At 59.5% G+C, this 57,671-nt stretch carries 48 protein-coding genes (2 of these 48 cut by a window edge); 26 read left to right on the top strand and 22 right to left on the bottom strand.

Annotated elements, in window-relative coordinates; translation table 11 throughout:
- The 3 genes from AC1MDC_RS07370 to AC1MDC_RS07360 all read left to right on the top strand — a co-directional run.
- On the top strand, positions 1 to 1,216 hold the 3' portion of the coding sequence (locus AC1MDC_RS07370; protein WP_085700673.1) for a TolC family outer membrane protein. The gene continues 143 nt to the left of window position 1, outside the view; the window shows 1,216 of its 1,359 coding nt (coding positions 144-1,359); the start codon falls outside the window, past its left edge; its stop codon occupies positions 1,214 to 1,216.
- 224 nt (positions 1,217 to 1,440) lie between these two features.
- On the top strand, positions 1,441 to 3,600 hold the full coding sequence (locus tag AC1MDC_RS07365; RefSeq protein WP_227234787.1) for a type I secretion system permease/ATPase: 2,160 nt from the start codon (positions 1,441 to 1,443) through the stop codon (positions 3,598 to 3,600).
- A 10-nt stretch (positions 3,601 to 3,610) separates the two neighbouring features.
- Entirely contained in the window at positions 3,611 to 4,972 is a 1,362-nt protein-coding gene (locus tag AC1MDC_RS07360) for an HlyD family type I secretion periplasmic adaptor subunit (protein WP_480392764.1), read from the top strand.
- A 141-nt stretch (positions 4,973 to 5,113) separates the two neighbouring features.
- Here the strand turns inward: AC1MDC_RS07360 and AC1MDC_RS07355 are convergent, their stop codons facing one another.
- Positions 5,114 to 5,707: a tRNA-uridine aminocarboxypropyltransferase gene (locus AC1MDC_RS07355; protein WP_480392763.1), complete on the bottom strand. Its 594-nt coding sequence runs from the start codon at positions 5,705 to 5,707 to the stop codon at positions 5,114 to 5,116.
- 4 nt (positions 5,708 to 5,711) lie between these two features.
- Entirely contained in the window at positions 5,712 to 6,605 is an 894-nt protein-coding gene (locus tag AC1MDC_RS07350; RefSeq protein WP_007956593.1) for a LysR family transcriptional regulator, read from the bottom strand.
- Positions 6,606 to 6,917: 312 nt separating this feature from the next.
- Between AC1MDC_RS07350 and speB the strand changes: the two genes are divergently transcribed.
- The 6 genes from speB to AC1MDC_RS07320 all read left to right on the top strand — a co-directional run bounded on the left by speB (position 6,918) and on the right by AC1MDC_RS07320 (position 12,429).
- Complete coding sequence (speB, locus tag AC1MDC_RS07345; protein ID WP_007956591.1) at positions 6,918 to 7,868, top strand: agmatinase; 951 nt, start codon at positions 6,918 to 6,920, stop codon at positions 7,866 to 7,868.
- A 10-nt stretch (positions 7,869 to 7,878) separates the two neighbouring features.
- Complete coding sequence (locus tag AC1MDC_RS07340; protein ID WP_480392762.1) at positions 7,879 to 8,301, top strand: YybH family protein; 423 nt, start codon at positions 7,879 to 7,881, stop codon at positions 8,299 to 8,301.
- Positions 8,302 to 8,355: 54 nt separating this feature from the next.
- Positions 8,356 to 9,867, top strand: a complete 1,512-nt coding sequence (locus AC1MDC_RS07335) for a purine-cytosine permease family protein (RefSeq protein ID WP_011332981.1) — start codon at positions 8,356 to 8,358, stop codon at positions 9,865 to 9,867.
- Between the two features lie 79 nt (positions 9,868 to 9,946).
- A complete protein-coding gene (locus AC1MDC_RS07330; protein WP_227234780.1) occupies positions 9,947 to 11,326 on the top strand; it encodes a sodium:solute symporter family protein in 1,380 nt (459 codons plus the stop codon).
- A gap of 84 nt (positions 11,327 to 11,410) precedes the next feature.
- The gene (locus tag AC1MDC_RS07325; protein WP_085700668.1) at positions 11,411 to 12,136 is read left to right on the top strand and encodes an MBL fold metallo-hydrolase; all 726 of its coding nucleotides are present in this window, start codon (positions 11,411 to 11,413) and stop codon (positions 12,134 to 12,136) included.
- Positions 12,137 to 12,180: 44 nt separating this feature from the next.
- Entirely contained in the window at positions 12,181 to 12,429 is a 249-nt protein-coding gene (locus AC1MDC_RS07320) for a hypothetical protein (RefSeq protein ID WP_007956577.1), read from the top strand.
- Between the two features lie 95 nt (positions 12,430 to 12,524).
- Here the strand turns inward: AC1MDC_RS07320 and AC1MDC_RS07315 are convergent, their stop codons facing one another.
- Positions 12,525 to 12,653, bottom strand: a complete 129-nt coding sequence (locus tag AC1MDC_RS07315; protein ID WP_003184145.1) for a PA1414 family protein — start codon at positions 12,651 to 12,653, stop codon at positions 12,525 to 12,527.
- A 142-nt stretch (positions 12,654 to 12,795) separates the two neighbouring features.
- A complete protein-coding gene (ptrR, locus tag AC1MDC_RS07310) occupies positions 12,796 to 13,689 on the bottom strand; it encodes a putrescine utilization regulator PtrR (RefSeq protein ID WP_085703786.1) in 894 nt (297 codons plus the stop codon).
- A gap of 104 nt (positions 13,690 to 13,793) precedes the next feature.
- On the opposite strand from ptrR, the gene AC1MDC_RS07305 reads away from it, so the two are divergent.
- Complete coding sequence (locus tag AC1MDC_RS07305; protein WP_480392761.1) at positions 13,794 to 14,975, top strand: MFS transporter; 1,182 nt, start codon at positions 13,794 to 13,796, stop codon at positions 14,973 to 14,975.
- Here AC1MDC_RS07305 and AC1MDC_RS07300 read toward each other — a convergent pair.
- Positions 14,920 to 15,852 carry a DMT family transporter gene (locus AC1MDC_RS07300; RefSeq protein ID WP_085703788.1) on the bottom strand — a complete coding sequence of 311 codons (933 nt, stop codon included), beginning with the start codon at positions 15,850 to 15,852 and terminating at the stop codon, positions 14,920 to 14,922. The two genes, AC1MDC_RS07305 and AC1MDC_RS07300, sit on opposite strands and share 56 nt — an antisense overlap.
- A gap of 82 nt (positions 15,853 to 15,934) precedes the next feature.
- On the opposite strand from AC1MDC_RS07300, the gene AC1MDC_RS07295 reads away from it, so the two are divergent.
- On the top strand, positions 15,935 to 16,081 hold the full coding sequence (locus AC1MDC_RS07295) for a hypothetical protein (protein ID WP_480392760.1): 147 nt from the start codon (positions 15,935 to 15,937) through the stop codon (positions 16,079 to 16,081).
- Here the strand turns inward: AC1MDC_RS07295 and AC1MDC_RS07290 are convergent.
- Positions 16,070 to 16,474 carry a DUF2177 family protein gene (locus AC1MDC_RS07290; RefSeq protein WP_085700678.1) on the bottom strand — a complete coding sequence of 135 codons (405 nt, stop codon included), beginning with the start codon at positions 16,472 to 16,474 and terminating at the stop codon, positions 16,070 to 16,072. The two genes, AC1MDC_RS07295 and AC1MDC_RS07290, sit on opposite strands and share 12 nt — an antisense overlap.
- A gap of 45 nt (positions 16,475 to 16,519) precedes the next feature.
- On the bottom strand, positions 16,520 to 17,356 hold the full coding sequence (locus AC1MDC_RS07285) for a CvfB family protein (RefSeq protein WP_085700664.1): 837 nt from the start codon (positions 17,354 to 17,356) through the stop codon (positions 16,520 to 16,522).
- 351 nt (positions 17,357 to 17,707) lie between these two features.
- On the opposite strand from AC1MDC_RS07285, the gene AC1MDC_RS07280 reads away from it, so the two are divergent.
- From AC1MDC_RS07280 to AC1MDC_RS07270, 3 genes are all read left to right on the top strand, one after another.
- Entirely contained in the window at positions 17,708 to 17,896 is a 189-nt protein-coding gene (locus tag AC1MDC_RS07280; protein WP_016985943.1) for a hypothetical protein, read from the top strand.
- A gap of 216 nt (positions 17,897 to 18,112) precedes the next feature.
- Positions 18,113 to 18,829, top strand: coding sequence for a TorF family putative porin (locus tag AC1MDC_RS07275; protein WP_480392759.1), 717 nt, complete (start codon positions 18,113 to 18,115; stop codon positions 18,827 to 18,829).
- A gap of 71 nt (positions 18,830 to 18,900) precedes the next feature.
- On the top strand, positions 18,901 to 19,770 hold the full coding sequence (locus tag AC1MDC_RS07270; protein WP_480392758.1) for a DUF6279 family lipoprotein: 870 nt from the start codon (positions 18,901 to 18,903) through the stop codon (positions 19,768 to 19,770).
- A gap of 58 nt (positions 19,771 to 19,828) precedes the next feature.
- On the opposite strand, the gene AC1MDC_RS07265 is transcribed toward AC1MDC_RS07270, so the two are convergent.
- Positions 19,829 to 20,221 carry a transcriptional regulator gene (locus AC1MDC_RS07265; protein WP_085710345.1) on the bottom strand — a complete coding sequence of 131 codons (393 nt, stop codon included), beginning with the start codon at positions 20,219 to 20,221 and terminating at the stop codon, positions 19,829 to 19,831.
- Positions 20,222 to 20,397: 176 nt separating this feature from the next.
- Between AC1MDC_RS07265 and AC1MDC_RS07260 the strand changes: the two genes are divergently transcribed.
- Positions 20,398 to 21,132: a DUF899 domain-containing protein gene (locus tag AC1MDC_RS07260; RefSeq protein ID WP_480392757.1), complete on the top strand. Its 735-nt coding sequence runs from the start codon at positions 20,398 to 20,400 to the stop codon at positions 21,130 to 21,132.
- A gap of 83 nt (positions 21,133 to 21,215) precedes the next feature.
- On the opposite strand, the gene AC1MDC_RS07255 is transcribed toward AC1MDC_RS07260, so the two are convergent.
- Positions 21,216 to 21,566 (bottom strand): hypothetical protein, encoded by a 351-nt coding sequence (locus AC1MDC_RS07255; RefSeq protein WP_480392756.1) that lies wholly within the window; start codon positions 21,564 to 21,566, stop codon positions 21,216 to 21,218.
- The gene (locus AC1MDC_RS07250) at positions 21,563 to 34,585 is read right to left on the bottom strand and encodes a hemagglutinin repeat-containing protein (RefSeq protein WP_480392755.1); all 13,023 of its coding nucleotides are present in this window, start codon (positions 34,583 to 34,585) and stop codon (positions 21,563 to 21,565) included. Before AC1MDC_RS07250 ends, AC1MDC_RS07255 begins: the two co-directional genes overlap by 4 nt.
- A 439-nt stretch (positions 34,586 to 35,024) precedes the next feature.
- Between AC1MDC_RS07250 and AC1MDC_RS07245 the strand changes: the two genes are divergently transcribed.
- The 3 genes from AC1MDC_RS07245 to AC1MDC_RS07235 all read left to right on the top strand — a co-directional run bounded on the left by AC1MDC_RS07245 (position 35,025) and on the right by AC1MDC_RS07235 (position 36,716).
- Positions 35,025 to 35,300, top strand: a complete 276-nt coding sequence (locus AC1MDC_RS07245; RefSeq protein ID WP_480392754.1) for a hypothetical protein — start codon at positions 35,025 to 35,027, stop codon at positions 35,298 to 35,300.
- 219 nt (positions 35,301 to 35,519) lie between these two features.
- Complete coding sequence (locus AC1MDC_RS07240) at positions 35,520 to 36,104, top strand: papain-like cysteine protease family protein (protein WP_480392753.1); 585 nt, start codon at positions 35,520 to 35,522, stop codon at positions 36,102 to 36,104.
- 12 nt (positions 36,105 to 36,116) lie between these two features.
- Positions 36,117 to 36,716, top strand: coding sequence for a hypothetical protein (locus AC1MDC_RS07235; protein WP_480392752.1), 600 nt, complete (start codon positions 36,117 to 36,119; stop codon positions 36,714 to 36,716).
- A 61-nt stretch (positions 36,717 to 36,777) separates the two neighbouring features.
- Here the strand turns inward: AC1MDC_RS07235 and AC1MDC_RS07230 are convergent, their stop codons facing one another.
- A complete protein-coding gene (locus tag AC1MDC_RS07230) occupies positions 36,778 to 38,118 on the bottom strand; it encodes a DEAD/DEAH box helicase (RefSeq protein ID WP_085710336.1) in 1,341 nt (446 codons plus the stop codon).
- A 191-nt stretch (positions 38,119 to 38,309) separates the two neighbouring features.
- Here AC1MDC_RS07230 and AC1MDC_RS07225 point away from each other — a divergent pair, with 191 nt between their 5' ends.
- Positions 38,310 to 39,608 (top strand): mechanosensitive ion channel family protein, encoded by a 1,299-nt coding sequence (locus tag AC1MDC_RS07225; RefSeq protein WP_266200390.1) that lies wholly within the window; start codon positions 38,310 to 38,312, stop codon positions 39,606 to 39,608.
- A 150-nt stretch (positions 39,609 to 39,758) separates the two neighbouring features.
- Here the strand turns inward: AC1MDC_RS07225 and AC1MDC_RS07220 are convergent, their stop codons facing one another.
- Complete coding sequence (locus AC1MDC_RS07220; protein WP_007956548.1) at positions 39,759 to 40,400, bottom strand: hydrolase; 642 nt, start codon at positions 40,398 to 40,400, stop codon at positions 39,759 to 39,761.
- A gap of 170 nt (positions 40,401 to 40,570) precedes the next feature.
- On the opposite strand from AC1MDC_RS07220, the gene AC1MDC_RS07215 reads away from it, so the two are divergent.
- Positions 40,571 to 41,458, top strand: coding sequence for a LysR family transcriptional regulator (locus AC1MDC_RS07215; RefSeq protein WP_085703793.1), 888 nt, complete (start codon positions 40,571 to 40,573; stop codon positions 41,456 to 41,458).
- On the opposite strand, the gene AC1MDC_RS07210 is transcribed toward AC1MDC_RS07215, so the two are convergent.
- The 8 genes from AC1MDC_RS07210 to AC1MDC_RS07175 all read right to left on the bottom strand — a co-directional run bounded on the left by AC1MDC_RS07210 (position 41,421) and on the right by AC1MDC_RS07175 (position 49,372).
- Positions 41,421 to 43,019: a bacteriocin immunity protein gene (locus AC1MDC_RS07210; protein WP_227234766.1), complete on the bottom strand. Its 1,599-nt coding sequence runs from the start codon at positions 43,017 to 43,019 to the stop codon at positions 41,421 to 41,423. The genes AC1MDC_RS07215 and AC1MDC_RS07210 overlap by 38 nt on opposite strands.
- A gap of 21 nt (positions 43,020 to 43,040) precedes the next feature.
- The gene (locus AC1MDC_RS07205) at positions 43,041 to 43,316 is read right to left on the bottom strand and encodes a bacteriocin immunity protein (protein WP_085703794.1); all 276 of its coding nucleotides are present in this window, start codon (positions 43,314 to 43,316) and stop codon (positions 43,041 to 43,043) included.
- Complete coding sequence (locus tag AC1MDC_RS07200) at positions 43,306 to 43,752, bottom strand: hypothetical protein (protein WP_480392751.1); 447 nt, start codon at positions 43,750 to 43,752, stop codon at positions 43,306 to 43,308. The genes AC1MDC_RS07205 and AC1MDC_RS07200 overlap by 11 nt, the downstream gene beginning before the upstream one ends.
- 166 nt (positions 43,753 to 43,918) lie before the next feature.
- The gene (locus tag AC1MDC_RS07195; protein WP_480392750.1) at positions 43,919 to 44,398 is read right to left on the bottom strand and encodes a DUF6392 family protein; all 480 of its coding nucleotides are present in this window, start codon (positions 44,396 to 44,398) and stop codon (positions 43,919 to 43,921) included.
- On the bottom strand, positions 44,395 to 47,052 hold the full coding sequence (locus AC1MDC_RS07190) for an S-type pyocin domain-containing protein (RefSeq protein ID WP_480392749.1): 2,658 nt from the start codon (positions 47,050 to 47,052) through the stop codon (positions 44,395 to 44,397). Before AC1MDC_RS07190 ends, AC1MDC_RS07195 begins: the two co-directional genes overlap by 4 nt.
- Before the next feature lie 98 nt (positions 47,053 to 47,150).
- Entirely contained in the window at positions 47,151 to 48,017 is an 867-nt protein-coding gene (locus AC1MDC_RS07185; protein WP_085703796.1) for a carboxylate/amino acid/amine transporter, read from the bottom strand.
- Between the two features lie 280 nt (positions 48,018 to 48,297).
- Complete coding sequence (locus AC1MDC_RS07180) at positions 48,298 to 48,897, bottom strand: FMN-dependent NADH-azoreductase (RefSeq protein WP_007956545.1); 600 nt, start codon at positions 48,895 to 48,897, stop codon at positions 48,298 to 48,300.
- A gap of 160 nt (positions 48,898 to 49,057) precedes the next feature.
- Positions 49,058 to 49,372, bottom strand: coding sequence for a 3-phosphoglycerate kinase (locus AC1MDC_RS07175; RefSeq protein ID WP_085700650.1), 315 nt, complete (start codon positions 49,370 to 49,372; stop codon positions 49,058 to 49,060).
- A gap of 49 nt (positions 49,373 to 49,421) precedes the next feature.
- Between AC1MDC_RS07175 and AC1MDC_RS07170 the strand changes: the two genes are divergently transcribed.
- From AC1MDC_RS07170 to aqpZ, 5 genes are all read left to right on the top strand, one after another.
- On the top strand, positions 49,422 to 50,345 hold the full coding sequence (locus AC1MDC_RS07170) for a PA3225 family LysR-type transcriptional regulator (RefSeq protein WP_085700649.1): 924 nt from the start codon (positions 49,422 to 49,424) through the stop codon (positions 50,343 to 50,345).
- A 14-nt stretch (positions 50,346 to 50,359) separates the two neighbouring features.
- A complete protein-coding gene (locus AC1MDC_RS07165; protein WP_085700648.1) occupies positions 50,360 to 51,163 on the top strand; it encodes an alpha/beta fold hydrolase in 804 nt (267 codons plus the stop codon).
- 3 nt (positions 51,164 to 51,166) lie between these two features.
- Entirely contained in the window at positions 51,167 to 51,730 is a 564-nt protein-coding gene (locus tag AC1MDC_RS07160) for a peptidylprolyl isomerase (protein ID WP_085700647.1), read from the top strand.
- Positions 51,731 to 51,818: 88 nt separating this feature from the next.
- Positions 51,819 to 53,651: an ABC transporter ATP-binding protein gene (locus tag AC1MDC_RS07155; RefSeq protein WP_085703797.1), complete on the top strand. Its 1,833-nt coding sequence runs from the start codon at positions 51,819 to 51,821 to the stop codon at positions 53,649 to 53,651.
- Positions 53,652 to 53,889: 238 nt separating this feature from the next.
- Positions 53,890 to 54,585 carry an aquaporin Z gene (aqpZ, locus tag AC1MDC_RS07150; RefSeq protein ID WP_085700645.1) on the top strand — a complete coding sequence of 232 codons (696 nt, stop codon included), beginning with the start codon at positions 53,890 to 53,892 and terminating at the stop codon, positions 54,583 to 54,585.
- Positions 54,586 to 54,600: 15 nt separating this feature from the next.
- On the opposite strand, the gene AC1MDC_RS07145 is transcribed toward aqpZ, so the two are convergent.
- A complete protein-coding gene (locus AC1MDC_RS07145; protein WP_085700644.1) occupies positions 54,601 to 55,725 on the bottom strand; it encodes a GNAT family N-acetyltransferase in 1,125 nt (374 codons plus the stop codon).
- 281 nt (positions 55,726 to 56,006) lie between these two features.
- Between AC1MDC_RS07145 and AC1MDC_RS07140 the strand changes: the two genes are divergently transcribed.
- Complete coding sequence (locus AC1MDC_RS07140) at positions 56,007 to 57,329, top strand: putative porin (protein WP_011332954.1); 1,323 nt, start codon at positions 56,007 to 56,009, stop codon at positions 57,327 to 57,329.
- A 129-nt stretch (positions 57,330 to 57,458) separates the two neighbouring features.
- Here the strand turns inward: AC1MDC_RS07140 and AC1MDC_RS07135 are convergent, their stop codons facing one another.
- On the bottom strand, positions 57,459 to 57,671 hold the 3' portion of the coding sequence (locus tag AC1MDC_RS07135) for an anti-sigma factor family protein (protein WP_085700642.1). It continues 24 nt past the right edge of the window; only the last 213 of its 237 coding nucleotides appear in the window; its start codon lies off the right edge, out of view — the gene reads right to left on this strand; the stop codon is at positions 57,459 to 57,461.

The following is a 57,671-nucleotide window of genomic DNA, read 5'->3' as shown; positions in this document are numbered from 1 at the left end:
GTCGGCTGATGAACAAGTGAAGGTCGCCAAGGGCGGCTTCTATCCGTCGGTGGATCTGAACGCTGCTTACGGGCGTGGCTACAGCGACAACACCAACACCCGGGCCTTCGGTAACCACCACACCGAAATCCTCAATTACACCCAGTCCGAGCTGCGTCTGCGGCAGATGCTGTTCGACGGTTTCAACACTGCCAACGAAGTCGAACGCACCAAGGGCGTTTCCAACTCGCGCGCGTATTACGCGCAAGGCACCGCTCAGGACCTGGCCCTGCGCACCATCGAGGTCTACCTCGAAGTGCTCAAACGCCGTGAACTGGTGACCCTGGCCAAGAACAACCTGCAGGCGCACTTGCGCGTCAACGACCAGATCGGCCTGCGTACCGAGCGCGGCGTGGGCAGCACCGCCGACTCCGATCAATCGGTTGCCCGTAAGGCGCTGGCGCAGAACAACCTCGACACCGCCGAAGTCGACCTGGCGGACGCCGAATCGAACTTCTACAGCGTGGTCGGGCGCATGCCCGATGAGCTGGAAACGCCCGCCTCGACCCGTGGCGAGTTGCCCGCCACCCTGCCTGAAGCCCAGCAGAGCATGGTCGAGAACAACCCGTATCTGAAATCCGCCCAGGCCGACGTGCAATCGGCCGAGAGCCAGTACGAAGTCGCCAAGTCGCCGTTCTATCCACGCTTCGATGCCGAAGCCGCGGTTGGCGCCAACAACAACGTGCAGGGCGACGAGGGCCATGACAACGAATGGCGGGTCGGTGTGGTGATGAACTACAACCTGTTCCGTGGCGGCAGCGACAAGGCGCGGCTGGCCTCCGATGCGCATCAGATCAACCAGGCGATGGACATCCGCAACAACGCCCTGCGTCAGCTCAACGAGAACATTCACCTGGCCTGGAACGCCATGGTCAACGCCAAGAAACAGACCCCGACCGCCCGCGAATACGCCGAGACCACCAAGCGCGTGCGCGCCGCGTATCAGGATCAGTTCGGCCTCGGCCAGCGCACCCTGCTGGACGTGCTCGACAGTGAAAACGAGCTGTACAACGCCAACCGTCGCTACACCGAAATCCGCTACACCGAGGAATATTCGATGTACCGCGTGCTGGCGAACATGGGCCAGTTGCTGAACAAGCAGCGGATCGTGCTGCCGGCCGATGCGATAGCCGCGACCGAGGTGAAGAACGAAGCGCGCTTGCCTGAACTGAAGTAGTTCCGCGTGCGGGCGCTGCCGAAGGCCGCAACCTGATCGTTCCCACGTCGAGGCGTCGAACCGTCCGCGTGGGAATGCCTCTGGGGACGCTCCGCGTCCAGTGACGCGGAGCGTCACGGGCTGCATTCCCACGCAGAGCGTGGGAACGATCAGTACGGTTGAACGCCTCGCAGTAACACAGGGTTGATGTGGATAGCCGAGCCAGTTCAACGGGAGCGATCAATATGACCAGCATGCAACCCGGTAACACCGGGATCGATCCGCGGCTGAGCTTCGATGACCCGTTGCTCGACGGTCTGTTGATCCTCTGCAAACTCCATGGCGCGACGGTCAGTCGCGCCAGCCTGAGCGCCGGCCTGCCCCTGGACAAACAACGCCTGAGCCTGGACCTGCTGCCCCGCGCCGCAGCCCGGGCCGGGTTGCAGGCGCGCTTGCTGCGCCGGGAACTCAACGACATTTCAACGCTCAACCTGCCGGTGCTGTTGCTGCTGGGCAATGGGCGTACGGCAGTGCTGCGGCGGTTTGCCGAAGACGGCAAGGCGCTGATTCTGCCGAGTGAAGCCGACGGCGGCGAGCAATGGGTCAGTCGTGAAGAACTCACCGAACACTACAGCGGCCAGGCCCTGTTCGCCCGTCCCCGGCATGAACTGGAAGACCTGCGCTCGCCTTTGGTGCCACGAGTGCAGGCGTGGTTTCGCGACACCCTGAAGCTGTCGAAATGGCTGTACAGCGACGCGATCCTCGCCAGTTTCCTGATCAACCTGCTGGGCCTGATGGTGCCGCTGTTCGTCATGCAGACCTACGACCGCGTGGTGCCGAATCAGGCCACATCGACCCTGTGGGTGCTGGCGATCGGGTTGTTGATCGGCACCGGTTTCGAACTGGTGCTGCGGGTGGTGCGCGCGCACCTGCTGGACACCGCCGGCAAGAAGACCGACGTGATCCTTTCCGCGACTTTATTCGAGCGCATCACCGGCATGGCGATGAAGGCCCGGCCGGCGACCATCGGCGGATTCGCCCAGAGCATTCACGACTTTCAGGGCCTGCGGGAATTTCTCACCGCCGTGACCCTGACCAGCCTGATCGACCTGCCCTTCGTGGTGTTGATGCTGGTGGTGATCGGCCTGCTCGGTGGCTGGCTGGTGGTGATTCCGCTGCTGGCGTTTCCGATCACGATCGTGTTCGCGATGATCATTCAGGCCCGTCTGCGCGATACCGTACAGAAAAGCCTGAGCCTCGGTGCCGAGCGTCAGGCATTGCTGATCGAAACCCTCGGCGGCCTGGAAACCCTCAAGGCGTGCAGCGCCGAAAGCGAGCGCCAGCACAAATGGGAAAGCACCCACGGCGCCCTCACCCGTCTCGACAGCCATGCGCGCAATCTCTCGGCGCTGGCCACCAACGGCACGCTGTTCATCCAGCAGTTTTCGGGGATGGCGACGATTGTGGCCGGTGTCTACAGCATCATCGCCGGTAACCTCAGCGTCGGTGCGCTGGTGGCCAGTTACATGCTCGGCAGCCGCGTGCTCGCCCCGTTGGGCCAGATCGCCGGGCTGATTACCCGCTATCAGCAAGCGCAACTGACCATGAAAAGCACCGACGCGCTGATGTCCCTGCCCCAGGAGCGCGACGGCAAACAGCGGCCGCTGGAGCGCACGCAACTGCAAGGCGCGCTGGACGCCAACGCGGTTACCTTCCACTACAACGGCCAGAACGCCCCGGCCCTGAGCAACGTCAGCTTCAGCGTCAAACCCGGCGAACGGATCGGCATCATCGGTCGCAGCGGCTCGGGCAAAAGCACCCTGGCGCGGCTGGTGATGGGGTTCTACGAACCGGAAGAAGGCCAATTGCTGCTCGACAACCTCGACCTGCGGCAACTGGACGTCGCCGACCTGCGCCAGCAAATCGGTTATGTCGCCCACGACCTGCCGCTGCTGGCCGGCAGCCTGCGTGACAACCTGACCCTCGGCGCTCGCTACATCAGCGATTCGCGGATGCTCGAAGTCGCCGAACTGACCGGCGTCACCGAACTGGCCCGCCAGCATCCGCAAGGCTTCGATCGGCCGGTGGGTGAGCGCGGTCAACTGCTCTCCGGTGGCCAGCGCCAAGCGGTGCTGCTGGCCCGGGCGCTGTTGCTCGACCCGCCGATCATGCTGCTCGACGAACCCACCAGCGCCATGGACAACAGCAGTGAAGACGTCCTGCGCCAGAAGCTGCACGGCTGGGTGCAGGGCAAAACCTTGCTGCTGGTCACCCACCGCACCTCGATGCTGAGTCTGGTGGACCGGTTGCTGGTACTGGACAACGGCCGGATCGTCGCCGACGGTCCGAAAGAAGCGGTCATCGATGCACTGCGCAAGGGCCGGGTCGGCTCGGCAGCGGTCTAGGAGTTGCCCCATGTCTGCTTCGTCTTCTTCAAAACAGCGCGGTTACTTCGACAGCTTCGGCAAAAGCGCCGAAGCCGAATTCATGCCGGAAACCGCCGGCGCCTCGTTGCAGGACGCACCGCGCTGGTCGCGCATCACCGTGTGGCTGGCGGCAGCGCTGTTGATCAGTGCGCTGGTCTGGGCCAAGTTCGCGGTGCTCCAGGAAGTAACGATGGGCGAAGGCAAGGCGATTCCGTCGAGCAAGGTCCAGGTGATCCAGAACCTCGAAGGCGGGATCGTCACCGAGATCTTCGTGCGTGAAGGGCAAATGGTCAGCAAGGGCGACACCTTGCTGCGTCTGGATGACACGCGGTTTCTGTCGAACAAGGGTGAGAGCGAGGCCGATCGTTATGCCCTGACCGCGCAGGTCGAACGCTTGTCTGCCGAAGCCGAAGGCCGGCCGTTCAAGCTTTCGGACGAGGTGATCGCCAAGGCTCCGCAAGTGGCCGAGGACGAGCGCGCGCTGTATGAACAACGGCAACGGCGGCTGGCCAGCGAGCAGCGGACACTGTCGGAACAACTGAGGCAAAAAACCCAGGAACTGGCGGAGTTTCGCTCGAAAGCCAGCCAGTACAGTTCGAGCCTGGCGCTGGTCAATCAGGAAATGAACATGTCCGAACCGCTGGTCAAGACCGGTGCCGTGTCGCCGGTGGAGATTCTGCGGCTCAAGCGCAGCGCCGTGGAAATTCGCGGTTCGTTGAATGCCACGACCCTGGCGATTCCTCGCGCCGAATCGGCCATCGCCGAGATCCGCAGCAAGATCGACGAATCGGAACAGACCTTCCGTTCCGAAGCGGCCAAGGAGCTCAACGAGAAACGCACCGACCTGTCGAAAATCACTGCGTCGAGCATCGCCATCGACGACCGCGTCAGCCGCACCACCGTGACCTCGCCGGTGCGTGGCGTGATCAAGCAGATGAAGGTCAACACCATCGGCGGCGTGGTGCAGCCGGGCAGCGACATGGTGGAAATCGTGCCGCTGGAAGACAACCTGCTGATCGAAGCCAAGGTCCGGCCGCAGGACGTGGCGTTCCTGCATCCGGGCCAGAAAGCCATGGTCAAGTTCAGTGCCTATGACTACACGATCTACGGCGGGCTCAGCGCCAAGCTTGAGCTGATCGGCGCCGACACCATCACCGACGACAAGGGCAACAGCTTCTACCTGATCCAGGTGCGCACCGACAAAAACCATTTGGGCGGGGATGTGAAACCGCTGCTGATCATTCCGGGGATGGTGGCGACGGTGGACATCATTACCGGGGAGAAAAGCGTGCTGGATTACCTGCTCAAACCGGTGCTCAAGGCCCGGACCGAAGCGATGCGCGAGCGTTGATAATTAGCCGGATTTTTGATCGTTCCCACGCTCTGCGTGGGAATGCATCCAGTGACGCTCTGCGTCACCGTCGCGAAGGGACGCGGAGCGTCCCGGGCGGCATTCCCACGCGGAGCGTGGGAACGATCAGGGCGAGTGCGATCAGCCTCCGTGATTCTTTTGGAAAGTCTCCTCCCCCATCGCCGCAATCTGCCCCTCGATCAGCGCCTCGAACGGCTTGAGCATCGGCTCGAAAGAGGCTGGTGCTTCCAGCGTCTGCAACGCCTGCACTATCGCCTCAATCGTCGACAACGCCCCCGGCCCCGGTGCCTTGCGCAGCCGATACCGGGAAACCCCGCCCTCGGCCAGCGTCACCCGTGGCAACGCCGCCAGCAGCGGATTGAGGTGCAACATCTTGCGCGCCTTGCGCCACGTGCCGTCCGGCACCACCAGCAGCAGCGGTTCATCGGACGCGGTGTACGCCTGCATCGGCTGCGCATCATCCGCCGGGAACAGCAACCGCGCCTGATAGCCCGGCCGGTTCAGCAGCGCGGGCAGATCCTCGAACACCTCGCCGACAATCAGTTCGGCATTGTTCAAACCGAGCGCCGCCAGCCGTGCTGTGTTGAGCGCGTGGCTGACCTCGCTCGGGTGCTGCAACAGCAACACCCGGGTGCGGCTGTCGAGGCTGGGGATCAGCGGGCACAGGCAATGGGTTTGTGGGCGCAGGCAGCGCGGGCATTGGGGTCTGGACATGTGCTTATGCCTGATTGAGCTGTGCTTTGAGCAGATCGCGGAAAGTCTGGATCAGCGGCTCGCGGCTGCGGCCACGGCGCATGATCATGGAAAACGGCGCCTGATAACCGAAGGTCGCCGGCAGCAGCACCCGCAGGTCGCCCTTGTCGGCCCAGGCCTGGGCGTAGTGCTCCGGCAGGTAGCCGATGTAGGCTCCGGACAGCACCAGAATCAGCTGCGCTTCCATACTTTCTACCGTCGCAGCACTGTGTTTGAAACCGTGGCGCGCCAGTTCGGCCTGGCTCCAGTAGCCCCGACCGACCATGCGTTGCTGAGTGATGACCTGCTCGGGAATCCGCCGCTCGTTGAACAACGGGTGACGGCTGCTGCAATACAGCCAGTGCTGTTCGCGGTACAGCGGCATGTAGACCAGACCGCTCATGCGCGTGGAGAATGCACCAATGGCCAGATCGAGGCGGTTGTCCTGCACGCCGAGTTGCAGTTCGTAGGGACTCATCACCGACAGATGCAAATGCACCGCCGGGTGTTCCTGGCTGTAGGCGCCGATGGCTTCGGCAAACGGCAGGGCTTTGTCGCTGACCGTGGAATCGATCACCCCGAGGTTGAGCGTGCCGCGCAATTCGCCCTTGAGCGCGGCGGCGTATTGCTCGAAACCTTCGAGTTCGGCCAGCAGGCGCAGGGTTTCCTGATGGAACAGTTCGCCCTTGCTGGTCAGGCTGAAACCGCCACGCCCGCGGTGGCACAGCACCAGACCCAGCGCGGCTTCGAGCTGGCTCATGTAGGTGCTGATCGCCGACGTCGACAGGTTGAGTTCCTGCTGCGCGTTGGCAAACCCCTGATGACGCACGACGCTGACGAAGATGCGCAAAAGTTTCAGGTCGGGTAAAGCGTTGGCCATGTTTACTCCAAGGATCGTTCTGCGTAGATCGTTCCCGTGCTGCGCGTGGGAATGCCGCCTTGGACGCTCTGCGTCCGCTTCACGGCTGTGACGCGGAGCGTCACCGGATGCATTCCCACGAGAGCGTGGGAACGATCAGCGAGAAGTCTATCCACCTCCCTGGCATTAGTTTAGAAAATTCTGAACTAAGTATTTGCCCGTAGCGATTCTTCCGCCGCACTACATTTCGCAGAATCGGCCCACAGCGGTGCCCGTGACCTTGCGAATGCGGCGCGCCGACATAAATAAAACAAAGACGATGAGGCCCTACCCGTGGACAAGATTCTTCACCAACCACTGGGCGGCAACGAAATGCCGCGCTTCGGCGGCATCGCCACCATGCTCCGACTCCCCCATGTACCGACCGCTGCCGGCCTGGACGCTGCCTTCGTTGGCGTGCCACTGGACATCGGTACTTCGCTGCGCCCCGGCACCCGCTTCGGGCCGCGCGACATCCGCACCGAATCGGTGATGATCCGCCCGTACAACATGGCCACCGGCGCTGCGCCGTTCGACTCGCTGTCGGTTGCCGACATCGGTGACGTGGCGATCAACACCTTCAACCTGCTCGACGCCGTGCGCATCATCGAAGAAGCCTACGACAACATCCTCGAGCACAACGTGATCCCGATGACCCTGGGTGGCGACCACACCATCACCCTGCCGATCCTGCGTGCCATCCACAAAAAGCACGGCAAGGTCGGACTGGTGCACATCGATGCTCACGCTGACGTCAACGATCACATGTTCGGCGAGAAGATCGCCCACGGCACGACCTTCCGTCGCGCCGTCGAGGAAGGTCTTCTGGACTGCGACCGTGTGGTGCAGATTGGTCTGCGTGCGCAGGGCTATACCGCTGACGACTTCAACTGGAGCCGCGATCAGGGCTTCCGCGTCGTTCAGGCCGAAGAGTGCTGGCACAAGTCGCTGGAACCGCTGATGGCCGAAGTGCGCGAGAAAGTCGGTGGCGGCCCGGTGTACCTGAGCTTCGACATCGACGGCATCGACCCGGCCTGGGCGCCTGGCACCGGCACCCCGGAAATCGGTGGTCTGACGACCATTCAGGCGATTGAAATCGTTCGCGGCTGTCAGGGCCTCGACCTGATCGGCTGCGATCTGGTAGAAGTCTCGCCCGCTTATGACACCACCGGCAACACCTCGCTGCTGGCCGCCAACCTGCTGTACGAAATGCTCTGCGTACTGCCGGGTGTGGTCCACCGCTGAGGGTCGGGTCATGAACGAACGTGATCAGGTTCTGAAAGCGGCCGCCGATCTGGTGTCCGCCTTCGCCCGCAACGATCGCGAAGCCTACTTCGGCGCGTTCAGCGCCGATGCGAGCTTCGTGTTCTACACCCTCGAACAGCCCCTGCTGTCGCGCGATGCCTATCAGGCGTTGTGGGACAGCTGGCGCGCCGAGGATGGCTTCGAGGTGCTGTCGTGCACCTCGAGCAACGCCTTCGTCAGCCTGCAAGGTGATGTGGCGATTTTCATCCATGACGTGGCCACCGAGCTGCGCATGCAAGGGGAGCAACACTTCAGCCAGGAGCGCGAGACGATTGTTTTCAGAAAACACGCGTCGAGCCTAGAACAACAAGGCCATTGGCTGGCCTGCCACGAACATTTGTCCGCAATGCCGGAAGGGCTGCCACCCCCTTAGCCAAACAGGTGACGCTCACGCACGATGAGCGCGCCTTTGTGATCGGAGCAGATCATGAATAACAACAACAAAGACCAAAGCCTTACGCAGATTGAAACCCACGGGGTCGAACAGATCCCGGACAACGAACGCACCGCCGGTCCCGTGGACTTGTTCCGCATGATCTTTGGCGGCGCGAATACCTTTGCCACCGCCGTGCTCGGCAGTTTCCCGGTGCTGTTCGGCCTGTCCTTTCAGGCGGGCGTCTGGGCGATTGTTTCGGGCGTGCTGCTCGGCTCGCTGATCCTCGCACCGATGGGCCTGTTCGGTCCGCTCAACGGCACCAACAATGCCGTGTCGTCCGGTGCGCACTTCGGCGTGCACGGGCGGATCGTCGGTTCGTTCCTGTCGCTGTTGACCGCCATCGCCTTCTTCTCGCTCTCGGTGTGGAGTTCGGGAGATGCGTTGATCGGTGGTGCGAAACGCCTGATCGGCCTGCCGGAAACCGACCTGACCCTGGGCCTGGCCTACGGTCTGTTCGCGATTCTGGTGCTGACCGTGTGCATCTACGGCTTCCGCTTCCTGCTGTGGGTGAACAAGGTCGCGGTGTGGAGCGCGAGCCTGCTGTTCCTGCTGGGCATCTTCGCCTTCGCCGGTCCCTTCGATTCGCACTACGCCGGCACCGTCAGCCTCGGTCAGCCGGGCTTCTGGGCCGCGTTCATCGGCGCCGCGCTGGTGGCCATGAGCAACCCGATTTCCTTCGGCGCGTTCCTCGGCGACTGGGCCCGCTACATCCCGCGTGAAACTTCGCGTCAGCGGATCATGGCGGCAGTGATTTTCTCGCAGATCGCCACCTTCATCCCGTTCCTGTTCGGCCTGACCACCGCGACCATCGTGGCGATCCAGGCGCCGGACTACATCGCGGCCAACAACTACGTCGGCGGTCTGCTGGCGGTGTCGCCGAGCTGGTTCTTCCTGCCGGTGTGCCTGATTGCGGTGATCGGTGGCATGTCCACCGGCACCACGTCGCTGTACGGCACCGGGCTGGACATGTCGAGCGTGTTCCCGCGCCTGCTGTCGCGGGTCAAGGCGACGTTGCTGATCGGCGTGCTGTCGATCGCCTTCATCTTCATCGGGCGCTTCGCGGCGAACCTGGTGCAGAGCGTGTCGACCTTCGCCGTGCTGATCATCACCTGCACCACCCCGTGGATGGTGATCATGATCATCGGCCTGGTGGTGCGTCGCGGCTTCTACTGCCCGGACGACCTGCAAGTGTTCACGCGCGGCGAGCAAGGCGGACGCTACTGGTTCAGCCACGGCTGGAACTGGCGCGGTCTGGGCGCGTGGATCCCGAGCGCGGCGGTCGGCCTGTGCTTCGTCAACCTGCCGGGGCAGTTCGTCGGCCCGCTGGGTGAACTGGCCGGCGGCATCGACATCAGCCTGCTGGTGACCCTGGGCCTGGCCTCGGTGATGTACCTGATGCTGCTGAGCCTGTTCCCGGAACCGGCGCTGGTCTACGGCCCGAAGGATCCCCGGAGCAAAGGCGCCCATGCGCCGGCTGAAGCGGCGCTGCGTCAGGCCGCCTGAAGAAACGAATCGCCTGTGGGAGTCAGCCTTCTCCCACAGTGTTCCACCTCATAAAAAAGACAATCGGAGACACGCCATCATGGCTTTGGATTTATTCGTCGTCCTCATCTACGCGGCCGGCATGCTCTTGCTCGGCTACTTCGGCATGCGCAAGGCCAAGACCAACGAGGACTTCCTCGTCGCCGGACGTAACCTCGGCCCGAGCCTGTACATGGGCACCATGGCCGCGACCGTTCTCGGTGGCGCGTCCACCGTCGGCACCGTGCGTCTGGGCTACGTGCACGGCATCTCCGGTTTCTGGCTGTGCGCGGCACTGGGTTGCGGCATCGTGGCGCTGAACCTGTTCCTGGCCAAGCCGCTGCTGAAACTGAAGATCTACACCGTTACCCAGGTGCTGGAAAAACGCTACAACCCGATGGCCCGCTCGGCGAGCGCGGCGATCATGCTGGCCTACGCGCTGATGATCGGCGTGACCTCGATCCTCGCCATCGGCACCGTGCTGCAAGTGCTGTTCGGCCTGCCGTTCTGGGTCTCGGTGCTGCTCGGCGGTGGCGTGGTGGTGGTGTACTCGGCCATCGGCGGCATGTGGTCGCTGACCCTGACCGACATCGTCCAGTTCATCATCAAGACTGTCGGCCTGATGTTCATCCTTCTGCCAATCTGCCTGTACCGCGTCGGCGGCTGGGATGAGCTGGTGCTGAAACTGCCGGCGACGGCGTTCAACTTCACCACCATCGGCTGGGACACGATCATCACCTACTTCATGATCTACTTCTTCGGCATCCTGATCGGTCAGGACATCTGGCAACGGGTGTTCACCGTCAAGAACGAAAAAGTGGCTCAGTACGCCGGTAGCCTCGCGGGCGTCTACTGCATCCTCTACGGTCTGGCCTGTGCTCTGATCGGCATGGCGGCACACGTACTGATTCCGGATCTGGACAACGTCAACAACGCCTTCGCCGCGATCGTCAAACTGTCGCTGCCGGACGGTATCCGTGGCCTGGTGATCGCCGCTGCCCTGGCCGCGATGATGTCCACCGCCAGCGCCGGCCTGCTCGCCGCGGCCACTACCCTGACCGAAGACCTGCTGCCGAAACTGCGTGGCGGCAAACAGTCGAGCCTGGGTGTGAACCGTCTGTTCACCCTGCTGACCGGTGCCGTGGTCCTGGCCATCGCGCTGGTGGTCAACGACGTGATCAGCGCCCTGACCCTCGCTTACAACCTGTTGGTGGGCGGCATGCTGATCCCGCTGATCGGTGCAATCTTCTGGAAACGCGCAACCACCGCCGGCGCCATCGCCAGCATGGGTCTGGGTTTCGCCACCGCCCTGCTGTTCATGTTCAAGGACGGCCTGGACGCCAACACGCCGATCTACTACAGCCTGGCTGTGGGTCTGGTGAGTTTTGTGGTGGTCAGCCTGATGTCCCGTCGCCCAAACGCGGTGGCCAGCGCGATCTAAGCTGAACACAACGACTTGATGCTTTCTTCGGCGGGTGTGGCGTCGGTTGCCACACCCGTTTTTTTCGTCTGGAGAAAATGCTTGATGAAGATTGTTTCTCGCGATCAGTGGTTCGAAGTGCAAACCCTGAGTGACGGCATTCGGCTGATTCACGAGCCGTACATCCGCCCGTTCTATCGCTGCAACCTGTGGCATGTTCAGGGTCGGGACAAGGATCTGCTGCTCGACAGCGGTTCCGGGCTGGTCAGCCTGCGCGAGCAACTGCCATGGCTGACTGAACGGCCGCTGGTGGCGGTGGCCAGTCACTGCCATTTCGACCACATCGCCGGGCATCACGAGTTTGCCGAACGGCTGGTGCATCCCGCCGAGGCGGACATTCTGGCAGCGCCGGATGGCGAAAATGATCTGAGCCGGGCCTTCGTCGGCGACGACATGTTCGAAGCGCACCCGGATTGCCCGTTGTGCTACGCCGAATACCGGGTCAAGGCAGCGCCTGCTACCGGGTTTGTCGAGGAAGGCGATGTGCTGGACCTCGGCAATCGAACCTTGCAGGTGCTGCACACGCCGGGGCATTCACCGGGCGGGATCAGCCTCTACGAAGCCGCCACGGAAACCCTGTTCAGCGGCGACATCATTTACGACGGCCCGCTGATCGAAGACGCCTACCACTCCAACCTCGACGACTACGCCGCCAGCCTGCGACGCCTGCAGGCGTTGAAGATCCGCACGGTGCACGGCGGGCACTTCGGCAGTTTCTCGGGAGAGCGCTTACGTTCGATGATTGACGAATGGTTGCGCCGACACGCCTGAGGCCTGCTGTACTCCAGTCAGACCAACAACCATAAATATCTGCCATGAGAAGAGCTGCCGTGCGTGCTGCCGTGCACCGGTTCATCCTGCGCCTGCTGGAAAATCGTGAATTCGACGACAACACCAGCCTCGCGCAGCTGGGGCTGGAAAAAGCGGATATCGAGGATCTGATCTTCCATCTGGAAGATGAATTCGGACTGACGGCCTTCACCGCCGAAGAGGACCGGATGCTCAAGACCGCGAAAACCGCGAATGACCTGAGCCGGTTTCTGATGGAAATCGGGCGTCACTGAAAAAACAAAAGATCGCACCCGGTCGCCACTCCAGGAAATGGCGACCGGGTGCGATCTTCTGTCGTTTAAATCCTTTGATCCTTCAAAGCGGGGCATTACCGCCGACGTGGCTGACGCCGACGCTGTTCGTCATCGGTGCGAATCGGGACCGGTTGCAGAGGCGGTTCGATCAAGCCGAGGGCAACACCCAAATCGTGCAGCCAGTTTTGAATTTTCTCTTTCATCGTCATGCCCCCTTCAGGGTGGTGCTGAGCGTCCGGAATTCTGAGGCCGCTTCGCACTGATAATAGTCCGAAGTCCTACGCAATGCTCGGCCAAATCCGCAATGATCTGTTACTGAATTGATCCAAATCCCTGACCGTTCGTTCAAGCCGTTTCCCGCACGTCTTCGCCAGCCACGGGATAGAGCGCCTGCTGCTGTTCGATCCACGCATTGAGGTTGGCCCCAACCATGCCCCGCCGCCACATCAGCCATGTTGTCGCACTGGCAAACGGCTCGGCCAGCGGATGCACCGCCACGCTTTCGCGCCCCGGCAGGCTGGCGAGCATCGACTCCGACATCAGCGCCACGCCACTGCCGGCAATCACGCAGGCGAGCATGCCCTGATAGGACTCGATCTCCATCGCCCGGCCCATCGCCGCCTGATAGTGGGCGAACCACGCTTCCAGCCGCGCGCGATAGGCGCAGCCATGGCGAAAGGTAAACACCGCCCGCCCTTCAACATCCCTGGCGCTGCGCACCGGCGGGTGATCGGCCTCGCTGATCAGCACCAGCCGCTCATTACACAAAGGCACACCGTCGATCCCGGCCAGTTGCGGCGGGCCGTCCACCAGTGCGGCGTCGAGGCGTCCGGTGAGCAGGCCTTCGAGCAATTCACCACTGGGCCCGGACTGCACCTGAAGATTCACCGCCGGATACTGTTTGTGATAGCGCGCCAGCAACGCCGGCAGATGAATCGCTGCCGTGCTGTACAACGTGCCGAGCACGAAATCCCCCGCAGGTTGCCCGCCCATCACCGCCGCACTGGCCTGATCGCGCAAGGCGAACAGTTTGCCGGTGTAGTCCAGCAGGACTTTTCCTGCAGGCGACAACTGCAAACGCTGACGCTCACGGACGAACAATTCGACACCCAGTTGCTCCTCCAGCTGCTTAAGCCGGGTCGACAGGTTCGACGGCACGCGGTGCAAACGTTCGGCGGCGCGGGTGATCGAGCCCTCCTGCGCCACGGCCTGGAAGATCCGCAATTGGCTGAACTCCACAACCTTTCTCCTGAACAGAACAAGTTGCTCACTATTATTCAATTTTAAAGAAAGTCAATCAGTCCTAGCCTGACGGTCATTGAACCACCAACGGAATTCAGACCATGTCCCCGCTGATTCGCTTATCCGCCTGCTTCATCGCCCTGATGATGGCCATGGGCATCGGGCGTTTCGCCCTCACCCCGCAATTGCCGCACCTGCTCAGCGAAGGCCAGATCGACCTGACCGCCGCCGGTCTGATTGCGGCAGCCAACTACCTCGGCTATTTGCTTGGTGCGGTGGATGCGATGTTTTCCCGCCGGCCGGATCAGGTCCAGCGTCGCCTGCACGGCGGTCTGTGGTTGTGCGTGCTGCTGACGTTGGCGTCGTTCTGGGCCAACGGTTTCTGGTCGCACCTGCTGCTGCGCTTCGGCACCGGAGTGGCGAGCGCCTGGGTACTGGTGATGATTACTGCGTTGAGTCAACCGCTGGCTGCGGCGACAGGCCGTCCGCGTCTGGGAGCGATGGTGTTCGCCGGGCCCGGGCTGGGGATTTTTCTGACGGGATTGCTGGCTCTGTTCTCACATCTGGCGCAGCAGACTTCCGCGACTCTGTGGCTGATTTACGCTGCTGTGGCGCTGGGGATGTTGCTGGCGATCGTGCGGATCCTGCCGCAACCGGGCGTCGGTGTGCCGGCCGCACCGGCTGTCGTGAATTCGTCGAATCGCGGCATTGGGCGCTTGGCGGTGGTGTATGCCTTGTATGGTGTGGGCTACATCATTCCGGCCACGTTTCTGTCGCAGATGGCCAACGCGCAGTTTCACGGGCAATGGCAGGCCGATCTGTTCTGGCCGTGCTTCGGCCTCGGCGCTGCAATCGGGGTTTTGCTGGTGAGTTTGCGTCGGCATGATCCAGACACCACCCGGCACTGGTTGATGGCGACGTTGTGGCTGCAGGCTGCCGGGGTTTTCGCTTGCCTGCTGGGCAGTGGCCTCGGCCTGGCATTGGGCGTGATCCTGTGCGGCACGCCGTTCCTGGCCTGCATGCAACTGGTGATGCAACGCTCCCGGGAACTGGCGCCCCACGCCACCCAGCGCAACGCCGGCCTGCTCACCGCGTGCTTCGCCGTCGGCCAACTCAGCGGGCCGTTGCTGGCGGCGCTCAGCAGCCATTTCAGCGGTGGCCTGCAACCGGCGCTGGTGATCGCCGGCAGCGGCTTGTTGATTGCCGGCGGTCTGGCATGCAAATCGATTACGGCTGACCGAGGGCTTTGCGCAAACGCCGACGCACCCACTGTTCCGCGCTGACGAAGGTGATGCCGAGCAGCACCAGCACGGCGCCGATGATGAAATTCAGGCTCAGTTCTTCGCCGAGCAACACCACGCCGAAGGTCACGCCGAACAACGGCGTCATGAAGGAAAACACCGCGAGGTTGGCCGCCAGATAACGGCGCAGTAGCCAGAACCAAGTCAGGTAACTGAAGAACGACACGACCAGGCCCTGAAACAGCACGCTGCCCACCGCCACGACGGTCAGGCTGACGTGGGTGATCTGGCCGCTGAGCAGCGCAATCAGCAACAGACCGATGAAACCGACGATCAGTTGATAGAACAGGGTCAGCGTCACCGGAGCCTCCGACAGACGCGAGGCGCGCACCACCACAGTGGTCGCGCCCCAACTGGCGCCGGCCAGCACGCCGAGGGCATCGCCCATCAACATGCGGCGGTCGAGGTTGGCCCACGACACACCGCCGGCAAACGCGATGGCAATGCCGACGAACGCGAGGAAAATCCCCAGCCATTGCACCGGCCGCAGACGCTCGCTGGGCAACAGGAAATGCACGCCAAGCGCGGTGAAGATCGGCGCGGTATAGAGGAACACCGACATGTGCGCGGCGGTGGTCAACTGCAAGCCTTCGGAGATGAACAGGAACTCGAGCCCGAACAAGGCACCGGCCAGCAAGCCGCCGCGCCAGGTCGTGCCGACCTGATCCCAGCCACCCTTCCAGCAGATCAACAGTCCTACCAGCAATGCGGAAATCCCCGATCGCCCCGCCGCCTGCATCACCGGCGCAATGTCGGTCGCCGCCCACTTGATCATCACCTGCTGTACGCCCCAGATCAGGCACAGGCCGATCATCACTTGCAGGGCAAAACCGTCGGCACTGCGCCGACTGACGCTCACCTCGACACCTCGAACACACACGACATGGCAGTTTTTCCAATGGTCAAACAAAGCCCCGGCTCTTCGTCCGGGGCGAAAAATAGTGAGTGAATTATTAACCAGTCAGCCAGAAAAAGCCGCCTGGAAAAGACATCTGATGCTCCTGCAACGTCAGCGGCGAATGGCTGACGGCTGCACCGTCAATCGCTGGCAAGGCGTCAGTTCAAACAACCAAAAATCAGCGGGCTGATCTGCCAAACCGGCCAGCCACAACAAATCCGACCGAACAAGCCAGCGCCGTGGCAAACGTCCCCCAGGCCCAATCCATCAGCGACACCTGCGCCGACCAGCCGCGCAGCGTTGCCCAGTTGGTCAGGTCGTAAGTGCCATAAGCGACCAGCCCTAGCAGCGCCCCCATCCGGGCGGCGCGTTGCCAGGTCAGCGACGGCATCACCACAAACACCACACAGCCGAAAACGTACAGGCAATAAAAAACCGTTGCCGGCACCAGCAACGGTTTGTCGAGCATCAGCGAACCGAGCAGTTCGCGATAGGTCGGCGCCATCAACACACCGAGCCAGAGCCCGTCGAGCAAAAGAAACGTCAGCAGCGTGGCGACGTAGGCAATCAGTGCTTTTTTCATCTGCCCGACCTCGAGTGAGCCCATGCAACATGGGCCACGGGAGACTCAGGTTAGTTCAATGCGATCGGCGTGAATGACGATCTTGCCTTCCTTGTACAAGGAACCGATGGCCTTTTTGAAGTTGCCCTTGCTGACACCGAACAGGCTGCTGATCAGCGCCGGATCGCTCTTGTCGCTGACGGCCAGGGTGCCGTTGCTTTCGCGCAACTTGGCGAGGATCTTCGAACTCAGGCTGCTGGCCGCTTCCTGCCCTACCGGTTGCAGGCTCAGGCTGATCTTGCCGTCGGCACGCACTTCCTTGATGAAACCTTTCTCGCGCATGCCGGAACGCATGAACTTGAAGATTTCGTTCTTGTGAATCAGACCCCAATGCTTGTTGTTGATGACTGCCTTGAAACCCATGTCGGTGGCTTCGGCCACCAGCAGATCAACTTCCTGGCCCACGCTGTAATTGGCCGGGGTCTTGTCCAGATAACGATCCAGGCGCGCGGTGGCGGTGATGCGGCGGGTGTGCTTGTCGAGGTAGACGTGCACCACGCAGTACTCGCCAGCGGTCATCTGGCGTTTTTCTTCGGAGTAAGGCAGCAGCAGATCCTTCGGCAGCCCCCAATCGAGGAACACGCCGATGCTGTTGACTTCAACAACTTTCAAACTGGCAAATTCACCGACCTGAACTTTTGGTTTTTCAGTGGTGGCAATAAGTTTGTCATCGCTATCCAGATAAACAAAAACATTGAGCCAGTCTTCATCTTCGCTGGGAATATCTTTAGGGATATAACGGTTGGGCAAAAGAATTTCGCCGTCGGCACCGCCGTCCAGATATAAACCGAAGTTAGTGTGTTTAACCACTTGCAAACTGTTGTAACGCCCGACTAAAGCCATTTCCAATACCCTCATTGCGTGGGCGGCATTCTACCCGGTTTTGCCGGGTTCGTTGGTCGCCAGATCGGACCACCGAATGAAAATCCGTGGGAGGCCTTGATTTTCCTGGATTTCGCGCCGCACGTGTGCCATTCGTCAGGCCAGCGTGACGGGTTTCGCCTGATCCCGACGTAGCGCGGCATCCTCATATCGAATAAATGTTGTTATTTAAAACAGCGGGTTAGCGGGATATTTCGAATAATTAATCAAGAATAATCCACCTGCCCGCTGGGTTATTCCGGGAGATATTTACCAAGCAATTGTCAACTTATTCCTGTACGATGCCTGGCCGAGTTACTTTTCTACAGGTTAATGGCCGCCATGCGTGTAAAAGCATCCACCAGCAAAGCAAAGCCAGCTCCAGCCGTTGAAACCAGCGAATCGATCAACGATCAGATCGCGGCATTTCTCAAGTCCGGCGGCGAGATCCAGCAAATTGCCAAGGGCGTCAGCGGCCAGACGTTCGGCCCGTCCAAGCAGATCAGCCTGGGCAAGAAATAACGCCCCGCAGCACACCTGTCCAAAGGCGCTTTGAGCTTCGAAGCGTCTGGACCGGATCCCTCGCAAGACCTCTCTGGCGTTTAACCAAACATTCAAAACTACAGAAATCGACGAACGGCCATCGATGCCGATCATTCGCCGGTATCCTTGCACGCGTCTGGATCAAGCGTTTCAGCAGGTTTATCCGCCCTGCGCTCGCTGCTCACGGAGTGACGCATGCTCAAATTTTCCTGTTTATTACTTGTAGGCCTTCTGGCGAGCCCGGCGGCGCACGCGCAGATTTTCCAGCGTGAGCTCGGCGATTTCGACCTCAAGCTCGGCACCACGCCCAGCCGCAGCATGGCTCAGGGGCTGGTCAAACCTTCGGCGGTCGGCTCGTTTCACGGCGGCCTGGACCTGAGCCACGACAGCGGCCTGTATGTCGGCCAGTACGCACCGAGCATGGGTCTCACGCCGGGGAAGAATCTCGAAATCGATTCCTACATCGGCTTTAAACAACCTTTCGATCAGACCCTCGGCTACGAAGTCGGGATGATCCATTACAGCTATCCCAAGGTCGACACCCTCGACAGCCAGGAACTGTTCGGTGGCCTGACCCTGCTCGGCAGCCGGATCGGCATCGCCCTGAGCAACGATCCGGATAAACAGAACAACACCCTGTTTGCCGACCTCGGCGGCAATGAGCCGTTCGGCATCGGGATCAGCATGAAATACACCACCCATCAGCTCAACACGCCGGTCTCGGTTGACGGGGGTTATGTCAGCAGTTTTACCGATTGGTCGGTGAAATTTTCCCGCCCGTTCATGGGCATCGACCTTGACCTCATCTACAGCAACTCCAGCCTCAGCGGCAGCGACTGCTCAGCCTATTCCGGGCATAACAGTCAGTGCGACGGGCTGGTCACGCTCAAGGCCGAACGCGCGCTCTATTGATTGGCTGAACTGCCGGGAGCATCCTGCGCTCACATAAGAATCAGACGCCAGGCTTTCGCAAGGACTCGCTCATGTCTCGCTGGTTCAAACACTGCGCCACCCTTTTGATCTTCACCCTCGCCCTCGGCGCGTGCAGCCGCGTCGGCCTGGCCTATCGCAATCTCGACGTGATCATTCCATGGACGCTCAGCGACTACCTGGACATGACCGGCGAACAGAAAGGCTGGTTCAACGAACGTCTCAAGGAACACCTGAGCTGGCACTGCACCACGCAATTGCCAGGTTATCTGGACTGGCTGGATCGTCTGCAGACCATGGTCGAGACCAATCAGGTCACCGACGCCGCACTTCAGGCCCGCACTCTGGAAGCCAAGCAGGCGATTGCCGAAACCGCCCGGGAAATCACCCCGTCGGCCATCGAGTTGCTGCAAGGGCTGGACGACAAACAGGTCGCCGACATGAACGATGCGTTTGCCAAAGACCTGCGCAAACGTCAGCAGGAATATGTGAAGCCACCGCTGGCCCAGCAGATCGCCGAGCGTGGCGCCCGCATGGACAAGCGCCTCAACGACTGGCTCGGGCCTTTGAGTGTCACGCAAGAGCAACGGGTGATGGCGTGGTCAACCGCACTCGGCGACCAGAACACCCAATGGATCGCCAACCGTGCGCACTGGCAACAGCAGTTCAGCGCCGCCGTTTCCCAGCGTAAAAGTCCGGAATTCCCACAGCGGATAGAGACACTTCTGGTCTATCGCGAGCGTTTATGGACAGCGGATTACCGCAAGGCCTACGCCGACACCGAAGCCCAGGCGCGCTCGCTGGCGGTGGATCTGATGGCAGAAAGCACACCGCAACAACGCCAGCGCCTGTTGAAGAAAATCGATGGAGTACGCAAGGACTTCAATGATTTGAAGTGTCTGAAAGCGGCGAAAGCAGGCTGAGGTTCATTGAACCTGCGGGAGCCGGAAAACCCGGCTCCAGAGGGATCGCAGCAGGCGTTCAGGCAATCTGCGCTTTTGACGCCACACGGTCGAATGTCGCCTCATCCAGCGCATCCTCCTGCTCATCCAGCACCTGACGCGGATGATCATTACCGGGAATGCTGCTGTCGATCAGACTCAACAGGCTCGAGCCGCGCGGGGTCAGGCTGAAATTGTTGCCGGTGCTGCCCTCATCGTCGCCCCGGGGCTCGATAAAACCACGCAGCAACAGCTTCTGCTCGTATTCACAGGCGATGGTTTTCAGGTGATCCAGATTCTCGATCGGCTCGCCTGCCGCCGCTTTTTCCGCTGCGTAGTCTTCGGCATAGGACCGCGGTGCAAAGCTGTGGCCGGCGCCGTTCTGCACTTCATGCAGCAGGCGTTCAATCAAATCCCAGTTATAAGTCGTCATCCTGATTCAACCTCCAGTGCGCGTGATTAATGGCGCTGTCTTAGGTTGTGACCCGGGCGGGCAATAGCCGTTCAGCTTGATTTGCGGCACCGACCGACCAGCGGTCTGTCGATTTCCGACGGCGTTAAGCGACTAGTCTGAGACAGACGGTTTCAACCCCCGCAGGAGAAATCATCATGAACGTTGAGAATCATCCGGTGGTGTCGCGCGAAGAATGGCTCGCCGCCCGCAAGCAGCATCTGGCCGATGAAAAGGCCTTCACCAGGGAACGCGACCGCCTCAGCGGCAAACGCCGCGCGCTGCCGTGGGTGAAAGTCGACAAGGACTATCGCTTCATGGGGCCGGACGGCGAAATGAAACTCGCCGACCTGTTCGGCCAGCACAGCCAGCTCATCGTCTATCACTTCATGTTCGCCAAGGGCTGGGAAGAAGGTTGCCAGGGCTGTTCGTTCCTCGCCGATCACTTCGACGGCGCCAATCTGCACCTGGCCCATCATGACATCGCGCTGGTGGCGGTATCCCACGCGCCATTCGCCGAATTCCAGGCGTTCAAGCGGCGGATGGGCTGGAAGTTCGACTGGGTGTCGTCGGACGGTTCCGATTTCAACTACGACTTTGGCGTTTGCGCCCGTGCTGAAGACGCCGAATCCAAAAAAGCAACGTACAACTACGAAAAGACTGACAGTGCCGAGGAAGAAATGCCGGGGCTGAGCGTGTTTTATCGCGCCAATAACGGCGAGATATTCCACACCTACTCAACCTACGCCCGGGGGCTGGACATGCTGGTCGGTGCCTACAACTTTCTCGACCTTACGCCCAAGGGGCGGAACGAGGACGAAATCATGGAGTGGGTGCGGCATCATGATCAGTATGAAGGTGAGGCAGAATCTGCCTGCTGCCATAAGGAATGAAACTGCCTGTCAGTTCCTGCTCAAAACATACTCGAGAAACACAAGGGATTTACGTGGGGGCTAAATCCCTTGTGCGCTGTCAATTAAACTCCATCGTCTTGAGGCTCAAGATATTTAAAGTCAATTTTCAACTTGCCCAACACAACATCCAACTCAACCACACAGGCGTTCCAGACAGGTAGTGCAGCCGTCAGATTATGCGCTTTATACAGCTTTCTGAGCGCAATCAGGCTCTCATGAATGCCGACATCCACGTCCGGGCTTCCCGGACTGAACCAGTCCTTATTCCCGGTCCCATCAATATAATCAAACAGCAATTTACAGTGATCGTCCTCGGGAGAAAGCTCAGCCTCAACGATAACCGCAGCCGCTGAAGCAGGTGCTGCGTCAATCAGGATCTGGCCGATCCGGCGGTAAATTTCGTTTTCACTCATCCCGTTCCCCCTGGAGCATTCACAAATCGTTCACGGACTTCCCGCCCGTTACCGATTCGATAGGTTACAACAAAGCTATCAGGGCGAACACTGCTTCCAGAGTACGTCGGCAAGATCTTGACGCTTACGTCCTTACCTTCATCAATAGCCTTGGCCCAACTGTTTTCCATCTTTTTCCAGACACCTTTGTTCAGATTGCCATCCATTGGCACCATATTGATCCTTTCCCCAGGGCCATCAAAGATACTAGCAATCAGATGCCCACCTTCATCCGCTTCAAGTCCGCACTTACCCGTCTTGCATTGCTGGTATTTATTGCGATCCCTGACGATATCCGCAAGATCCGCTTCGACTTTCTCGACACGTCCCAGATGGTCAGTTTGATAAACTTTGTTGCCGTCCACTTTATAAATAGTATTCGGCTGAGGCTTGTTCAGCTCCTTGTTCCAGGCACCCTTGCCACCCGAGTCAATCTCGACAATCCGGGGTGGAACAGGTGGCTTTTTGGGATCAATCGGATGATCCGCGGTTTTGCCGGGACCTCCGTCATCCAATAGCGGGTGCTCTATTCGATTAACCCTGACCGGCCTGTTGCCCAGATTCTCGACACCCGGCGTGGCCATTCCTATGAGGATAGAGGCCATGAGCGACCCACCGCCGAGTCGCCAAGCATCCAGATCTACACTTTCGCTGAGTTTTTTGCCCTCAATGCCTTCTGCAATCTTGCGTCCGACAATGGCTTCCAGATTGCTTTGCAACTCCGCCATCGCCTTGCCGAAAGGAGTGTCGCCAAGTACTTTCTGCGAGGCATACAAAATCATGCCTTTGGGGCCTTGCGAAGCAGCAAGAATCAATTCAACGGCTTCGACTTTATCGGGATTGGCCTGCAGATACTTGTTGATATCAGACACTTTATCCAGGGCCAGTTTGGCGTTGGTAATCGCCGGTCCCTTGACAAGAATATTCTTTTCTCCAAGTTCCTTTTTGACTTCTGCAACTGTTTTTGATCCGCCCTCAGACTTGTCTTTTGAAAGCTCGTCCAGAGCCTTCATCTGAGCCAGCACCTGGCTCTGGAAGGATTCGTTCTCCAATAACGCCCGAGCATCTTTCCTGCTGTAACCGGCTTCCACCAACGCATTCAACGCTTGCTCGGCAATGGCTTCACCACCTGCTGCTGCAGCACCTGCGCCCACGCCTTCAAATTGCATCCGGTCTAGCTGATTACCAATAATCAGTGCAATTTCTTTGAAATTGGCCTTCGCGGTGTCGCTGTAATTCACGACCCCATCCGCCCAGCGCTTGACGGTAGTGACCGGCTCAAGCACGGACTTCACCGAACTGTCGCTGATATAAAGATCCGTGCGGTGCTCCTCATCGCGCGTCACTTCGTAAGCATGAGCAGGTTCACGATTCAGGCCGACAGTTGAATCCTGTCCCATGGGTTTGTCGTTGCGCACGATGATGTCGCCAGCCCCCACAGTGGCATGCAACACCTGCTCGCGATCTCTCTCGTAGTTGTAGCCTGAGACGGTCCCGCTACTTTTACCCTTGTCGTCTTTCTTGGACTCATCTGCAAAGCTGTAACTGCCACTGACGTTCAGGTAGTAACCGTGTTCCTTGTCCTTACCAACAAGATCGCGGTGACCAAGCGTTTCGGTATCCAGCTTCAGATTGCCGTTATCAGCAGCGATGACTGCACCGTCCAGCTGTGTATGGTTCTGTGTGCGAATATCGACCTTGTCTTTACCCGTAATAGTGGTCTGGTTCTCGACCCAGTTGGTCTTGCCGGTGGTCTGGCCATAGCCTATCGAGCCGCTGGCGCCAACGAATGAACCGGTAATGCTGATGTCCAGTTCCTTGCCGCTGACCTTTCCGGTATCAGGCAGAGAAGTAACTGTCAGGTTGCGTCCGACATTGCCAATCACTTCGTCGCCGCGTAATTGGGCACCTGCTACGTTGGTATCCCGGCCACTTTCGAATGTCAGTTTGTCCCCGGCATACAAATAAGCTTCCTGCTGCTTGACGCCCTCACGCTCAAGATTGCCCAGACCAATATCTGCGCTGCCATAGACACCGAAACCGTTGCGCCCGAACATCAGTCCGCCTTCCGCGCCCCAACTGCGACGACTGCTGTCACTGCTGGAGGCGTTTTCCGCTGCGTGAATGTTGATGTCGTTGGTGGCTTTGAGCTTGATGTCTCGATTGGCCGTCACTTGGGTGCCGGTGAGATTCAGATCATTCTTCGCGTCCAGGCTGATACTGCCGCCGGCGTTGAGTTGCGTCGGGGTAGAAGTACCTTGGGTCGAATCATCTTTACTGCCGGCATTGCTGACACCTACACCAATTTTGAAGCCCCCGGTGGTTCCCCCCTTCAAGCCACCCTTGCTTTGAGTCTGGTGCCCGTCGGTTCCCTCTGCGCCATGGGCAACGTCGAAGGTGATGTTGCGTCCCGTGACGCTGATGTCGCGACCTGCGTTGAACTGGCTGCCGTGAACGTTCACATCATTGCCGGCATCAACACTGATATCTCCGCCAGCTGAAACATTCGAAGGCCGATTGGTAACCGACGTCTGGGTACGTGTCTGACTGTTACTGGAAGCACCGAAGTGTCCATCAGCTTTCGGCCCGCTGAAGAATTGATCAAGCGCATCCACAGACTTCAAAGTGCTGGAACCTTTGCTGACACCATCCTCTCCCTTGCCCGTCCCCTTGAGCGTATCCATCGTGTTGCCGTAGTTGTAGGAGATGCTGGTTGTGGTGCCGTTACGTTTGACACTGTCTCGAGTCGTGACCTCGCTGCTTTGATCGACTGCATCAATGTTGATGTCGCGAACGGCCTTGAGCTTGATGTTATTCTCGGCCTGCAGGTCAGATCCTTGCTGATTGATATCGCGACCGGCATTGATTTTCAGATCCTCACCTGCCTTGATCAGGCTACCTGCCGCTGTTCGCGCATTACTGTCAACGTCATGTTTGAGGGTTTCACTGCCGACAAAAGTCGTGAAGGCGTTGCTATCGATCGTCTGTTTGAGACCTGTGCTCTTATTGCTTTCCCAGCTCTTGCTGGCTTGCTGGTTGGTGCCGGCAATAACGTTCACGTCGCGCCCGGCGTCGAGGAGCACGCTGCTGTTGGCAATGACTCCGCTGCCGGAGATGTTGATATCACGGGCAGCACCGAGAATGGCGTCGTGCCCGGCATTGATCTGGCTACCAACGCCGGTCGAGCTGACCACTTCGCGCCCGCCCTTGTGCGCAGCACTCACCGTAATGTCCGCCCCCAATCCCGGCGTGCCGGCAAAAAGCCCTACGGTGTCCTTGAACGACAGCCCAAACTTTTTCTTGTACTCCTCGGCCCGGCTGTAAGCCTGATCATCCGCCGCGGCGAGATTGATATCGCCAGCTTTATCGATCACCCCGGCGTGCAGTTCAGCATCGTTGCCAGCGTTGATTTCGCTGGCGTGAAGGTTCACATCCCGCCCGGCAATGATGACTGCATCCCGCCCCGCATTCAGCTCACTGGCTACTTGCGTGACACTTGTCTGCAACTGGCTGCTGCCACTTTTCGAAAGACCGAAAAGCCCTGTTTTGGTTTTTTTGCTGTAAGCCCCTTCCTCTTCAGTACCGGAAAGCACAGTAACGTCCTTGCCAGCACCCACCACCAGATCGTTACCCGCCTTGAACTGGCTGCCGACGACGGTGACGTTGCGACCACCATTGAGGCTGACCGCACCGTCATCATCCTTGGTCGTATTTACGGTTACGTCACGGCCTGCCTCAATCACCGAGGCAACGTTGTCGCTTTCATAGCTCTCCTGCTCGGTGGTCTTGCTACGACCGAACGAGCCCTTTTTCTTCTTGTAGTAGTAAGACGAACTTTCGTCCTTGGCCGAGGCGACTGTGATGTCCTGAACCGCGTCGAGGCTGACATCTTCCGTGGCCTTGATCCGGCTGGCGATGATGCCCAGATCGTTACCCGCGTTCAGCGCGATATCGCGACCGGCATTGAGTACCGAAGACTGTTGGGAAATGCTGTGGGTTTCATTCACGCGCTTCTTGCTTCGCGAAACGAAGTCGCTTTCGTTTGCCGCAGAGGTGATGACGATATCGTTGCCCGAACTGAGTCCGATATCCCGCTTGGCGTCCAGCCGACTGGCCACAATCGCCACATCCCGATCAGCACTGATCGAAAGATCTCGTCCGGATGTCACTTCAGCACCGTGCTGAGTAATCGTCTGATTGAGAAAACTGCTACCACGCGAATCCGTGTAACGATCCTGCACCGAAGTGATGTTCACATCACGATCGGCATCGAGCGTCATGTCACCACCGCTTTTCAATACACCGCCGATGTTGCTGATGTCCTTGCCGGATTTAATCGTCAGATCATTGGCAGCTTCGATCCTTGCAGCGTTGTTCAATACGTCGCGGTGCTGCAGCGTGCCGCCGTAGTTCGTGTCGTAGCCGTAAATGTCACGCTGGTTGATTACGTCACCACGGGTAGCCGTCAGGCTGACATCTCGCCCGGAGATAACGCCGCCTCCGCTGTTGACGATGTTATTGCCTGCCTTGAGGGTCAGTCGCTCGCCCGCTTCGATCAGCCCCGTGTTGGTGAGGTTGTTGCCTGCTTCGGCCGACAGGTTGTTCGAGGCGCGCAGCGTACCCGCGTTGTTCAGGTCGGCACCGGCGATCAGGGTCACGTCGCCGCCCTGAATCAATGCGCCGTTCGGCGCCAGTCGGTTATTTGCCTGGGCCAGATACAGCACCGGCACCAGCACTTTTTCACCGTTCACTTCGTGTTCTTCGAGCCAGACAATGTCGTGGGTCAGCGCCGCCACTTGCTGGGCGGTCAAGGTCACGCCTATCGACAGGTTGAGCTCGTTCTTGCTGGTGACGGCGTTGTTCATCAGGTACTTGAACATTGCTTCGTCAGACGTCTGACCGTCGATGAAGCGCTGTCCGGTCCGGGCCACCACAGCTTGCTGTACCAGGCGTTGTTCAAACAGACCATCGCCCAGGCGTTTGGCGCTGGTATCGGGGTCGTAGCCGAGTTTGCCCAGCAGGTAGTCCGAGCTCATGAACTGCTTGAGGTTGGTCAGTGCCGGGTTGGTCTCGATCAGGTATTTGTGCGGGTTGGAGCGCACGCTAGTGTCGGGCAGGCCTTGAACACGCGGAACATTGAAGGAAGCGTTGCCACGATTGGGCAGCATCACACCCACCGGCCCGTCACCGGCGACAGCGCCGACATTGACCTGCACGGCCTTGTCATTGAGATCGAGCGAAGGGCGGGCGGCCAACGCGAGGTCGCGATTTTTTAGCGACACGGGGTCATTCTGGTCGAACTGGTAATCACTGGCCTTCCTGACCGGTATACCACCCGCATGGCCCGATGTGGTCGCGGTGACGGAGCCAATCGTCCAGGACTGGCCTACCACCAGAGTCGGGTCACTGCCACCCTTGCCACTGAGACGGAACAAGCCGTTATCGCCGGTCGGCAAGGTGAATCCCGGCAGTGCCAACGGGTTTACTTGTTGTTGCGCAAGATCCGGAGGTAACTGCGGATTAAGGAAAACCACGGTGGGTTTCGCCGAATTTTTCACCCCGGTGTCAGCCGCGCCTTTTACCGTGCCGTCGAAATGAGTGTACGGGTTGAGGTTGCCGTTGTTGATCGTGGTTTTTGCATTGATCTGTACGGTTTGCCCGGCTTGAATGATGGAAGAAACGCTGCCGCCGCCATTGGTGAAAATGCGGTCATCCTGCTGCTTCGTACCGGCCAGGATCTGTGAAGGTACCGCAACTTCAGGACCTGTACCGAACTTGGTGTTGATCTTGTTGAGCAACTGCTTGTTCAGCGCCTGGTAATCCCAATGCATTCCGCCCTTGTCAGGCTCATGCCAAGAGTCGATGTAGTCATATTGATACTTCGAATTTCGGTCGGCATAAGCCTGTAGCTCAGTGCTGACCCAGCTCGACTGTGGTTTGCTTGGAAGTCCGGCGAGTTTGTAGACCCGCTTGCGGGTAAAGCTGCCCGACTGCAGGCCGAAGTTATCGAAGGTGTCGACGTCGAGCTGAATATTCTTGCCCGCTGAAATCAGTGACGCGGTGTTGGTGAAGGCGCCGACATTCCCGGTCAGGTTTCCCGCCACCGCAAGCGAAGCTTGCGGGCCGGTAATTGTGGAGGTCGACTCAAAATTTTCATTAACGTAAAAAGTGGTACCGCTGAACGTGATGTCCCCGGAGATAAATTTCTCCTCACCAATCACCCCTTCGGTTTTGTTATTGAAGCTGTTGGCCGACAGCGAAAAATCCCCATCGACATTGATCGAGGCCGCAAGGTTGTTGACGCTGTTGGCCCTCCCGCCGTATTGCCCGCCAATGGTCAGATTGCCAATGCTGTAGATATCGCCGGTCTGATTGGTCAAGTCGTTGGCCAGCAGGTTCATGTTGCCGCCGCTGAAGACCAGACCGCGGTTGTTGGTGAGACTGGCGGTCCTGATCGTCAGATCCTGCGCAGCCCCCAACGTACCGGTATTGCTTACACTGCCGGCATTGATCGTCATCGCATAGTTTGACGTCAGACGTCCTCCGGCATTGTTCAGCAGGCCGCCGACATTAACGGTGGCCAAGCCGCCACCGCCGATGCTCGCAGTGCTGGTCAAGCCCAGTTGCGCCGCAGTCATTGTTATGTCCCCAAGACTGCTGAGCCGACCATTGCCGCTGTAAGTGCCGCCGATCTGGAAGTCCATGCTGCCATCACTGGCGATCAACCCGTCGTTGCTCCAGTTACCACCACGTGCGACCAACTGGTTCGAAGCCAGCAACTGACCGCTCGCCGTTTGCACAAAGGTACCGACGTTAACCGTCAACCGCCCGGCCTGAATCACGCTGCTGTTGGTCCAGCTGTCCGCATTCAGCGTCAGGCCCCCACGGGTCACCAGCGAACCGCCGGCGTTCATCACGTTGGCCGTCGAGATACCGAACTCACCCAACCCGACATGCGTTACCGAACCGCCAGCATTCAGGAAGCTCGGCGCGGACAGGTTGAAATCGGTGTTGGCGGTTTCCACCAGACCGTTGCGGTTGTCGAACTGGCTGCCGATCTGGAAATCGGTCTTGCCGCTGGTGCCGAGGGCACGCAGCTTTCCGCTCTGGTTGTCGAGACTGGAGGCGCGAACACTCAAGGCGCTTGCACTTTCGATCAGGCCACTGCGATTGCCGAGATGACCGTCAACGCCCAGCTCGATACGGCTGCCGCTGACCTGACCTGAGTTGTTGTTCATCGAACCGGCGATGGCTTCCACCAGACCGCGTGCATAAATTCCGCCACCGCTGTTGTCGAGGGTATTGCCACCGGCGTTCAGCAAAATATTGCCGGTGTTGGCAGCGATACGACCACCGTCGCTATAGATGCCACCCAGCGCTTGCAAGTCGAGGCGGCTGCCTTCGATCTTGCCGCCCTGCCCGTTGCGCAACACTCCGGTCAAACGGGTTTGCAGCAGCCCCTTGAGACCGGACAGCACACCGCCACGGCTGTCGAGGCTGGCGGCGGTGATGTTCAGATCGCCGGTCTGGGCGATGAGTTTGCCGCCCTGATTGTCGATGGCGCCGTTGCCGGTGTTCACGGTCATTGCGGTGAAGCTTTGTACCGCACCTTTGTCGTTGTTCAGTGCAGCGGCGTTGATGGTCACACCGGCATCGCGGCTGGAAATCAGACCATCAGCACTGTTGTGCAGAGTGCCGTCGGCGGTGAGATCAAGTTGGCCATTGGCCGAGACGGTGCCGCGTTGGCTGTTGTTCAGATCGCCTCTGGTGTGCAGGTTCAGCAAGGTCTGGCTAATCAACTGGCCACCCTGGTTGTCGACGCTGGCGGAGCGTTTGATCAGCAGCGCACCGTTACTGCCCAATGCACCATTGACGTTAGTCAGAGCACCGAGCAAGTCGAGGGTGACGCTGTCGTCACCGACCAGACTACCCGTGGTGTTGTTCAGTTGGCCGCCGGTGAAAGTCAGGGCCTTCTTCGCGGCGATGCTGCCGGAAGTATTGTTCAGGCTGTCCGCGCGGACATCTAGAGTGTCACCACTTTTGATCAAGCCGCCCGAGGTGTTGTTGAGCGTGCCGCCTGTCACGGTCAGGGTCTGCTTGCCGCCACTGCTCACAGTACCGCCGCGGTTGTCCAGATTTGATGCCTTAACGCTTACCTCGCCAGCACCGCCCACGCCCCCCATGCTGTGGTTGAGCAAGGTGCCACTGAGGTCGATACTCAGGTTGCCGAAGAGACTGGAGACACTGCCTTCCAGGCTGTTGTCGAGGGTGTTGCCAGTAACCTTTACCCCTTTCCAGCCAGACATCAGCCCGCCCTGGTTTTTCAGGTCGGGCGCGTTGAGGGTCAGTTGATCGTTGCTGATCAGGTTGCCGCCACGGTTATCGAGGCTGTTGCCAGCAAGGCTGAAGCTGTTGACGCTGGAAATCTCGCCCCGCTGGTTGTTGAGGTCACGCAGCGTGGCAATGCTGAGCACGCCTTTGCTGTTGATCACGCCGTTCTGATTATTGAGGTCGCGCAGTTGGGCGATGTTCAACAATCCTTTGCTGCTGATCAGGCCGTCCTGGTTGTTCAGATCCTGCGCGGTGGCGCCCAGATCAATCGCAAGACCCGAGACGCCCACCAGCGTGCCGCCCTGATTGTTCAGACCGGTGCTGTTGAGGGTCAGCTGCTGCGCGGCGCGAATGCTGCCCTTACCCTGATTAGTCAGCAGACCATCGACGGTGACGTCAATATCGCTGTCACTCAACAGCACCCCTTCGCCGCTGTTGTCCAGACTCGCCGCCCGGATCGTCAACGCATCAGCGGCGATCTTGCCTTTGATTGAGGTCAGCGCGTTATCGATTGTCAGGGTCAGTTTCTGGTTGCTCAGCAGTTGCCCACCGCTGTTGTCCAGCGACTTGGCGATTAGCTCAAGTGCCTGACCGCTGGAAATCTCGCCACTACGGTTGTTCACGTCAGAGAGGTTTTTCAGCACTAACCGGTTCGGTGCGGTGATGACACCGCCCTGATTATTCAACGCGCCGCCATTCAAATCGACGCTGACGTTACCGCCGCTGAACAACTTGCCGCCCTGCTGATCAAGACCTTGAAGATTGGCGACCAGCGTCTTGCCAGCCCCCAGGCTGCCACCGGTGTTGGTCACCTGACTGGCGACGATCTCCACTTCGTCGTCAGCGTAGATACTCGCCTGACTGTTGTTGAGGGTACCGGTACTGATGTTCAGCTTGGCCTTACTGCTCATCACACCATTTTGCTGGTTATCGAGAGCGCTGCTGTGGAGGGTGAGATTGCCATTGGTCAGCAGTTTGCCGCCCTGATTTGTGATGGCGTCACGGGTATCGACCGAGAGCGCTTTGGCGCTGGAGACGGTGCCGGTGTCGTTGTTGAGGTTTTGCGCAATGATCGTCAAAGCGCCTTCGCTGACGATACTGCCCTGCGCGTTATTCAGAGCCGCAGAGAGGTTGACCGCCAGATCTTTCTGGCTGGTCAGGCGCCCGCTGTTCTCCAGCGTCTGCCCGGTCAGCGTGAGCCCGGTGTCGCCGGACAGCAGGCCTTTATTGCGGTTGATGATGTCGTTGACGGTCAATGCCAGGTTGCCGCCCGCGAGCATGTAACCGCTATCGCTGTTATCGAGCCAGGCGCCGATCAGACTCACATCGGCCTTGCTCGACAGCTCGCCGCTACGGTTGTCGACACGATCGACAGTCAGGTTGAGCGATTTTGTTGAACCGACAAGGCCTTCCTGACGGTTATCCAGGCTCGCGGCAGTGATCGTCATGCCGTTGTCGGCGATGACCACGCCGTTCTGGTTATCGAACATTCCGGTCACGCTGAAATCGATGTCACCACGTACTCGAATGTCGCCGCTGGTGTTATTCAAACTCTCGCTGTGACTGTCGAGACTGGCGGAAGCGATTACACCTTTGATGTTGCTCAGGGCACGCTCAACAACGAGCGTGAGCTTTTCGTTGCTCAGCAGTTTGCCGCCGTCGTTGTTCAGGCTGTGCGCGTTGACGTTCCAGGCCTTGGCGCCGGAAATCTCACCGGCGCTGTTGTTTACCTCATTGAGATTCTTGAACAGCAACTGGCCCGGCGCATGAATATTACCGTGCTGGTTATTGAGCAGACCGTGGTTCATGTCCAGGGTGAGATCACTGTTGCTGAACAGCTCGCCGCCGTCCTGCTCCAGCGAGGTGACCGAGACCTCCAGTTTCTGCTGGCTGCCGATGGTCCCGCCCGAGTTGTCCAGGTGGGTGGCGGTAAGCAACAGCGTGCCATCGGTAGCGAGACTGCCGCCGCGCAGGTTCTTGAACTCGCCTGTGGTCAGCGTCGAATCGGCTTTGGCGCTGATGATGCCGGTGTCGCTGTTATCGAGGCTGGCACTGTTGAACGTCAGGCCTTTTTGCGAAGCGATCAGCCCTCCCAGGTTCAATACTGCACCGTTCGAGATCAGCGCCATCGCTTCAAGGCTCGACAGCTTGCCCAGACGGTTGTCGAGGCGGCCGAGGTTCAGGGTCAATCGGCCTTCACTGCTGATCAGACCGCCCTGGTTGTCCAGTGCCTCCTCGAACGCCAGCTGCAAATCGGACTGACTGACAATCCGCCCACCGACGTTGCTGATGCCAATGCCGCTCAGGGTGCTTGCGCCCTTGCTGAAGATCAGGCCGTTGGTGCTGTTGATGATCTGCGCGACTTTCGCCTCCAGCGTGGTGTCGGACAACACCTTGCCACCCTCGCTGTTGTCCAGGCGTGAACCTTTGATGTGCAGGCCTTGCTGGCTGGAGAGCGAGCCACCACGGTTATCAATCTGGTCGACATTGACAGTCAGGGCCTTGAGCGAGCCGACGAGGCCGTCCTGATGGTTTTCCAGGGTTTTACCGACAAGTTTCAGGTTGCCTTCAGCGACCAGTTCACCGCCCTGCTGGCTCAGGCTGTCGATGTTGGCGTCAATATCGCTTTTGCCGGAAATCCGCCCGCTATCGTTGATCACGTCCTTGATCTTGAGACTTAACAGTCCGGTCGACATCAGAAGGCCACCATTGCTGTTATCCAGTGTGTTGCCTTCGAAGGTCAGTGCTGCCTTGCTTTCAATGCGACCCTTATCGCGGTTGTCCAGCTCATTGATCAGCAGCTTCGCCGCCTGGTCGGCGCGAATCGTTCCGCCGCGATTGTCGGTGCTGGCAGTGCTGATGGTCAGGGTGTCGAGGCTGGAAATCTTGCCAGCGCGGTTGTCCAGGCGAGTGGCCTGAACATCCATCGCACCGTTGGCCTGAATCAGACCCTTGTTCTGGTTGCCCAAGCGATCGCTGATACGGGTAGTCAACGTGCCTTCACTGGTCAACTGACCTTGTTGGCTGTTGTCGAGTTGTTGCGCGCGCAGGGTCAATGATTGTTTGGCGCCGATCCGGCCCCCGTTGCTGTTATTGATGTTGCCGAGCGCCGTAAGGTCCAGCGCACGACCCGCCGTCATCACGCCGGCGACGTTATCCAGCGCGGTGAGTGTCAGCACCGTATCGGCCTGGCTGCTCAGCTCACCGTTACGGTTGATCAGTTGCCCGACAGTGCCGCCGAGATTACCGCTGCTGTTGATCACGCCCTGGCTGTTGAGCACTGTGCCAGCGTTGAGAGTCAGGTTCGCGTTACCCAGCACGCGACCGCTGTTACGGTTGTCCAGCGTACCGGCGTTGATCGCAGTGGTCTGACCACTGAGCGTGCCGCCCTGGTTGTTGAGGGTCTGCGCAGCGCTGACCGTCAGATTACGGCTGGCCACCAGGCCTTTGCCGGTGTTGACGATGTTTTGCGCACTCAGGCTCACATCACCATTGGCATTGCGACCGCCATCGGCATTCACGCCCGCTTCGATGGCGCCGCCGTTAGTCAGCTGCCCTCCGGCGCTGAGGTTGATGCTGTCCCGGGCTGCGAGGGTTTGCTGGTTGTTCAGATTGCCTTGGGTTTGCACGTTCAGTGCCGTACCCGCATAGACCGGACCAAGCGTATCGAGGCTGGCCGCCTTGACGTTAACCGCGCCTGCGGCCGCCGACACGTCAACCATGCTCAATTGACCGTTGGCATCGAGCTGGATGTCGCCGCCGCTGGCAATCAACTTGCCGTCGAGTTTCACCCCGACCCCGGCCTCGGTGCCCACCAGTTTGATCGCCCCGGCGTACATGCCACCCAGTGCCGAGGAGTCGATGGCCAGTTGTGGCTTGGCGCTGCCGTCATCGGCGCGGGCCGTGGCATTGAGGTTGTCGGCGTTGACGTCGTTGCGACCGGCGATAATGGCGAGGTTTTTCGCCTGGATCTCAGCGTTGATCTTTGCGCTGCGGGTGATGATTTCGAAGCGGTCGACGTTGGTGGCATTAAGGCCGGCGCCTTCGATGGCGACAGAGCCCTGATCGACCTGAAAACGATCCAGTCGGCCACTGCCATCGAGCATCGGTTTACCGGTGGTCAAGGTCACGCGAGGCGTATTGATGAAACCGCAGCCGTTGCAACTGATGCCGTACGGGTTGGCAACGATGACTCGCGCCGACTGCCCTGCCACTTCGGTGTAACCGCGCAGCTGGCTCGGGCTGCCGCCGATGACTTCGTTGAGGATCGCCTGGGCCGAGCCGCTGTTCTTCAGGTGCGGGTTATCAATGATGTAGCCGCCCAGTTGAGTGGACGAAGCCTGACTGGAGCCGTTGTTGAGGATGACGCCCTGGGCGCTGACGTTGTACTCGTGAAACTGGTTATGCGACAGCCCCGCGCCGTTGGGCGTGGCGATGTTGATGATCTGTACGCCGTTGCCGGCGCGGTCGAGGGTGGTGCCGGGGTTGGCCACCACAATGCCGTCGGCCTGGGCCCACATCGGTTGCCAGAACATGACGTTGGCCAGCAAAAAAGCGATCCCGCGCTTGGGCATGCCCAGAAAGGTATCGCGGTGTTTTACGGTCGCGGATGGCAGGCGAGCGAGGAAGGCGGATTGGCGAACGTCCATGTTTGAGCTCTCGATGCGACAGGCGAATGAGGTCTGGGTAATCAACAGGCAAAGCGATCCCTGCCCGGCAAAGCACGGCGCCAGGTGAGAGAAAAAGCAAAAAGGAGATAAATGCGCGCCTGGTCAGAACGTCCAAAGCGTTGCAGAACGATCGCAGAATCGACTGCGAATAGTTGTTCGATCCCTCGAAATCACACATTGATATCAATGTGATAGCGAGATGGTAGATTGCCATCATTCTGGCGTCAATAAGTCGTTCGGCATCTTTTTTCACAACCGCTCTAGTCCGAGGCTTTGCCTCAATAAATCTAATTTTCAATGGAGATCGCGACCGTTTGGTCACCCTATCAAGGCAGATAAAAATACTGACACTGAACTTTTCACCGCCTTAAACCCTCCACCGATTAACCCGCATTAACCGGAAGGGAGTTCGTCCCCCATGAAAACCCTGATCAAATTCACCCTCGCCACCACCTTCGCCTGCGCCCTGCCCGTCTGGGCCTGCACCCCGGAAGAAGCCACCGCCAAACGTGAACAACTGGCTCAGGAAGTGGCAAAGCTCACCGAGCAAAACCCGACCAAGGCCAAGGAAATCAATGCCGAGCTGCAGAAGATGGACCTGGGCACCGCGTCTGCCGATCTGCCGGACAAATGCCAGTTGATCGATCAGCGCTTGAAGGAGCTGGATTCGGCCGAGCACAAAACCGAGGGTTAACGGCCTCGGACTTCAACTTCCACCACAAGGGACACGCTCAAGGCAGTGTCCTTTCGCCCGCAAAATGCATTTGTGCATTTATTTATTTGCACAAATGCATATTCAGACCTAGGGTTACCTCGAGCCTGCTCGGAACCCGCCGCAGAAGTGGCACCCCTTAACCGCCGACGGCTCGTAATACACGCAGGACATTTGTTTTCATTCATGGAGGATTGAAAAATGTTAACCACTGAAACAACGCAATACTCCGGCAACACCCTGCCCGGGTGCCTGTCCGGCCATCTGCTCGACGCGCAACTGGTCGAGGTCGAAGCCGCGCCACAGGTCGAGGCCCTGGCGGCCTCTAGCCTGAACTTCACGATGCAGCAACAGACCCAGACCAACTGGTGCTGGGCCGCGGTTTCCGCTTCGGTCGGCAACTATTACGGCACCGGGTCATGGACTCAGTGCGGGGTTGCCAGCACCCAATTGAACCGCAACTGCTGCAGCCGGCCGGGGCCGTGCAACGTCTACGGCTATCTGGATTCGGCCCTGCAAACCACCCGCAGCTACAACGGGATGAATCAGGGTTCGTTGCAGATGTCGGCCATCCAGAACCAGATCAACATGGGCCGGCCTGTCGGTCTGCGCTGTGCCTGGTACGGCGGCGGTGCGCACTTCCTGACGATCTATGGCACCAACGGCAACTACGTGCTGGTCGCAGATTCGATCTACGGCTATTCGACCCGCGCACTGAGCTCGTTCCCCGGTTCTTACAACGGGGGCGGCAACTGGACCCACACTTACTTCACGGCGAAAAACTAGGAGGGCGACATCATGCAACTGACTTATCCAAAGGCGCCTTCCAACGGCGTGCAAACCTTGCGTCCGGTGCTGCAAGCGGCGCTGCAAACCCAGGGCTTTGGCATCAATCGCCAGTTCGCCAGTGCTGCACCGGCGAAAATCAGCCTGAGCGAGGCCTATCGCGGCTACTCGCTGAGCCTGGAGGATCTGAGCCAGGGCAAAGGCCTGAGGGACGCCCGGGTCGGTGACTGGCATTACTTGGTGTTTGCCGACGGCGTGTCGATTGCCGATGCGCAATTGGCCGAAGTCCGCGGTCACGTCGAGTTTGCCTCGTTGAACCACGGCAACCTGGCCACCGCCACGGTCGATGCGCTGAAGCTGGCCGAGCAATCGCCGCAGTTGCAGGGCAAAACCGTCGAGCTGCGAGTGCTGTTCGTTTCGGCGCTGCATGTCGTGGCCATCTGGCTGCACGCGGCCGGTGAGGATGTGCTGATCCCGATCGAGCCGACGCCCAAGGAGCTGGCCCTGACCGGGCTGTACAGCGAGGCAGCCCTGCTCGCGCAGCTCAAACCGAAGGCGGATCAGACCAAGCAACGCTTTGATGCCGACACCCGTGGACAGTTGGGCAGCTGATAAACGCTGGCAATAAAAAAACCGGACACTGTCCGGTTTTTTATTGCCTGCCTGAAACGCCTTACTCGGCCGCAGGTGCTGCCGGCTTGCGGCGCTTGAGCGGGGCCATGCCGTCGCTGCTCACCAGAGAGTCCGGCTTCGGACGGTTGGCGCTCTTGCGCTTGGTCGGGGTCTTGGCGGCGGCTTTTTTCTTATCGCCCTTGGCGTCGGTCTTTTTCTTCTTCACGCCGACGGCCTTGCCCGAGGCCTTGACCTTTTTCGGTCCGCCGTAGGTGCCCTTGACTTCCTTGATGGTACGGCGCTCGAAGCTCTGCTTCAGATAGCGCTCGATGCTCGACATCAGGTTCCAGTCGCCGTGGCAGATCAGCGAGATCGCCAGACCGTCGTTGCCGGCACGGCCGGTACGACCGATGCGGTGCACGTATTCGTCGCCGCTGCGTGGCATGTCGAAGTTGATCACCAGATCCAGGCCGTCAACGTCCAGACCACGGGCCGCCACGTCGGTAGCCACCAGGATCTTCACGCCGCCCTGCTTCAGACGGTCGATCGCCAGCTTGCGATCCTTCTGGTCTTTTTCGCCGTGCAGCACGAACGCTTTGTATTCCTGGGCGACGAGGCGACCGTAGATGCGGTCGGCCATGGCCCGGGTGTTGGTGAAGACGATGGCCTTCTGGTAGGTCTCGTTGGCCAGCAGCCAGTTCACAATCTGTTCTTTGTGCTGGTTGTGGTCGGCGGTGATGATCTGCTGACGGGTGGTGTCGTTCAGCTGGCTGACCGCGTTGAGCTGCAGGTGCTCAGGGTTGTTCAGCACCTTGGCGATCATCTCGCGCAGGCCGGAACCGCCGGTGGTGGCGGAGAACAGCATGGTCTGCTGACGGTTCGGGCATTCGTCGACCAGACGCTGCACGTCTTCGGCGAAACCCATGTCGAGCATGCGGTCGGCTTCGTCGAGCACCAGCACTTCGACTTCTTTGAGGTCGAGGTTGCCGGCGTTCAGTTGCTCGATCATCCGGCCCGGGGTGCCGATCAGGATGTCCGGCACCTTGCGCAGCATGGCAGCCTGGACCTTGAAGTCTTCACCGCCGGTGATCAGGCCGGACTTGATGAAAGTGAACTGCGAAAAGCGCTCGACTTCCTTCAGGGTCTGCTGGGCCAGCTCGCGGGTCGGCAGCAGGATCAGGGTCTTGATGCTGACGCGGATCTTGGCCGGGCCGATCAGGCGGTTGAGGATCGGCAGGACGAAAGCGGCGGTCTTGCCGCTACCGGTTTGCGCCGTCACCCGCAGGTCACGCCCCTGAAGCGCCAGCGGAATGGCCGCGGCTTGCACAGGCGTTGGCTCGACAAATTTCAGCTCGGCCACGGCTTTGAGCAGGCGTTCGTGCAGGGCGAATTGGGAAAACACGGGTGCTACCTCGAAGATATGCAAAAAATCAGCTGCATAGGTTACCGGTTTCGAGCGCTCAGGCCGAGTTTCTTTATGAAATACGCTGTAATCCGTGGCTTTTTTGTTGCTCGATTTGTCTCCAACGGTAATACACAGTGTCTTAAATGCTCTAATCCCCCGTCGTGTCTTACAGAAGAATTTTCTCTCTCATGGATTTCAAACAGCTCTGGCTCAACGCCCAAGACCTCTGGGGTACCCTCGAACAGCACCCGCTCCTGCACGCCGGCCTGGCTTTGATTCTGCTGCTGGTGATCGCGCTCATCCTCGGACGAGTGGCGCGCTACCTGATCCTGCACGCCAGCCGCATGCTCGGTCGCCAGCCCGCGCTTCACTGGATCAACGACTTTCGGCATAACAAGGTGTTTCAGCGTCTGGCGCAGATGACGCCGTCGCTGGTGATCCAGTTCGGCCTGCACCTGGTGCCGGAGCTGAGCAAGACCGCCACAGTGTTCCTCGGCAACGTGGCGCTGGCGTTCACCATTCTGTTCCTGCTGCTGTCGGTCAGCGCGTTGCTCAACGCCCTGCTGGATATCTACGCACGCACCGAACACGCACGCACCCGCTCGATCAAGGGTTATGTGCAACTGGCGAAAATGGTTCTGTACGTGTTCGGCGCGATCATCATCGTCGCTACCCTGATCGACCGTTCGCCGCTGTTGCTGCTGTCGGGTCTGGGTGCAATGTCGGCGGTGATCCTGTTGGTCTACAAGGACACCCTGCTGTCGTTCGTCGCCAGCGTGCAACTGACCAGCAACGACATGCTGCGGGTCGGCGACTGGATCGAAATGCCGCAGGTCGGCGCCGATGGCGATGTGGTGGATATCACGCTGCACACGGTGAAGGTGCAGAACTTCGACAAGACCATCGTCTCGATCCCGACCTGGCGCCTGATGTCCGAGTCGTTCAGAAACTGGCGCGGCATGCAGCAGTCGGGTGGGCGACGGATCAAACGCAGCCTGTTCATCGACGCCAGCGGTGTGCGCTTCATCCGCGACGATGAAGAAGAAAAACTCTCCCAGGTGCACCTGCTGACCGCGTACATGGGCCGCAAGAAAGCCGAGCTCAAAGCCTGGAACGAAGCGCAGGGCAACGTCGCGGCAATGTCGGCCAACCGCCGGCGCATGACCAACATCGGCACATTCCGCGCCTACGCGCTGGCCTATCTGAAGAGTCATCCGGAGATCCAGCCGAACATGACCTGCATGGTCCGCCAAATGCAGACCACGGCCCAGGGCATTCCGCTGGAAATCTACTGCTTTACCACCACCACGGTGTGGGCCGATTACGAGCGGATCCAGGGGGATATCTTCGATTACCTGCTGGCGGTGCTGCCGGAGTTTGGATTGAGCCTCTATCAGCAGCCGAGCGGCGGGGATTTGCGTTCCGGGATATTGCCGGCAGTGTTGGGTTCGGCGCATATACCCGAGGCTGAAAAGTACCTTATGTAACACCACCGATCAAAAGTGGGAGCGAGCTTGCTCGCGAATGCAGCAGGTCATTCAACACAACTGTCGACTGACCTGACGCCTTCGCGAGCAAGTCGAATCGTCGCACCGTCGCTCCCACAGGTACTGCATCTATTTCGAAATGCCGACTTGTCAGGCCTGCCGTTGCGGTGCCTTGTGCACCATGGTGTAGGCGTAATCGACGCCCATGCCGTACGCGCCGCTGTGTTCCAGCACCAGGTCCATCACCGCTTGATAAGTGTCTTTGTGCGCCCAGTCACGCTGGTACTCGAGCAGCACTTGCTGCCAGGTCACCGGCACTGCACCGGCCTGAATCATCCGCTGTACCGACATGTCATGAGCTTCTTTGGTGGTACCGCCGGACGCGTCGGTGACGATGTACACCTCGTAACCTTCGGCCAGGGCTTCCAGGGCCGGGAAGGTCAGGCAGACCTCGGTCCACAACGCGGCGATGATCAGCTTCTTGCGCCCGGTGGCCTTCACGGCGTCAACCAGCGCCTTGTCTTCCCAGGAGTTCATCGAGGTGCGCTCGATCGGCTTCTGCTCCGGGTGTACCGCCAGCAGTTCAGGCCAGATGTAGCCGCTGAAGCTTTCGGTTTCGACCGAGGTGTAGATGGTCGGTACGTTGAAGATCTTCGCTGCCTTGGCCAGGCCGACGGTGTTGTTCTTCAGGGTCTGACGGTCGATCGACTGCACGCCGAAAGCCATTTGTGGCTGGTGGTCGATCAGGATCAGGGCGGAGTTGGTTGGGTTGAGCAGTTCACGGATAGACATGGCGCGTTCCTTTTGATGTCGATTCAAAGTTTCGATTGGGTATTGGGTAAGTCGAGGCGTTTTGCCGTCTTCGGCGTTGTTGTCTCGGCTTGGATGTCACTTTAGGGGCTAGCCGATAAAGGGACAATTACCTAAAATCGAGAATCATTGATTCTAAAAAAGGGACAATCATGGATCGCATCGAATGCATGCGCGCCTTCGTAGTGACGGTCGGCGAGAACGGCTTCGCGGCCGCCGCCCGGGCCATGGACGTGCCCCGCTCGAAAGTCAGCAAACAGATTCAGGCGCTGGAAGAAGCCATCGGCGTGCAGCTGCTGCAACGCACCACCCGCAGCCTGCACTTGACCGAGGCTGGTGCCGAGTATTTCGAAGCAGCGCGGGAAGTGATTGCGGCACTGGACGAGGCCGAGCAGCGGGCGCGGGACGGGGTGGGTGAGTTGCGCGGCGTACTGCGCGTAAACGCACCGATGTCGTTCGGCCTGCGGCGACTGGGCAAGCTGATTCCGCTGTTCCACGAACAGCACCCGAACATCGAGCTGCAACTGGTGCTCAGCGACCAGCAGGTCGATCCGGTGCGCGGCGGGTTCGATGTGACGATCCGCATTGCGAGCATGCCCGACTCGACCATGATCGCCCGGCAACTGGCGCCGGCCCCACGCATCATGGTCGCCTCCCCCGCTTATCTCGAACGTGCGGGCACACCGCAGACACCGCAGGATCTGCGCTCACATCAATGCTTGAACTACGGTTATCTGCAAAGCGGCGTCAGCCTGCAACTGTGCAACGGCAAGGAGACCCAGCGCGTCAACGTCACCGGGCCGCTGCACGCCAACAACGGCGACTTGCTGGCGCAAGCGGCCGAGGCCGGCATGGGCATTGCGCTGCTGCCGGACTTCATCGTCGAAGAAGCGCTGGCGGCCGGGCGACTGGTGCCGGTGCTGTGCGAATGGCAAGCTCCGGCGATCACCATCAACGCGGTGTATTCGTCTGCGCGGCGGGTGCCGCAGAAGACGCGCGCGTTTATCGAGTTTCTGGTGGGGCAACTGGCGCCGAAATAATACCGGCAGGGTTTCTGAACATCACATACAGGGGCTCGAAGCCCGAGCCCTGAGGGAAAACCACCACATAGTCATCAAATCGAGCAGTTACCGAATCGCTGATTGTCTCCAGCACAGGCACTGGACTCGAGCGCAGAAATCCCAGCCGCGGCTCCCTTGCATCGTAAGGTGCCGGGGACGTTTCGAGTGTTTCGAGAGGGCACCAGTTTACGGTCAGCAGCCCGGCTTCATCAGTGGTGAAAGAGTAGGCTCGCACATGTTCATTCCATAACGCACCGCGCACTCGCACATGAGATAACGATTGGTTTGATGCCAGTGTCACCTGATGCAGCGTCTTGATCTCCCTAATACCTCGGTGCATGGTTTTCGCGGGAACGGTGTAACTTCCGCTGCTCATTCTGAAGGGCATCGCAACGGTTCCTGCCGTCACCGCCAGTTGCTGCCAATCCAGCCCCTCAAGCGGAAGGAATTCGGCCAAAGGAACGCATACGCCATACCAGCCCACCTCGGCTCTGCTGGAAAAGTCGAACTGCAGCACCGCTGCATGTTGACGCCGAGTGGCCTCTGCGCCCGAACTGACTTGCCAGGTCAAGTCTGCCACGACTGAACGAATGGACTTTTGCAGTTCGATTCGATGCTCTTCCAGTGATCCTGACAAAGCACCGTCGAGCATGATCGCCGGGCGTGCGTTAGCGTGCGCGAGTGGTGCAAACAGGTTTACTGGCAACCGCAGCGACCCGACTCCCTGATTACGCTGCTCGATCAGACATGCCTGCGCAGTCGTCAACAATGACTCTGCTTCAATTTGAGCCACTGACAAACGCTGATAGAGATCATTTGACCTAGCCGAAAAGCGGTCGCCCGTGGTACTGACTTGCAGGGCAATATTTTGCCATTGCCCCTGCTCTGAACGAGCGAACGTCACGTCACGCTGGGCACTCTCTCTTCGGAACTGAATACGCATTTTCCACGAGCCATATCGAGCCACGGCGGCACGCGAGTCGGCTTCCGCAACTTCCAGAGCACGAATATCCGCCTCTCTTTCAAGGAGATCCAACTGGGCACTTTGCCTCTCGCGCATCTGCCGGATTCGTTGTTGCAGTAAAACAAGAGAGGCCTCTGCAGTCTGTTCTGCTGCAGCCAGTTCCGCGTTCATTTTTTGAACATCCACCAGACTCTGGGCAAGACGCTGCTGCGCCCAGTTCGTTGTCACTGGAGGACTTGCAACGTTGGCCAGAGCCTGCCCTTTGAATATGGCTCGCCCCTGTTGGTGATGCCACGCCTTAAGGTATTCGACAACGGACTCGGATGAGTTGGGATTCGAAGTATCCTCCGGATAGAACAGCAGATCGGCCCCTTTGGCGTGACCTGAAATCTGATCGAAATGATTGATCAACCGGTCGTGGTCGACTTTTGCCAGATCAACTGCCCAGATCCGGTCAACCAATGCCTTGAACTCGGTTTCTGTATATTCATTGAGAGCGGGTTTCAGCTTCATACATTTAAACTTCCTTGTTTTTTGCACGTCACCATGGATGACATCCAGAAAGGTGTCACCCATGAAGGCTCATTTGATATGAAATTACTCTGGTTTGAATCCAGGCTTGTTATTGAGTGCGCGCCACTCCTTCACTTCTTTCAGGATGCCTTCGGGGCTGTCTTCACGTCCCTCCTTGGGATAGAAGATGACGTCCGAGCGGTCGGGGTGTTCGGTGACTAGCTCGAAATGAGCGACAAGTTTGTCCAGATGGGCCTCTAACGCTACCCCCTCTAACCCGCTGGGAAAGTGCACGAATCCTTGTAGAAAAGATAAAAACTCGGCTTCGGTGTAGTACTCAAATTTATCTTTAAATTTCATTTCCTTTTTTCTCCTGGTGCAGTTGTATGTGTCGCCGTGGCGTCATCACCAAAATATTGTCGATCCCATAAACCTCACCTCCGCTTATAACTTCCACATCATGATGAAGTTCAAACGTCTTTCTTCCTCCTCTCTGATCTGCAACCGGTGGGAAAGGAGCAATGCCGGCCTGCATTCGCCTCAAATTGTGATCAGAAAACTGAAAGCTGAGATCTGAATCAGCAGCCACAGCCCTCCAAAACGCCTCTCTGAACCGATGAAAATTGGCAAACTCCTTCCCTCTCAACTGATCGGCAATCTGCACAGGAATTGACGCCCCCACAGTTCTCGCCGCCTCCCCCAACCAAACTCCGGTAACCGTTTTTCCGATTCCCGTCGCAACCCCCGGATCATCCCTTCGATCCAGAAACAGCACATCCGGCGAAGGCAGCTCCATATCCCCCGGGAACCCCGGAATACTCGCACCCGCCTGCCCTTCATCAACAGCCGGAAACGTCTCGTTTGCCGGCAGGATTGGGATGAACAGACTAATTGGTTAAACCATATAGTCCATGGGTATGCCGTCAGCTAGAAGCCACCAGAGTGCTTCGCACTCTAAACAGTTACTTTCGCCCTTTATCAATCAGGGTGAAGACCAACGTCTTAACTTGCATATCAGCGGTATATTGAAATACCACCTTCAATCCGGGATAAATTTTCTGATCAAGCAGATAGGACTCCCAACCGCCTGTCTGGCCCATTGGCTCAGGCATCTTTATAGGCCCCCTTGACTCAACTGCTCTTCCAAAAAGAGCATGAACACAACCTTGATCCATACTCAGCTTGTAGGGCACAGGAAGTTCCCCCTGATAAGCAATGGTGGAGGGCGTCGTTTTTTTCAATGTAATAAACAACGCCTCAAACCTCTTAGTTTCCTCAAAGAAGGTCAAACTCACTCCAGCTTCCAGCTCCACATCCAACAAGTCACAACCAGGATACAACGCATCTAACTTGCAAGACTCAGAAAAAAAATCCTTAGCAAGTAACTGTTCATAATTCTCACCAAGCCCAAGCATCAACTCATTAACTTGCATAATATTCATTCATACCACCCTTGACGGACATGGAGATTGTGAATCTCAGAGCGAGCTTTCTCTATAGATACCTCGTCAAATCCACTCTGCGACAAACCAATTTTTATGGCGTCAAAATTAACATCTACGGCACGCCTGAGATTATCCGCATCCTCCACCTGCTTATCTCTATTGTTCCGCCCGCCATAAGTTTCACTAAATTTTCGATGTACTTGAGCTGGAATAGCCACGCTTGGGGCTTTTTTCACCATATCTGCCCTTTCTTGCCGGCCAAGTTCAGGAAACGCATATCTCAAATGGAAATCCAACGCTCTGCGCGAAGGAATATGGTCAATATCCAACCCATCCCCCCTGCTTCGCCCACTGAGCTCGTTATAGGGCCCCACCTCCAGCGGCTCAACTGGCGGCCCGGCAAATACCAGATCCGGCGAAGGCAGCTCCATATCCCCCGGGAACCCCGGAATACTCGCACCCGCCTGCCCTTCATCAACAGCCGGAAACGTCTCGTTTGCCGGTAGGATCGGGATGAGCGGGTTGCCGGGATAAGCCGTGGGGGTCGAGGGGGAAATCGGTGTGGTGGTCGGCCCGAGGTGTTCGCTGCCCGGTGGCACCAGAGGAGTCCAGGTTCCAATGCCCACCGGAGGAATCGGCCAAGGCTGGACGGCGGGGAGAACGCCACGTCGGCCGTGGGCACTTTGCGGCGTGACGATGCTGACCCGGTCGAGATTGAACGGGTTCTCGCCGACTGACGCATCGTTCTGAAAGCGCAGTTCGAACTCGCGGCGTTCACCCACCCAAGTGCTCTTCGGTGCATAAGGTGCGAAGCCTTGCTCGACGCGCTTTTTGTTGACCTCATCGAATTGGCTGGTGAGCGCAGGTTGCTCACCCAATGTCCGCCACAGCGCGTCGCCAAATGCGCCGAACGACTGAATCTCCCGCCCACGCAACTGGTCGCCGATCTGACTGGGAATGGCTGCACCGGTGCTGCGGCTGGACGTGTTCCACCAGTCAGCCTTGGCGGGTTGCCCCTTGCCGGTGACGACGCCCGCGCCCAACGGTGGCAGGTTGAAGGACAGGTACATCGGCGCCGAACCCGGCACGCAGATGATGCAGTCCTGAATGCGCAGGTCGACGCCCTTCGGCAAGTCCTGAACAACCGGTGGCAGCAGCGCTATCCGGCCCTGGCTCGGAACCTCTTTGGTGATGCTGGCATCCGGCGTGAACTGCAGGTGTCGGGCCGGTGAGCCTGGGACTTCTGCGGTGTAGTTGCCCGTCAGCGGATCAAGCACCGTGTTGATGACCGGCACACTGGCGCTGATCTCTTTACCAGTGGTGACGGCGATGACGGCGGTACCTTGTGGTACGGCCTCGGGTTTGAGCCGATAAGGCATCTCCACTGATCCGCCGGTGTCAGCAATCGAGCGCAGCGCTTGCTCATCAGAAAGCCCCAGCGCCTGGGCAGGTACGGCGACAGACTGAAACAATCGTCGTCGCTGCTCCGGTGTCAGTTCTCCATCGCCCAGCGTTGGCGAGTACACCATCCCGGCGACGAACACCGTGAGCGGCTTGGGAGCCAGAGTCGCAAGGGAAGAAAGGGAAAGATGTCTGACCGCTTGCTGTACAGCAGCCTCGATGATTTTGCCCGTTTGCTGTGCAGCGCCCTCAATGATCTTGCCCGCTTGTTGGGCAGCGCCCTCAATGATCTTGCCCGCTTGTTGGGCCGCCAGCGCCCCGGGGTTCGTCAATACCATCGCGCCGTGCGTCATCGACGACATCGGAACGGTCAGCGTATTGGCCTGCCGGGTTCGACTTACCCGCGCATCTTCATCAGCCTGTTGCTTGAATCGAACCCGTGCCTCGCGTTGCGCAGCGTATTGGCGCTGAGCCTCCCAAACCGCTTCCCTTGCACGCCAGACCACGGTCTGCTCGGCGTGATGCCTGCCCAGAGCTGCGGACTTTTCCCGCAGGGCATGGATCTGCGAGGTGAGTAATCGCGCTTCATGGGCCGCTGTGTAAGCGCTTTCCCAGATCCGGTGGCCGTCGTCGAGCGCTTGGCCGAACTGGCCGAGTCGTGTCAGATAGTCGTGGGACGAGCGCGTCAGCGGGTCATGACCATCAAAGGAAAGGGCTGCCGCGTTCTTTGCATTGAGTTCCGCGGATTTGCGGGCGAGCAGCCCGTCGATTTCGCCTTTTTCCTTCGTGATCAGGTAAAGCTGCCAACGCTCACTGTCATCGCTGTTCGGTGGCTTGCGCGAAGCGAGGACTTCTTGCTCCAGTGATGTCGAGAGTTGACTGGCCCTTTCGGCAAATCGACGATCGACCTCGGCCCTGATGGCGTCATGTCGCTGCGCCAATCCCGCCAGGAACTGCATCAGCGCTTGTTGACGCGCCTGTTCCTGAACCTGTGCGGCGGCTGCCTGTGCCTGTGCCGCTTCGGCTTGTGCCTTGGCTGTTGCCTCAGCCTGCTCTTCCTGCTTTTTTTGAGCTGCCTCGGCTTTGGCCTTGGCCCGAGCCTTTTGCCTTCTCTTGCTGACCTTGCCGAAGCCGCCCGATACCCCGCCGCCGCCACCAAAACCACCGCCCGATCCGCCACTCGAAGCGGGCGGCCCGGTTCGGATGACGACGCTTCCCGACGTTCCATCGTTGAAATTGTTCTGTGCCATACAGTCACTCCTTGTCTGTAGGGCACAGCGTGTCGATCAAGCAGTAGTCAGGTGCGGTACATAGTTATCGCGGTGGAAAAATGGGGTTGATAGGCGATTCAGCCAATGGCCTGCGGCTTGCGAATCCCCAACCGGCTGATCCACACCGCCGCCAGAATCACGCTGCCACCGAGGAACAACCGACCCAGCTCCTCATGCTGATTCCAGATCAACAGGTTCAGCAGCAAGCCCACCGGCACGTGCAGGTTGTTCATCACCGCCAGGGTGCCGCCGTTGACCAGGCATGCGCCCTTGTTCCACCAGTACAAACCGAGTGCGGTCGAGACCAGGCCAAGGAACAACAACACGCCCCATTGAAGCGGTGCTTCCGGCAGGAAGTTGGATTTGCCGAACAGCAGGAACGCCGGCAATGCCACCGCCAATGCGCCGAGGTAGAAGAAGCCGAAGCGCCGGTAGTGCGGCAGATCGCTCGGATGTTTCGCCACCAGATGTTTGTACAGCACCTGCCCGGCGGCGTAGGTGAAGTTGGCCAGTTGCAGCAGCAAAAAGCCCATGAAGAAGTCCGGATTGATCCGGTCGTAGCGAATCACCGCCGCGCCCGCCACCGCCACCAGTGCGGCGATCAGCGCCCACGGGTTGAAGCGACGGTTGAGCGCATCTTCGATCAGCGTCACATGCAATGGCGTGAGGATGGTGAACAGCAACACTTCCGGCACCGTCAGTACGCGGAAGCTCAAATACAGGCAGACGTAGGTCACGCCGAACTGCAACGCGCCGATCAGCAGCATGCCGCGCATGAACGCCGGCTCCACCGAGCGCCAGCGCGTCAGCGGGATGAACACCAGCCCGGCCAGCACCACCCGCACCAGTACCGCGAAGTAACTGTCGACATGACCGGCCAGGTATTCGCCGATCAGACTGAAGGAAAACGCCTGGATCAGCGTGACAAAAAGTAGATAGCCCATGCTCGCCTCGATTTCGAATGGCGGCGACGATAGCGGTTTTTGCTTCTGATCGCGAACCCTCAGACAACGGTGGCCCCTGTGGGCGCGGGCTTGCTCCCACAGGGGATGTGCTGCGTTGCAAAAAATCCCGGGCAAAAAAAAGCCCGATCTCGCTAAAGCGTTCAATCGGGCTAGAGCACTCAGGAGCAACAAGTGCAAAGGGAGGTTCGATGCGCGTAGAGCCTTGAAGGGGTTGCGCCAGGTCACTAGAACAATCGGCGATTATCTGGCGATTAACTTATCAAGCGACCTGAGACAGTTTGGCATTGGCCTGGTTGAGGCCTTTCTCCTGGAAGTCGCCGCCCAGGTTCATGCCTTCGGCGTGGATGAAGGTCACGTCGTGGATGCCGATGAAACCCATCACCTGACGCAGGTACGGTTCCTGATGATCCGCCGGGCCGCCGGCGTAGATCCCGCCGCGAGCGGTCAGCACGTAGGCACGCTTGCCGCTGAGCAGGCCTTGCGGGCCGGTTTCGGTGTACTTGAAGGTCACACCGGCACGCAGCACGTGGTCGAGCCAGGCTTTCAGGGTGCTTGGAATCGCGAAGTTGTACATCGGCGCGGCCATCACCAGCACGTCGGCGGCGAGCAATTCATCGGTCAATTCGTTGGAACGGTCCAGCGAAGATTGCTCGCTGTCGTTGCGCTGCTCGGCGGATTTCATCCAGCCGCCCAGCAGGTTGATGTCCAGGTGCGGCACCGGGTTCACGGCGAGGTCACGAACGGTGATCTGATCGGCCGGATGCGCCGCTTTCCACTGACTGATGAAGGTCTGGGTCAGTTGACGGGAAACCGAGTCTTGCTGGCGGGCACTGCTTTCGATGATCAGAACGCGGGACATGTTGTGTAGCCTCCATCCGAGAATGTTGTAAGTCGATGGAGTGAAGGTTAAACAGAGTCATATCGATGAAAAAGCGCAAATAATTGCTGCAAAGCATCGAAAAATTCGTTTAGATGCGAGCCATACCCTGTGGGAGCTCGCCCCCACAGGGACCGTGACGCTATTTCGGGGTGCAGCTCAACTTGATGCGCAGCTTGATGATGGTCCGGGTGAACTTGGCCGTGGCGTTCTTGTGCTTGCCCGCAGCCACGTCGATGTTGCGGGTGCGCGGCGCTTCCGGGCCGTTGGTGAACACCACCTTGCAGGTCGCGTCGACGTCGCCGTAGTTGTTGACCTGGATGGAGCCGATGTCGCTATCGGTGTCGAACGCGTTGTAGTCGATCTTCAGGCCGTTGAGATCCTTTTCCACATCGATCGGGTACGCGAATGCAGTCAGCGGAAGCAGCGCCAGCAACACACAACAGAATTTTTTCATTCGGCAGTCTCCATGAGGGACCGCCAGCTTAGGACAAGAGGAGCTATTGATGAAAGCGCCCCGCGTGACCCTTGATCAATGGCGAACGTTGCAGGCCGTGGTCGACCACGGCGGATTCGCCCAGGCCGCCGAGGCTCTGCACCGCTCGCAATCGTCGGTCAGTTACACCGTCGCCCGCATGCAGGATCAGCTCGGCGTGCCGCTGTTGCGCATTGATGGCCGCAAGGCTGTGCTGACCGAAGCCGGCGGCGTGTTGCTGCGCCGCTCGCGACAACTGGTGAAACAGGCCAGCCAGCTGGAAGACCTCGCCCACCACATGGAACAGGGTTGGGAGGCCGAAGTGCGGCTGGTGGTCGATGCCGCCTACCCGAGCGCCCGCATCGTGCGCGCGTTGACCGCTTTCATGCCGCAGAGTCGCGGCTGTCGCGTGCGTCTGCGTGAAGAAGTGTTGTCGGGTGTCGAGGAAGTGCTGCTCGAAGGTGTCGCCGATCTGGCCATCACCGGACTGAGCATTCCCGGTTACCTCGGCGCAGAGTTGAGCGATGTCGAGTTTGTCGCCGTCGCCCATCCTGATCATGCGCTGCATCGGCTCAACCGCGAGCTGAATTTCCAGGACCTGGAAACCCAGATGCAAGTGGTCATTCGCGACTCCGGCCGCCAGCAACCCCGGGACGTCGGCTGGCTGGGCGCCGAGCAACGCTGGACCGTCGGCAGCCTCGCCACCGCAGCGACATTCGTCAGCAGTGGCCTGGGTTTCGCCTGGCTGCCACGACACATGATCGAGCGGGAACTGAAAGACGGCTCACTCAAGCTGCTACCGTTGGACAGAGGCGGCAATCGCAACTCCAGTTTCTATCTGTATTCGAACAAGGACAAACCCTTGGGTCCGGCGACGCAAATCCTTATCGAACTGCTGCGTACCTTCGACACCATGCCGCTGGACGCACCGTTCGCCGCTCCCGAACAAGCCTGACATGGAGTTCACCGATGGCGTATTTCGAGCATGAAGGTTGCAACCTGCACTACGAGGAATATGGCCACGGCGATCCGTTGCTGCTGGTTCACGGTCTGGGCTCCAGCACCCTGGACTGGGAAATGCAGATTCCCGCGCTGGCCGCGCACTACCGGGTGATCGTCCCGGACGTGCGCGGTCACGGTCGTTCCGACAAACCCCGCGAGCGCTACAGCATCGCCGGTTTCAGCGCCGACATCGTCGCCCTGATCGAGCATTTGAAGCTCGGCCCGGTGCATTACGCCGGGCTGTCCATGGGCGGCATGATCGGCTTCCAGTTCGCTGTCGATCAGCCGCAGATGCTCAAGAGCCTGACCATCGTCAACAGTGCGCCTGAGGTCAAAGTGCGCAGCCGCGACGATTACTGGCAATGGTTCAAACGCTGGAGCCTGATGCGTGTGCTCAGCCTCGCCACCATCGGCAAGGCTCTTGGCGCCAAGCTGTTCCCCAAACCGGAGCAGGCCGATTTGCGCCAGAAGATGGCAGAACGCTGGGCAAAAAACGACAAACGTGCTTATCTCGCCAGCTTCGATGCGATTGTTGGCTGGGGGGTCCAGGAACGACTTTCCCGGGTCACCTGTCCAACCCTCGTCGTCAGCGCCGACCGGGACTACACCCCCGTTTCGCTGAAAGAAACCTATGTCAGACTGCTGCCCGATGCGCGGCTGGTGGTGATCGCCGATTCGCGCCACGCCACTCCGCTCGATCAGCCCGAACGCTTCAATCAAACGCTGCTGGAGTTCCTCGCCACAGCCGATAACCACCCTCAGGATCACTGACCCATGCTGAAAAAACTCGCCCTCGCCGCCGGCACCGTGCTGTTTGCTGCCAACCTGATGGCTGCCACGCCGGCCAAGGCGCCACACGTCGAACTGGTGACCACCAACGGCACCATCGAAATCGAGCTGGACCCGGTCAAGGCGCCGATCAGCACCAAGAACTTTCTCGATTACGTCGACAGCGGTTTCTACACCAACACCATTTTCCATCGCGTGATCCCGGGCTTCATGGCCCAGGGCGGCGGCTTCACCCAGCAGATGCAGCAGAAAGAAACCAAAGCCCCGATCAAGAACGAGGCCAGCAACGGCCTGCACAACGTTCGCGGCACCCTGTCGATGGCCCGTACTTCCGATCCGAATTCGGCCACCAGCCAGTTCTTCATCAACGTCGCCGACAACGCCTTCCTCGATCCGGGCCGTGACGCCGGTTACGCGGTGTTCGCCAAAGTGGTCAAGGGCATGGACGTGGTCGACATCATCGTCAACTCCCAGACCACCACCAAACAGGGCATGCAAAACGTGCCGGTCGACCCTGTGATCATCAAGTCGGCCAAGCGCATCGACTAAGCTTTACAGGGCATATCGAGCGGCGCTGACCTGATGTCACGCCGCTCACACTGATAAAAGGAGAGCCCGTGCTCCGGGCGGTTATCTGATGCTCTATCGCCGTTTCGAACAACTGATCGACATATTCCGCGATGCCCCGACTGCATCCCCGCCGGACCGCGTTCTGCCCTTCTATACCTATTACCTGAAGCAGGTCTGGCCGAGTTTCGCCGCCCTGCTGATCGTCGGCCTGTTCGGTGCATTGATCGAAGTGGCGCTGTTCAGTTACCTGAGCCGCATCATCGACCTCGCCCAGGGCACGCCCAACGTCGATTTCTTCAAAGTGCATGGCGCCGAACTGGCGTGGATGGCGGTGGTGGCATTGCTCCTTCGCCCTTTGTTCCTGGCCCTGCACGACATGCTGGTGCACCAGACCCTGAGCCCGAGCATGACCAGCATGATTCGCTGGCAGAACCACAGCTACGTGCTCAAGCAGAGCCTGAATTTCTTCCAGAACGACTTCGCCGGACGCATTGCCCAGCGCATCATGCAGACCGGCAACTCGCTGCGCGATTCAGCCGTGCAGGCGGTGGATGCGTTATGGCATGTGCTGATCTACGCGATCAGTTCGCTGGTGCTGTTCGCCGAGGCGGACTGGCGCCTGATGATTCCGCTGCTGACGTGGATCGCCGCCTACATCGGCGCGCTCTATTACTTCGTGCCACGGGTCAAGGACCGCTCGGTGGAAGCCTCCGATGCGCGCTCGAAACTGATGGGCCGGATCGTCGACGGCTACACCAATATCGCCACCTTGAAGCTGTTCGCCCACACCAATTTCGAACAGCATTACGCCCGCGAGGCGATCCAGGAACAGACTGAAAAAGCCCAAATGGCCGGCCGCGTGGTCACCAGCATGGACGTGGCGATCACCACCATGAACGGCCTGCTGATCGTCGGCACCACGGCGCTGGCCCTGTGGCTGTGGACGCAATCGCTGATCAGCGTCGGCGCGATCGCCCTGGCCACTGGCCTGGTGATCCGCATCGTCAACATGTCCGGCTGGATCATGTGGGTGGTCACCGGGATCTTCGAAAACATCGGCATGGTTCAGGATGGTCTGCAGACCATCTCGCAACCGGTCAGCGTCACCGACCGGGAGCAGGCCAAACCGCTGGCCGTGGCCCGTGGCGAAGTGCGTTTCGAGCACGTGGATTTTCACTACGGCAAGAAGAAAGGCATCATCGGCGACCTTAACCTGACCATCAAACCGGGCGAGAAAATCGGTTTGATCGGCCCGTCCGGCGCCGGCAAATCGACTTTGGTCAACCTGCTGCTGCGCCTCTATGACGTCGAAGGCGGGCGGATCCTGATCGACGGCCAGAACATCGCCGAAGTTGGCCAGGAAAGCCTGCGCGCACGGATCGGCATGATCACTCAGGACACCTCGCTGCTGCACCGCTCGATCCGCGACAACTTGCTGTACGGCAAGCCCGACGCCACCGACGCCGAGCTCTGGGAAGCAGTGCGCAAGGCCCGCGCCGATGAGTTCATCCCGCTGCTGACGGACGCCGAAGGACGCACCGGATTCGACGCGCATGTAGGCGAACGCGGGGTGAAACTGTCCGGTGGTCAGCGTCAGCGGATCGCGATTGCGCGGGTGCTGCTCAAGGACGCGCCGATCCTGATCATGGACGAAGCGACCTCGGCGCTGGACTCGGAAGTCGAAGCCGCGATCCAGGAGAGCCTGGAAACCCTGATGCAGGGCAAGACCGTGATCGCCATCGCCCACCGCCTCTCGACCATTGCCCGCATGGACCGACTGGTGGTGCTGGAAAACGGCAAGATCGCCGAAAGCGGCACCCACGCCGAACTGCTGGCCCATCGCGGCCTGTATGCGCGGTTGTGGGCGCACCAGACGGGAGGGTTTGTCGGCATCGACTGAACCGCGCTTCTGATCGTTCCCACGCGGACGGTTCGACGCCTCGACGTGGGAACGATCAACGTGAGATAAAACCGCCAGAGCCCTTTAACCACGGGCCCTGGCGGTTTTTTATCGCCTGCTGGAAATCCGCCCAAACCCTGCTGTACTGAGCCAAGGCTCCGGAACGGAACCTGTCGTAAATCTGCAGGGAAGCACCACTCGATCCAGTCTCGATAGCACGTCTATCAAGGACTCTCTCATGTCTCTGTTCAAACGTTCAGTTACTGAGTTGTTGGGTACGTTCTGGTTGGTTTTGGGCGGTTGCGGCAGTGCGGTAATCGCCGCGTCTTCACCATTGGGAATCGGCGTGCTGGGGGTCGCCCTGGCGTTTGGGCTGACGGTCTTGACCATGGCATTTGCCATCGGCCACATCAGCGGCTGCCACCTCAACCCGGCGGTGTCGGTCGGACTGTCCGTTGGCGGTCGATTCCCGCCCAAGGAGTTGCCCGCCTACATCATCGCCCAGGTGATCGGGGCGACTCTCGCGGCGGCGCTGATTGTCTACATCGGCAGTGGCAAGGAAGGCTTCGAAGTCGCCAACGGCCTGGCCTCCAACGGTTATGGCGAGCACTCGCCGGGCAAGTATTCGATGGCCGCAGGCTTCGTCACCGAACTGGTAATGACCGCCATGTTCGTGGTGATCATCCTCGGCGCCACCGACAAGCGCGCCCCGGCAGGACTGGCACCGATCGCCATCGGCCTGGCCCTGACGCTGATCCACCTGATCTCGATTCCGGTCACCAACACGTCGGTCAACCCGGCCCGCAGCACGGGACCGGCGCTGATGGTTGGCGGCTGGGCTATCGCGCAGCTGTGGATGTTCTGGGTCGCGCCGCTGCTCGGTGCGGTGGTCGGCGGCGTGCTCTATCGCTGGCTCGGCAAGGAAGACAGCTGAGGGTGCCGGCGAGGATCAGGCTTGCCGATACGGCAAGGCGTTCCTCGCCTCTTCGGCATAGGCCAGAACACCGGCGCGCTCCTGGTGCAGGAAGTCTTTGACCGCAGCTTTCAGACCGGGATGGCGCAGGTAATGCCAGGAATGGGTGATCACTGGTTCAAAGCCTCGAATCAGTTTGTGCTCGCCCTGGGCACCGGCATCGAAACGCTGAAAACCCTGGGCAATCGCATAGTCCATGCCCTGGTAGAAACAGGTCTCGAAATGCAGCCGGTCGAACTCGGCGAGGCATCCCCAATAGCGTCCGTAAAAACTGTCGCCGCCCACCAGACTGAACGCCATCGCCACCGGCCGTGAGCCTTGCCGGGCCAGCACCACGCGAATCGATTCCGGCATGCGCTCGGCCAGCAGACTGAAGAATTCCCGGGTCAGGTACGGCGCCTGCCGGCGCACTGCGTAGGTGTTGGCATAGCAGGCGTAGACAAAATCCCACTGCGCCTCGTCCAGCTCGCGCCCCTCCAGCCATTCGAACTCGAAGCCCTGCCCCGCCACTTGCTCGCGCTCCTTGCGCATCTGTTTGCGCTTGCGCGAGGCGAGTACGTCGAGGAAGTCCTGAAAGTCGCGGTAGCCGCGATTCTGCCAGTGATATTGACAGCCGATGCGTTGCAGCCAGCCCGGCTGCCCGGCCATGGCGGCATCGGTGAACGCGTCGGTGAAATTGATGTGGGCGCTGGAGAGCTCTTCGATTTCCAGATAGCCCGGCAGGCTCTTGAGCAGTTCGAATCCGTCCTCGACATTTGCCGCCAACAACCGTGGACCGCTGACCGGGCTGAACGGCACGGCGCTCAAGAACTTGGGGTAGTAATCGATGCCGGCCCGGGCGCAGGCATCGGCCCAGCCGTGATCGAACACGTATTCGCCATAGGAGTGCCACTTGCGATAACCGGGCAGCGCCGCGATCACGCGCCCCGCTTCAACGTGCAGCAGATGCTCCGCCTGCCAGCCCGTGTGCGGGCCGACGCTGCCGCTGTCCTCCAGCGAAGCCAGAAAGGCATGGCGCAGAAACGGCTGGTTTTGCGGTACCAGAACATCCCAGTCGGACGCAGGAATTTCCGACAGTTTGTGCAGACGTTGCAGCGGCATTTTCCTCTCCACTTTCGGACGTGAACGCCCGGCGAGTATCGCTGATCGGCCTGGCCTTGCACACGACCAAATGCGCGACAGCGCTCTAGCTCAATAGTTCACGGCAGTTTTGCATCGTCATCAACCTGCCATCATCGCGCCACTGCTCTGTCATAAACCATCGCGATACTGGCGCCTGTTTTTAGAGCGCCGGGTTCTACCCGGACACTGTTTTCCGACCGTCAAACCGTCGGTTGTGCCCAGGATGGTTCAGCCATCCCCTCTCATCTTCGGAGATTGCTATGCGTCTTGCTTCCACGAAAACTGCGGCGGCCCTGTGCGGTGGCCTGTTGCTGGCCATGAGTGTACCGGCCAGTGCCGCAGTCGACGCCAAACTGCTCGACATGCTCAAGGCTAACGGTTCTATTTCCCAGGCGCAGTACGTTGAACTGCAAACAGAACTGGCCAAGGATCAGAAGGCCCAGCAAATCGCGCAGCAGGCGCAGCAAGAGACCAACGAGCAAATCGCGGCGACCGCGAAGAAAACCAACGAGCTCAGCAGTTTCGACCAGAAACTGGCCTGGGCCGCCAAGACCCAGTTCAAGGGCGACGTGCGTATTCGTCAGGAGACCATCAAGATCGACGGCGAACCGAACAACGGTGGCCGCGACAAGGATCGCCAGCGCATTCGTGCCCGTCTGGGCGCCTACACCGAGATCAACCCGCAAGTCGACACCGGCATCCGTATCGCCACCGGCGGCGGCGACGACGCCCGTTCGACCAACCAGGACCAGGACAACTACTTCGACAAGAAGCAGATCTGGCTCGACCTCGGCTACATCGACTACCACCCGGACCAGATCAAGAACCTGCACATCATCGGCGGCAAGATGCTGCAACCGTGGGTGAGCATGGGCGACGTGATCTGGGACAGCGACATCAACCCGGAAGGTCTGGCCGTTACCTACAAGTATCCATTGGGCAGCAGCGTCGAGCTGTTCGGCAGCCTGGGTAACTACAACCTCAAGGACAACGTCGACGGCGACGGCGTGCAATTCCGTCACGACCTGCGCCTGACCGCCGGCCAGCTGGGTAGCCGCTTCGCCATCACCGACAACCTGAAACTGACCCTGGGCGGCAGCGTCTACGCCTACCAGAACGACGAAGACAGCCGTTGCACCGGTACCTCCACGCCATGCGCCCTGGCCGTCAACGGCAACTCGGCGAACAACGAATTCCGGCTGTACGAAGGCTTCAGCCAGGTCGACATCGGTGGCCTGCCAATGCCGCTGTCGTTCTACGGTCAGTACGTGAAAAACAACGATGCAGTGACCGATCAGGACACCGCATGGCTGGTGGGTGCCAAGTCGAAAGTCTTCGGCCTGAACCTCGACTACAACTATCGTGACGTGCAGCGCAACGCTGTGGTCGGTGCCTTCACCGATTCGGACTTCGCCAACGGCACCACCGGCTCCCGTGGCCACAAGTTCAAGGTCGGTTACGACATCGACAAGAACTTCGCCATCGGTGCGACTTACTTCCTGACCAAGGCCGACTTCTCCAGCCGTACCCAGCGTGATGCAGACACCAACACCCTGCAGCTGGACGCGGAAGCGAAGTTCTAAGCAACCCGGCAACAGACTTCAAACGATGGGCTGTGCCTTAGGTTCCATCGTTTGAAGAGGCTTCAACAGACTGGCGCGGCCGCAGCGATCCCCATCATCCGTTCGCTGCGGCCGCGCCAGCCTGTGTTTTCAGGATCGATGCTTGCGCCGCAGCTCAGCCAACTGCTCGGCCAGCGCGTCCACGCCCTCTTCCGGCTTCTGCGGCATCGCCCGTAACGTCGCCTGCATCAAACGCATCTGGCGAATGAAACGCCGGCAATTGCGGCAGAACATCAGGTGATGACGCACCATCAGTTTTTCGCGAAAGCTCAACTGGCCATCGAGATAATCGCTGGATCGCGC

It is taken from the genome of Pseudomonas sp. 1 (assembly GCF_056626735.1).
Note: the sequence above shows the minus strand (reverse complement) of the source record. Positions and strands in the feature narration are given on the sequence as shown.

What these genes read in the sequence shown, in the direction of transcription:
- AC1MDC_RS07365 (WP_227234787.1), top strand. Translation starts at nt 1,441, where the DNA reads ATGACCAGCATGCAACCCGGTAACACCGGGATCGATCCGCGGCTGAGC.
- AC1MDC_RS07360 (WP_480392764.1), top strand. Translation starts at nt 3,611, where the DNA reads ATGTCTGCTTCGTCTTCTTCAAAACAGCGCGGTTACTTCGACAGCTTC.
- AC1MDC_RS07355 (WP_480392763.1), bottom strand. Translation starts at nt 5,707, where the DNA reads ATGTCCAGACCCCAATGCCCGCGCTGCCTGCGCCCACAAACCCATTGC.
- AC1MDC_RS07350 (WP_007956593.1), bottom strand. Translation starts at nt 6,605, where the DNA reads ATGGCCAACGCTTTACCCGACCTGAAACTTTTGCGCATCTTCGTCAGC.
- AC1MDC_RS07340 (WP_480392762.1), top strand. Translation starts at nt 7,879, where the DNA reads ATGAACGAACGTGATCAGGTTCTGAAAGCGGCCGCCGATCTGGTGTCC.
- AC1MDC_RS07335 (WP_011332981.1), top strand. Translation starts at nt 8,356, where the DNA reads ATGAATAACAACAACAAAGACCAAAGCCTTACGCAGATTGAAACCCAC.
- AC1MDC_RS07330 (WP_227234780.1), top strand. Translation starts at nt 9,947, where the DNA reads ATGGCTTTGGATTTATTCGTCGTCCTCATCTACGCGGCCGGCATGCTC.
- AC1MDC_RS07325 (WP_085700668.1), top strand. Translation starts at nt 11,411, where the DNA reads ATGAAGATTGTTTCTCGCGATCAGTGGTTCGAAGTGCAAACCCTGAGT.
- AC1MDC_RS07320 (WP_007956577.1), top strand. Translation starts at nt 12,181, where the DNA reads ATGAGAAGAGCTGCCGTGCGTGCTGCCGTGCACCGGTTCATCCTGCGC.
- AC1MDC_RS07315 (WP_003184145.1), bottom strand. Translation starts at nt 12,653, where the DNA reads ATGAAAGAGAAAATTCAAAACTGGCTGCACGATTTGGGTGTTGCCCTC.
- AC1MDC_RS07305 (WP_480392761.1), top strand. Translation starts at nt 13,794, where the DNA reads ATGTCCCCGCTGATTCGCTTATCCGCCTGCTTCATCGCCCTGATGATG.
- AC1MDC_RS07290 (WP_085700678.1), bottom strand. Translation starts at nt 16,474, where the DNA reads ATGAAAAAAGCACTGATTGCCTACGTCGCCACGCTGCTGACGTTTCTT.
- AC1MDC_RS07285 (WP_085700664.1), bottom strand. Translation starts at nt 17,356, where the DNA reads ATGGCTTTAGTCGGGCGTTACAACAGTTTGCAAGTGGTTAAACACACT.
- AC1MDC_RS07280 (WP_016985943.1), top strand. Translation starts at nt 17,708, where the DNA reads ATGGCCGCCATGCGTGTAAAAGCATCCACCAGCAAAGCAAAGCCAGCT.
- AC1MDC_RS07275 (WP_480392759.1), top strand. Translation starts at nt 18,113, where the DNA reads ATGCTCAAATTTTCCTGTTTATTACTTGTAGGCCTTCTGGCGAGCCCG.
- AC1MDC_RS07270 (WP_480392758.1), top strand. Translation starts at nt 18,901, where the DNA reads ATGTCTCGCTGGTTCAAACACTGCGCCACCCTTTTGATCTTCACCCTC.
- AC1MDC_RS07265 (WP_085710345.1), bottom strand. Translation starts at nt 20,221, where the DNA reads ATGACGACTTATAACTGGGATTTGATTGAACGCCTGCTGCATGAAGTG.
- AC1MDC_RS07260 (WP_480392757.1), top strand. Translation starts at nt 20,398, where the DNA reads ATGAACGTTGAGAATCATCCGGTGGTGTCGCGCGAAGAATGGCTCGCC.
- AC1MDC_RS07255 (WP_480392756.1), bottom strand. Translation starts at nt 21,566, where the DNA reads ATGAGTGAAAACGAAATTTACCGCCGGATCGGCCAGATCCTGATTGAC.
- AC1MDC_RS07250 (WP_480392755.1), bottom strand. Translation starts at nt 34,585, where the DNA reads ATGGACGTTCGCCAATCCGCCTTCCTCGCTCGCCTGCCATCCGCGACC.
- AC1MDC_RS07245 (WP_480392754.1), top strand. Translation starts at nt 35,025, where the DNA reads ATGAAAACCCTGATCAAATTCACCCTCGCCACCACCTTCGCCTGCGCC.
- AC1MDC_RS07240 (WP_480392753.1), top strand. Translation starts at nt 35,520, where the DNA reads ATGTTAACCACTGAAACAACGCAATACTCCGGCAACACCCTGCCCGGG.
- AC1MDC_RS07235 (WP_480392752.1), top strand. Translation starts at nt 36,117, where the DNA reads ATGCAACTGACTTATCCAAAGGCGCCTTCCAACGGCGTGCAAACCTTG.
- AC1MDC_RS07225 (WP_266200390.1), top strand. Translation starts at nt 38,310, where the DNA reads ATGGATTTCAAACAGCTCTGGCTCAACGCCCAAGACCTCTGGGGTACC.
- AC1MDC_RS07220 (WP_007956548.1), bottom strand. Translation starts at nt 40,400, where the DNA reads ATGTCTATCCGTGAACTGCTCAACCCAACCAACTCCGCCCTGATCCTG.
- AC1MDC_RS07215 (WP_085703793.1), top strand. Translation starts at nt 40,571, where the DNA reads ATGGATCGCATCGAATGCATGCGCGCCTTCGTAGTGACGGTCGGCGAG.
- AC1MDC_RS07210 (WP_227234766.1), bottom strand. Translation starts at nt 43,019, where the DNA reads ATGGGTGACACCTTTCTGGATGTCATCCATGGTGACGTGCAAAAAACA.
- AC1MDC_RS07205 (WP_085703794.1), bottom strand. Translation starts at nt 43,316, where the DNA reads ATGAAATTTAAAGATAAATTTGAGTACTACACCGAAGCCGAGTTTTTA.
- AC1MDC_RS07200 (WP_480392751.1), bottom strand. Translation starts at nt 43,752, where the DNA reads ATGGAGCTGCCTTCGCCGGATGTGCTGTTTCTGGATCGAAGGGATGAT.
- AC1MDC_RS07195 (WP_480392750.1), bottom strand. Translation starts at nt 44,398, where the DNA reads ATGAATATTATGCAAGTTAATGAGTTGATGCTTGGGCTTGGTGAGAAT.
- AC1MDC_RS07190 (WP_480392749.1), bottom strand. Translation starts at nt 47,052, where the DNA reads ATGGCACAGAACAATTTCAACGATGGAACGTCGGGAAGCGTCGTCATC.
- AC1MDC_RS07185 (WP_085703796.1), bottom strand. Translation starts at nt 48,017, where the DNA reads ATGGGCTATCTACTTTTTGTCACGCTGATCCAGGCGTTTTCCTTCAGT.
- AC1MDC_RS07180 (WP_007956545.1), bottom strand. Translation starts at nt 48,897, where the DNA reads ATGTCCCGCGTTCTGATCATCGAAAGCAGTGCCCGCCAGCAAGACTCG.
- AC1MDC_RS07175 (WP_085700650.1), bottom strand. Translation starts at nt 49,372, where the DNA reads ATGAAAAAATTCTGTTGTGTGTTGCTGGCGCTGCTTCCGCTGACTGCA.
- AC1MDC_RS07170 (WP_085700649.1), top strand. Translation starts at nt 49,422, where the DNA reads ATGAAAGCGCCCCGCGTGACCCTTGATCAATGGCGAACGTTGCAGGCC.
- AC1MDC_RS07165 (WP_085700648.1), top strand. Translation starts at nt 50,360, where the DNA reads ATGGCGTATTTCGAGCATGAAGGTTGCAACCTGCACTACGAGGAATAT.
- AC1MDC_RS07160 (WP_085700647.1), top strand. Translation starts at nt 51,167, where the DNA reads ATGCTGAAAAAACTCGCCCTCGCCGCCGGCACCGTGCTGTTTGCTGCC.
- AC1MDC_RS07155 (WP_085703797.1), top strand. Translation starts at nt 51,819, where the DNA reads ATGCTCTATCGCCGTTTCGAACAACTGATCGACATATTCCGCGATGCC.
- aqpZ (WP_085700645.1), top strand. Translation starts at nt 53,890, where the DNA reads ATGTCTCTGTTCAAACGTTCAGTTACTGAGTTGTTGGGTACGTTCTGG.
- AC1MDC_RS07145 (WP_085700644.1), bottom strand. Translation starts at nt 55,725, where the DNA reads ATGCCGCTGCAACGTCTGCACAAACTGTCGGAAATTCCTGCGTCCGAC.
- AC1MDC_RS07140 (WP_011332954.1), top strand. Translation starts at nt 56,007, where the DNA reads ATGCGTCTTGCTTCCACGAAAACTGCGGCGGCCCTGTGCGGTGGCCTG.